The organism is Burkholderia sp. NRF60-BP8 (assembly GCF_001522585.2).
GTDB lineage: Bacteria > Pseudomonadota > Gammaproteobacteria > Burkholderiales > Burkholderiaceae > Burkholderia.
Genome location: NZ_CP013373.1, coordinates 2838773 through 2894595, shown reverse-complemented (window position 1 = coordinate 2894595; position 55823 = coordinate 2838773). Strand labels below are relative to the sequence as shown.

The 55823-nt window shown below is 67.8% G+C and carries 52 protein-coding genes, 1 tRNA gene and 1 pseudogene (1 of these 54 cut by a window edge); 26 read left to right on the top strand and 28 right to left on the bottom strand.

The features are described from left to right. Positions 1-2: 2 nt before the first annotated feature. Positions 3-311: a non-heme iron oxygenase ferredoxin subunit gene (locus tag WS54_RS27005; RefSeq protein ID WP_059780537.1), complete on the top strand. Its 309-nt coding sequence runs from the start codon at positions 3-5 to the stop codon at positions 309-311. 4 nt (positions 312-315) lie between these two features. After that, positions 316-1569 carry an NAD(P)/FAD-dependent oxidoreductase gene (locus tag WS54_RS27000; protein WP_059780538.1) on the top strand — a complete coding sequence of 418 codons (1254 nt, stop codon included), beginning with the start codon at positions 316-318 and terminating at the stop codon, positions 1567-1569. A 198-nt stretch (positions 1570-1767) separates the two neighbouring features. Here the strand turns inward: WS54_RS27000 and WS54_RS26995 are convergent, their stop codons facing one another. The 3 genes from WS54_RS26995 to glpD all read right to left on the bottom strand — a co-directional run bounded on the left by WS54_RS26995 (position 1768) and on the right by glpD (position 5695). Beyond that, complete coding sequence (locus tag WS54_RS26995) at positions 1768-2484, bottom strand: MIP/aquaporin family protein (RefSeq protein ID WP_027785355.1); 717 nt, start codon at positions 2482-2484, stop codon at positions 1768-1770. A gap of 80 nt (positions 2485-2564) precedes the next feature. Next, on the bottom strand, positions 2565-4067 hold the full coding sequence (gene glpK / locus WS54_RS26990; protein WP_059780539.1) for a glycerol kinase GlpK: 1503 nt from the start codon (positions 4065-4067) through the stop codon (positions 2565-2567). A gap of 104 nt (positions 4068-4171) precedes the next feature. After that, complete coding sequence (gene glpD, locus WS54_RS26985) at positions 4172-5695, bottom strand: glycerol-3-phosphate dehydrogenase (protein ID WP_059780540.1); 1524 nt, start codon at positions 5693-5695, stop codon at positions 4172-4174. A gap of 162 nt (positions 5696-5857) precedes the next feature. On the opposite strand from glpD, the gene WS54_RS26980 reads away from it, so the two are divergent. Then, positions 5858-6226, top strand: a complete 369-nt coding sequence (locus WS54_RS26980; RefSeq protein ID WP_034208320.1) for a hypothetical protein — start codon at positions 5858-5860, stop codon at positions 6224-6226. 90 nt (positions 6227-6316) lie between these two features. Here the strand turns inward: WS54_RS26980 and WS54_RS26975 are convergent, their stop codons facing one another. Beyond that, positions 6317-6514, bottom strand: a complete 198-nt coding sequence (locus WS54_RS26975) for a hypothetical protein (RefSeq protein ID WP_006477892.1) — start codon at positions 6512-6514, stop codon at positions 6317-6319. Between the two features lie 301 nt (positions 6515-6815). Next, a complete protein-coding gene (locus tag WS54_RS26965) occupies positions 6816-7595 on the bottom strand; it encodes a DeoR/GlpR family DNA-binding transcription regulator (RefSeq protein ID WP_034208319.1) in 780 nt (259 codons plus the stop codon). A gap of 211 nt (positions 7596-7806) precedes the next feature. On the opposite strand from WS54_RS26965, the gene WS54_RS26960 reads away from it, so the two are divergent. From WS54_RS26960 to WS54_RS26950, 3 genes are all read left to right on the top strand, one after another. Then, entirely contained in the window at positions 7807-9447 is a 1641-nt protein-coding gene (locus WS54_RS26960; RefSeq protein ID WP_034208318.1) for a gamma-glutamyltransferase family protein, read from the top strand. A 326-nt stretch (positions 9448-9773) separates the two neighbouring features. Next, positions 9774-10601, top strand: coding sequence for a ferritin-like domain-containing protein (locus WS54_RS26955; RefSeq protein WP_034208317.1), 828 nt, complete (start codon positions 9774-9776; stop codon positions 10599-10601). Positions 10602-10671: 70 nt separating this feature from the next. Further along, a complete protein-coding gene (locus WS54_RS26950) occupies positions 10672-11178 on the top strand; it encodes a hypothetical protein (RefSeq protein ID WP_034208316.1) in 507 nt (168 codons plus the stop codon). Here the strand turns inward: WS54_RS26950 and WS54_RS26945 are convergent. The 3 genes from WS54_RS26945 to WS54_RS26935 all read right to left on the bottom strand — a co-directional run bounded on the left by WS54_RS26945 (position 11172) and on the right by WS54_RS26935 (position 14828). After that, the gene (locus tag WS54_RS26945) at positions 11172-12608 is read right to left on the bottom strand and encodes a DEAD/DEAH box helicase (protein ID WP_034208315.1); all 1437 of its coding nucleotides are present in this window, start codon (positions 12606-12608) and stop codon (positions 11172-11174) included. The two genes, WS54_RS26950 and WS54_RS26945, sit on opposite strands and share 7 nt — an antisense overlap. A 137-nt stretch (positions 12609-12745) precedes the next feature. Beyond that, positions 12746-14044 carry a c-type cytochrome gene (locus tag WS54_RS26940; protein ID WP_034208314.1) on the bottom strand — a complete coding sequence of 433 codons (1299 nt, stop codon included), beginning with the start codon at positions 14042-14044 and terminating at the stop codon, positions 12746-12748. A 19-nt stretch (positions 14045-14063) separates the two neighbouring features. Beyond that, on the bottom strand, positions 14064-14828 hold the full coding sequence (locus WS54_RS26935; RefSeq protein WP_034208313.1) for a c-type cytochrome: 765 nt from the start codon (positions 14826-14828) through the stop codon (positions 14064-14066). Between the two features lie 378 nt (positions 14829-15206). Between WS54_RS26935 and WS54_RS26930 the strand changes: the two genes are divergently transcribed. Next, positions 15207-16139: a CopD family protein gene (locus WS54_RS26930; RefSeq protein ID WP_034208312.1), complete on the top strand. Its 933-nt coding sequence runs from the start codon at positions 15207-15209 to the stop codon at positions 16137-16139. A 175-nt stretch (positions 16140-16314) separates the two neighbouring features. On the opposite strand, the gene dgoD is transcribed toward WS54_RS26930, so the two are convergent. Then, positions 16315-17463 carry a galactonate dehydratase gene (gene dgoD, locus WS54_RS26925; RefSeq protein ID WP_059780571.1) on the bottom strand — a complete coding sequence of 383 codons (1149 nt, stop codon included), beginning with the start codon at positions 17461-17463 and terminating at the stop codon, positions 16315-16317. A gap of 146 nt (positions 17464-17609) precedes the next feature. On the opposite strand from dgoD, the gene WS54_RS26920 reads away from it, so the two are divergent. After that, positions 17610-18293: a FadR/GntR family transcriptional regulator gene (locus WS54_RS26920; RefSeq protein ID WP_034208310.1), complete on the top strand. Its 684-nt coding sequence runs from the start codon at positions 17610-17612 to the stop codon at positions 18291-18293. Between the two features lie 28 nt (positions 18294-18321). Here WS54_RS26920 and WS54_RS26915 read toward each other — a convergent pair whose 3' ends face one another. Next, complete coding sequence (locus tag WS54_RS26915) at positions 18322-18567, bottom strand: DUF1272 domain-containing protein (protein WP_059780572.1); 246 nt, start codon at positions 18565-18567, stop codon at positions 18322-18324. A gap of 148 nt (positions 18568-18715) precedes the next feature. On the opposite strand from WS54_RS26915, the gene WS54_RS26910 reads away from it, so the two are divergent. Beyond that, positions 18716-19063 carry a GFA family protein gene (locus WS54_RS26910; RefSeq protein ID WP_059780541.1) on the top strand — a complete coding sequence of 116 codons (348 nt, stop codon included), beginning with the start codon at positions 18716-18718 and terminating at the stop codon, positions 19061-19063. A 33-nt stretch (positions 19064-19096) separates the two neighbouring features. Here the strand turns inward: WS54_RS26910 and WS54_RS26905 are convergent, their stop codons facing one another. From WS54_RS26905 to WS54_RS26890, 4 genes and pseudogenes are all read right to left on the bottom strand, one after another. After that, on the bottom strand, positions 19097-22204 hold the full coding sequence (locus WS54_RS26905) for a transglycosylase domain-containing protein (RefSeq protein ID WP_059780542.1): 3108 nt from the start codon (positions 22202-22204) through the stop codon (positions 19097-19099). A gap of 244 nt (positions 22205-22448) precedes the next feature. After that, positions 22449-22586, bottom strand: a pseudogene (locus tag WS54_RS34300) (LysR family transcriptional regulator); the annotation flags it as partial. A 30-nt stretch (positions 22587-22616) separates the two neighbouring features. After that, a complete protein-coding gene (locus WS54_RS26895; RefSeq protein ID WP_034208306.1) occupies positions 22617-22928 on the bottom strand; it encodes a cupin in 312 nt (103 codons plus the stop codon). Between the two features lie 59 nt (positions 22929-22987). Continuing rightward, positions 22988-23671 carry a DJ-1/PfpI family protein gene (locus WS54_RS26890; RefSeq protein WP_059780543.1) on the bottom strand — a complete coding sequence of 228 codons (684 nt, stop codon included), beginning with the start codon at positions 23669-23671 and terminating at the stop codon, positions 22988-22990. Between the two features lie 118 nt (positions 23672-23789). Here WS54_RS26890 and WS54_RS26885 point away from each other — a divergent pair, with 118 nt between their 5' ends. Both WS54_RS26885 and WS54_RS26880 read left to right on the top strand, forming a co-directional pair. Continuing rightward, positions 23790-24764 (top strand): GlxA family transcriptional regulator, encoded by a 975-nt coding sequence (locus WS54_RS26885; protein WP_034208304.1) that lies wholly within the window; start codon positions 23790-23792, stop codon positions 24762-24764. Positions 24765-24939: 175 nt separating this feature from the next. After that, complete coding sequence (locus WS54_RS26880) at positions 24940-25911, top strand: LysR family transcriptional regulator (RefSeq protein WP_034208303.1); 972 nt, start codon at positions 24940-24942, stop codon at positions 25909-25911. 97 nt (positions 25912-26008) lie between these two features. Here WS54_RS26880 and WS54_RS26875 read toward each other — a convergent pair whose 3' ends face one another. The 6 genes from WS54_RS26875 to WS54_RS26845 all read right to left on the bottom strand — a co-directional run bounded on the left by WS54_RS26875 (position 26009) and on the right by WS54_RS26845 (position 34044). Next, a complete protein-coding gene (locus WS54_RS26875) occupies positions 26009-26782 on the bottom strand; it encodes a hypothetical protein (RefSeq protein ID WP_059780544.1) in 774 nt (257 codons plus the stop codon). A gap of 142 nt (positions 26783-26924) precedes the next feature. Continuing rightward, positions 26925-29252, bottom strand: coding sequence for a hypothetical protein (locus tag WS54_RS26870; protein WP_159086707.1), 2328 nt, complete (start codon positions 29250-29252; stop codon positions 26925-26927). Between the two features lie 377 nt (positions 29253-29629). Then, positions 29630-29706 (bottom strand) — tRNA-Met (locus WS54_RS26865). A 158-nt stretch (positions 29707-29864) separates the two neighbouring features. After that, entirely contained in the window at positions 29865-31523 is a 1659-nt protein-coding gene (locus WS54_RS26855) for an MFS transporter (RefSeq protein WP_059780546.1), read from the bottom strand. A gap of 227 nt (positions 31524-31750) precedes the next feature. After that, positions 31751-33298, bottom strand: coding sequence for a sensor histidine kinase (locus WS54_RS26850; RefSeq protein WP_059780547.1), 1548 nt, complete (start codon positions 33296-33298; stop codon positions 31751-31753). A 17-nt stretch (positions 33299-33315) separates the two neighbouring features. Continuing rightward, a complete protein-coding gene (locus tag WS54_RS26845; protein WP_006497347.1) occupies positions 33316-34044 on the bottom strand; it encodes a response regulator transcription factor in 729 nt (242 codons plus the stop codon). 188 nt (positions 34045-34232) lie between these two features. Between WS54_RS26845 and recA the strand changes: the two genes are divergently transcribed. The 9 genes from recA to WS54_RS26795 all read left to right on the top strand — a co-directional run bounded on the left by recA (position 34233) and on the right by WS54_RS26795 (position 43411). Next, positions 34233-35303: a recombinase RecA gene (gene recA, locus WS54_RS26840; protein WP_034208299.1), complete on the top strand. Its 1071-nt coding sequence runs from the start codon at positions 34233-34235 to the stop codon at positions 35301-35303. Beyond that, positions 35303-36166: a recombination regulator RecX gene (recX, locus tag WS54_RS26835; protein WP_059780548.1), complete on the top strand. Its 864-nt coding sequence runs from the start codon at positions 35303-35305 to the stop codon at positions 36164-36166. Before recA ends, recX begins: the two co-directional genes overlap by 1 nt. A 145-nt stretch (positions 36167-36311) precedes the next feature. Next, entirely contained in the window at positions 36312-36920 is a 609-nt protein-coding gene (locus WS54_RS26830; RefSeq protein ID WP_034208297.1) for a DUF2889 domain-containing protein, read from the top strand. A gap of 68 nt (positions 36921-36988) precedes the next feature. Continuing rightward, positions 36989-38155 (top strand): ADP-forming succinate--CoA ligase subunit beta, encoded by a 1167-nt coding sequence (gene sucC / locus WS54_RS26825; protein WP_006477915.1) that lies wholly within the window; start codon positions 36989-36991, stop codon positions 38153-38155. Between the two features lie 68 nt (positions 38156-38223). Further along, positions 38224-39105 carry a succinate--CoA ligase subunit alpha gene (gene sucD / locus WS54_RS26820; protein ID WP_006477916.1) on the top strand — a complete coding sequence of 294 codons (882 nt, stop codon included), beginning with the start codon at positions 38224-38226 and terminating at the stop codon, positions 39103-39105. Positions 39106-39262: 157 nt separating this feature from the next. Next, on the top strand, positions 39263-39967 hold the full coding sequence (locus tag WS54_RS26815; RefSeq protein ID WP_059780549.1) for a TerC family protein: 705 nt from the start codon (positions 39263-39265) through the stop codon (positions 39965-39967). A 102-nt stretch (positions 39968-40069) separates the two neighbouring features. After that, entirely contained in the window at positions 40070-40666 is a 597-nt protein-coding gene (locus WS54_RS26810) for a pilin (protein ID WP_059780550.1), read from the top strand. Between the two features lie 155 nt (positions 40667-40821). Further along, positions 40822-42600 (top strand): PglL family O-oligosaccharyltransferase, encoded by a 1779-nt coding sequence (locus WS54_RS26805; protein WP_059780551.1) that lies wholly within the window; start codon positions 40822-40824, stop codon positions 42598-42600. A 460-nt stretch (positions 42601-43060) separates the two neighbouring features. Further along, positions 43061-43411 carry a TonB family protein gene (locus WS54_RS26795; RefSeq protein WP_059780552.1) on the top strand — a complete coding sequence of 117 codons (351 nt, stop codon included), beginning with the start codon at positions 43061-43063 and terminating at the stop codon, positions 43409-43411. A 354-nt stretch (positions 43412-43765) separates the two neighbouring features. On the opposite strand, the gene moaC is transcribed toward WS54_RS26795, so the two are convergent. Further along, on the bottom strand, positions 43766-44254 hold the full coding sequence (gene moaC, locus WS54_RS26790; protein ID WP_027789220.1) for a cyclic pyranopterin monophosphate synthase MoaC: 489 nt from the start codon (positions 44252-44254) through the stop codon (positions 43766-43768). A 269-nt stretch (positions 44255-44523) separates the two neighbouring features. Here moaC and WS54_RS26785 point away from each other — a divergent pair, with 269 nt between their 5' ends. Continuing rightward, positions 44524-46218: a M48 family metalloprotease gene (locus WS54_RS26785; RefSeq protein WP_059780553.1), complete on the top strand. Its 1695-nt coding sequence runs from the start codon at positions 44524-44526 to the stop codon at positions 46216-46218. Between the two features lie 58 nt (positions 46219-46276). Here the strand turns inward: WS54_RS26785 and WS54_RS26780 are convergent, their stop codons facing one another. The 6 genes from WS54_RS26780 to WS54_RS26755 all read right to left on the bottom strand — a co-directional run bounded on the left by WS54_RS26780 (position 46277) and on the right by WS54_RS26755 (position 50835). Further along, positions 46277-46864, bottom strand: coding sequence for a DUF2946 family protein (locus WS54_RS26780; protein WP_059780554.1), 588 nt, complete (start codon positions 46862-46864; stop codon positions 46277-46279). Next, positions 46857-47894: a hydrolase gene (locus WS54_RS26775; protein ID WP_059780555.1), complete on the bottom strand. Its 1038-nt coding sequence runs from the start codon at positions 47892-47894 to the stop codon at positions 46857-46859. The genes WS54_RS26780 and WS54_RS26775 overlap by 8 nt, the downstream gene beginning before the upstream one ends. Positions 47895-47927: 33 nt before the next feature. Continuing rightward, positions 47928-48374, bottom strand: a complete 447-nt coding sequence (locus WS54_RS26770) for a nuclear transport factor 2 family protein (RefSeq protein ID WP_006477934.1) — start codon at positions 48372-48374, stop codon at positions 47928-47930. 115 nt (positions 48375-48489) lie between these two features. Next, positions 48490-49527 carry a lipopolysaccharide heptosyltransferase II gene (gene waaF, locus WS54_RS26765; RefSeq protein ID WP_059780556.1) on the bottom strand — a complete coding sequence of 346 codons (1038 nt, stop codon included), beginning with the start codon at positions 49525-49527 and terminating at the stop codon, positions 48490-48492. Between the two features lie 139 nt (positions 49528-49666). Next, on the bottom strand, positions 49667-49861 hold the full coding sequence (locus WS54_RS26760; protein WP_006482499.1) for a zinc-finger domain-containing protein: 195 nt from the start codon (positions 49859-49861) through the stop codon (positions 49667-49669). Positions 49862-49911: 50 nt separating this feature from the next. Next, the gene (locus tag WS54_RS26755; protein ID WP_059780557.1) at positions 49912-50835 is read right to left on the bottom strand and encodes a branched-chain amino acid transaminase; all 924 of its coding nucleotides are present in this window, start codon (positions 50833-50835) and stop codon (positions 49912-49914) included. 208 nt (positions 50836-51043) lie between these two features. On the opposite strand from WS54_RS26755, the gene WS54_RS26750 reads away from it, so the two are divergent. From WS54_RS26750 to WS54_RS26735, 3 genes are all read left to right on the top strand, one after another. Next, on the top strand, positions 51044-51799 hold the full coding sequence (locus WS54_RS26750) for an AzlC family ABC transporter permease (protein WP_059780558.1): 756 nt from the start codon (positions 51044-51046) through the stop codon (positions 51797-51799). After that, a complete protein-coding gene (locus WS54_RS26745; RefSeq protein ID WP_034208285.1) occupies positions 51796-52119 on the top strand; it encodes an AzlD domain-containing protein in 324 nt (107 codons plus the stop codon). The genes WS54_RS26750 and WS54_RS26745 overlap by 4 nt, the downstream gene beginning before the upstream one ends. Positions 52120-52399: 280 nt before the next feature. Next, a complete protein-coding gene (locus WS54_RS26735) occupies positions 52400-53596 on the top strand; it encodes a phosphoglycerate kinase (protein ID WP_034208284.1) in 1197 nt (398 codons plus the stop codon). Between the two features lie 157 nt (positions 53597-53753). Here the strand turns inward: WS54_RS26735 and WS54_RS34395 are convergent, their stop codons facing one another. Further along, positions 53754-53882 carry a hypothetical protein gene (locus WS54_RS34395; protein ID WP_023476234.1) on the bottom strand — a complete coding sequence of 43 codons (129 nt, stop codon included), beginning with the start codon at positions 53880-53882 and terminating at the stop codon, positions 53754-53756. Between WS54_RS34395 and pyk the strand changes: the two genes are divergently transcribed. Both pyk and fba read left to right on the top strand, forming a co-directional pair. Further along, positions 53881-55317 (top strand): pyruvate kinase, encoded by a 1437-nt coding sequence (pyk, locus tag WS54_RS26730; protein ID WP_034208283.1) that lies wholly within the window; start codon positions 53881-53883, stop codon positions 55315-55317. The genes WS54_RS34395 and pyk overlap by 2 nt on opposite strands. A 317-nt stretch (positions 55318-55634) precedes the next feature. Next, positions 55635-55823, top strand: the 5' portion of a protein-coding gene (gene fba, locus WS54_RS26725; protein ID WP_006481730.1) for a class II fructose-bisphosphate aldolase. The gene runs 876 nt beyond the window's last position; the window shows 189 of its 1065 coding nt (coding positions 1-189); its start codon is at positions 55635-55637; its stop codon lies beyond the right edge, outside the window.

Genomic DNA, 55823 nt, shown 5'->3' with positions numbered 1-55823 from the left:
CCATGACGCAATGGATCGACACCGGCGCGCTCGACGACATCGACGACGAAGACGTCGCGCGCTTCGATCATGCCGGCCGCACGTACGCGATCTACCGGATCGACGGCGAGGTTTATGCGAGCGACGGCCTGTGCACGCACGAGCACGTGCATCTCGCGGACGGGCTCGTGATCGATCACGTGATCGAATGCCCGAAGCACAACGGCCGCTTCGACGTGCGCGACGGCCGGCCGCTGTCGGCGCCTGCGTGCGAGAAGCTGCGCACCTACCGCGCGAAGATCGAAGACGGCCGCATCCTGATCGAGGTATGACGCGATGACGGGCGACCGGGTGATGGCGATCGTCGGCGCGGGCCATGCGGGCGGCCGCGCGGCGCAGGTGCTGCGCGCGTCCGGCTGGCGCGGGCGCATCGTGCTGATCGGCGCGGAGCCGCATTTGCCGTACGAGCGGCCGCCGTTGTCGAAGGGCGTGTTGACCGGCGAGCGCAGCGCGGTGCAATGTCGGTTGCGCGATGCCGACGCATGGGCGGCCGATCGTATCGAGCGGATCGTCGCGACCGTCGAGCGCATCGATCCGCGCGCACGCGAAGTGCGCTTGTCGGGCGGGCACGTGTTCGGCTACGACGCGCTGCTGCTCGCCACGGGCGGCCGCGCGCGCCGTCTGGGCGTGCCGGGCGCGGCGCTCGACGGCGTAGTCGCGTTGCGCACGCTCGACGATGCGGCCGCGCTCGGCGCGCGGCTCGTGCCCGACGCGCGGATCGTGCTGATCGGCGGCGGCTTCATCGGTCTCGAAGTCGCGGCGTCGGCGCGGCAGCGCGGCTGCCGCGTGACCGTGCTCGATGCGGCGCCGCGTCTGCTCGGCCGCGCGGTGCCCGAGCCGATCGCGGCACGCGTGCATGCGCTGCATGTGCAGCGGGGCGTCGCGATCGGCCTGAACCGCCGGCCCGTCGCGATTGCCCGCAGGCCGGACGGCGCACTGGCCGTCGTGCTCGACGACGGCGACACGCTGATCGCCGATACCGTGGTCGCCGGCATCGGGATCGAACCCGCGGACGAGCTGGCGCGTGCGGCGGGCCTCGCTGTCGATCGCGGGATCGTCGTGAATGCGCGGCTCGAGACGTCGGCGCCCGGCATCTATGCGGCCGGCGATGTCGCGGTGTTCCCGAGCGGGTCGTCCGGGCGGCTCGTGCGTCAGGAAACCTGGCACGGCGCCGAAACGCAGGCACGCGTCGCCGCACTCAACATGCTGGGTGCCGACGAACCGTATCGCGACACGCCGTGGTTCTGGTCCGATCAATACGACGCGCAGCTGCAGGTGGCCGGCGAACCGGCACTCGGCGAGCGCACGGTCGCGCGCATGCTCGGCGAGGACGTCGAGATTCATTTCCACTTCGACGCGAGCGAGCGGCTCGTCGCGGCGAGCGGCTTCGGCCGTGCAGCGGGATTCGCGAAGGAAATGCGCGTCGCGCGCATGCTGGTCGAGCGCGGGATCGACGTGACGCCGGGCGCGGTCGCGGATGCGACGGTGAAGCTGAAGTCGCTGGTATCGGCCGCGAGCGATCGGCGGTGACGCGCTGCGGTGCCGGCCCGAGCGCGGCCTCAGGCGGGTCGACAGCGACGAAGACGGCGATGGCCGTCGACAGGCATCCGACGACGACCGACGAGCGCCGACAGCCGACGACGACGTGAGAATGAAGCGGGGGAAGGAGCGGAGAGCGCGGCAGCGCGCGGCAACCGCTGCCGCGCGCCAGCTCGGGCGAAACCGCGATCAGATCGTCGCGTGCAGGTGCAGATACAGGCCGGCTGCCGCGGCGCCGCCGAGCAGCGGGCCGACGACCGGCACCCACGCATAGCGCCAGTCGCTGTCGCGCTTGCCGGGAATCGGGAGCAGCGCATGCATGATGCGCGGCGACAGGTCGCGCGCGGGGCTCATCGCATAGCCGGTCGGGCCGCCGAGCGAGATGCCGATGCCGAGCACCAGCAGGCCGACGGGCAGCGCGTCGAGTGCGCCGAGGCCGACCTGCGGCGACGCGAGGTACAGCACGCCGAGGATCAGCACGAACGTGCAGATCGCTTCGGTCAGCACGTTGTGCGTGACGCTGCGGATCGCCGGCGCCGTGCAGAACACCGCGAGCTTCAGGTCCGCATCCGCTTCCTTCGCGAAGTGCTGGCGATACGCGAGCCACACGAGCAACGCGCCTGCCATCCCGCCGAGCATCTGCGCGAGCACGTAGCCGCCGACTTTCGACCACGCGAACTTGCCCGCGAGCGCGAGGCTGATCGTGACGATCGGGTTCAGGTGCGCGCCGCTGAACGACGCGGTCACGTAGACGGCGACGAATACCGCCATCGCCCAGCCCATCACGATCACGATCAGGTCCGCGCCTTTGCCCTTGGTCTTCGCAAGCAGCACGTTCGCGACCGCGCCGTTGCCGAGCAGCACGAGGATCGCCGTGCCGATGAATTCCGCAATATAAGGTGACATGTTGTCTCTCGTAGAGTGCGGCGGACTCGCGCGCTGCGCGGTCCGCCGGTGTTGTTGTATTTCGTTCGACGGTGTTGCGGTTACTGCGTGTCGTCGGCCCATGCCTTCGCGGCGCGCACCGCACGCTGCCAGCCGGCCATGCGCTGCTCGACCTGCTCCTTCGGCATCGACGGCGCGAAGCGGCGATCGAGCTGCCACTGGTCGCGCACTTCGTCGAGGTTCTTCCAGTAGCCGATCGCGAGGCCCGCGAGGTAGGCCGCGCCGAGCGCGGTCGTCTCGGTGATCTGCGGACGCACCGCGTCGACGCCGAGCAGGTCGGCCTGGAACTGCATCAGCAGGTCGTTCGCGCTTGCGCCGCCGTCGACGCGCAACTCGCCGATGCTGATGCCCGAGTCGGCTTCCATCGCGGCCAGCACGTCGAGCGACTGGTACGCGATTGCATCGAGCGCCGCGCGGGCGAGATGCGCGGCGCTCGTGCCGCGCGTGACGCCGAACACCGAGCCGCGCGCCCGTGCGTTCCAGTGCGGCGCGCCGAGGCCGGCGAAGGCGGGCACGAGGTAGACGCCGTCGGTATGCGGCACGCTGGCTGCGAGCGCCTCGATTTCCGCGGCCGTCTTGATGAGGCCCACGCCGTCGCGCAGCCACTGCACGACCGCGCCCGCGATGAAGATGCTGCCTTCGAGCGCGTACTGCACGTCGTCGCCGATCTGCCACGCGATCGTCGTGACGAGGTTGTTCTTCGACTCGATCGGCTTGTCGCCGGTGTTCATCATCAGGAAGCAGCCGGTGCCGTAGGTGTTCTTCACCATGCCCGAGGTCGTGCACATCTGGCCGAACAGCGCGGCGTGCTGGTCGCCGGCGATCCCGGCGAGCGGGATCTTCGACGCGAACACGGTGGTCTTCGTGTGGCCGTAGATCTCCGACGACGCCTTCACTTCCGGCAGCATGCTGCGCGGGATGTCGAGCAGTTCGAGCAGCTCGCCGTCCCACTCGCGGGTGTGGATGTTGAACAGCATCGTGCGCGACGCGTTGGTCACGTCGGTCACGTGCAGCTCGTGCTTCGTGAAGTTCCACACGAGCCAGCTGTCGACGGTGCCGAACGCGAGCTTGCCCTGGCGCGCCTTGTCGCGCGCGCCCGGCACGTTGTCGAGAATCCAGCGGATCTTCGTCGCGGAGAAGTACGCGTCGATCGGCAGGCCGGTCTTCGCGCGCACCTTCGCTTCGAGGCCCTGCTGCTTCAGCGAATCGCAGAAGTCGGCCGTGCGGCGATCCTGCCAGACGATCGCGTTGTAGACGGGCTGGCCCGTCTCGCGATCCCAGACGATCGTCGTTTCGCGCTGGTTCGTGATGCCGATCGCGGCGATCGACGTGCCGTTCAGGCCCGTGCGCGTGACGGCTTCCGCGGCGACGCCGGCTTGCGTCGACCAGATTTCCTGCGGGTCGTGCTCGACCCAGCCGGGTTGCGGGTAGATCTGTTCGAATTCCTTCTGGGCGATCGATACGATATTGCCCTGGCGATCGAACAGCATCGCGCGGGAACTCGTGGTGCCCTGGTCAAGCGCGAGGATGTACTGGTCCTGCATGTCTCTCATCTCCATCCGTGGATTGGCTTAGTTGTGATGCGCGCCGCATGTGGGCGGCGCGTCGGTGAGTCAACGTCGGTCAGGCAACTGCAACAGCATTCGAATCAGGCGTGCGGCGCATGCGCGGCGGCGAACCATGCGTCGACCGCGGCGGTCACCGCATCGAGCGTGCCGGGCGCGACGTGCAGCCCGAGCTTCGAGCGTCGCCACAGCACGTCCTGCGCGCAGGTCGCCCATTCGGCGTCGCGCAGGTAGCGCAGTTCCGCGTCGTGGATGCCCGGCGCGATTTCGGCGCCCAGATCGGCCAGCGACTTCGCGCCGTCGATCACGCGCTCCGCGCGGGTGCCGTACGCACGCGCATAGCGGCGCGCGAGTGCGGCGGGCAGCCACGGATGGCGTTTCGCGAACGCGCCGGCGAACTCGTCGAACTTCGCGTTCGCGATGCCGCCGCCGGGCAGCGCGGCGCCGGCAGTCCAGGTCTTCGCGTCGCGGCCGAGCGCGCGGCACAGCATGTCGCCGGCTTCTTCCGCGAGCTTGCGGAACGTCGTGATCTTGCCGCCGAACACCGACAGCAGCGGGGCGCCCGCGCCGTCGTCGAGCTCGAGGCGATAGTCGCGCGTGACGGCCGATGCGTTCGCCGCGTTCTCGTCTTCCAGCAGCGGGCGCACGCCCGAATAGGTCCAGTGCACGTCGGCCGGCGAGATCTTGCGCTTGAAGTAGCGGTTGATCGAATCGCACAGGTACTGCGTTTCGTCGCGATCGATCGCGACCCTCGCGGGATCGTTCGTGTATTCGACGTCGGTCGTGCCGATCAGCGTGAAATCGTGCTCGTACGGAATCGCGAAGATGATCCGCTTGTCCGGGTTCTGGAAGATGTACGCGTGGTCGTGATCGAACAGGCGGCGCGTGATGATGTGGCTGCCCTTCACGAGCCGCACGCTGTGATGCGCGCCGCGGCCGAGCGCGCCGTGCAGCACTTCGCCGACCCACGGGCCGGCCGCGTTCGCGATCGCGCGGGCATGCACGACGCGGATCGAACCGTGGGCCTGCTGCAGCCGCGCTTCCCATGCGTCGCCGCGACGCTCGGCGGAAACGAGCTTCGTGCGCGTCAGGATCTCGGCGCCGCGCTCCTTCGCGTCCATCGCGTTCAGCACGACGAGGCGGGCGTCGTCGACCCAGCCGTCGGAATACACGAAGCCGCGCTTGATCGAGTCGATCAGCGGCGCGCCGGCCGCATGGCGGCGCATGTCGATGCCGCGCGAGCCGGGCAGCAGTTCGCGTTTCGCGAGGTGATCGTAGAGGAACAGGCCGATGCGGATCAGCCAGGCCGGGCGCAGGTTCGGCATGTGCGGCATCACGAAGCGCAGCGGCCACATGATGTGCGGCGCCGCGCGCAGCAGCGTTTCGCGTTCCTGCAGCGCCTTGCGCACCAGCCCGAACTCGTTGTACTCGAGGTAACGCAGGCCGCCGTGAATCAGCTTCGTGCTGGACGACGACGTGTGCGACGCGAGGTCGTCCTGCTCGCAGAGCATGACCGACAGGCCGCGGCCGGCCGCATCGCGCGCGATCCCCGCGCCGTTGATGCCGCCGCCGACGACGAGCAGATCGTAGCGATTCGGTTGGGTCACCTGCTGTCCTTATCGTCTGTTGAAATGGGGCGAACATGAAATGTTCGAATTCGAAATTTAACGAACGAAATCGAAAAAGTAAAGTTCGAAAAAGCGGGGCCAGTAGCGCACCGGCCGATCCCGGACGATACTGGCGGAATCGACCGTTTCGCGAGGTGAATCATGCGTATTGGGATGTGGGCCGGCGTGGGCGCCGTCCTTCTGGCGGGGTGCAGCGCGGGTATGCCGCCGCTCGCCGGCAACTGGCGGGCGCCGTCGTTCGTCGACCTGCAGACGTCGTGCGGCGGCGCGGCGCGCGACTGGGGTGCGGACGCGCAGCCGGTCTACTCGGCGCTGTACGACGCGTACGTCGCGAAACGGTATCGCGGGCTGACCGAGGCGAACTATTGTGCGTTCGTAAACGAACTTTCGACCCACTATGTGGCGCCCGACGCGGCGGCGCGCGCCGGCTGGATCGCCTATTTCAACGGGGCGCGCGCGCAGGCCATCAGCTGGCGGGCGGCGGTCGATCCGACGCTGCGCGGCGGCTGATGCCGGCGGCGGCGAACGGCGGGCAGGCGGGAGGCCGGAACGAACGCGCGGCCGGAGTCCGGCCGCGCGTTCGGGTCAAAGCGGCGGGGCTTACGAATAGCGGTATTTGATGGATCGCAGCGCGGCGTCGCCGGTCTCGGTCACGCAGTATTTGCGTCCCGAGCCGAGGCCTTCCAGGCGGACGAGCTGTTGTTCGAGCAGGATGTCCAGTTCATCCCGATCCATGTCGCGCTGATCAGGCGCGTCCTTCACAAGCAAGAGCGTGGCGAATTCATGCGGACTCAGCATCGTTCTCTCCATGGCAATCGGACTGCCCGCGCGGCCGGCGCACACGCCGCCGCGCGATACCCCGCGAGGGTATGGCTTGGGGGGAAAAGCTGCATTCGCCGGCCTGCGATTCGCACCGCCCTGGCACAGGCGGATCGGCGAACGGGCCGGGGAACTGGAGTCTAGTCGAGTGCGCAGGCAACGACAAATCGTGCCCCGTTAATTTTCCGTTTGACAGAAGGGCCCGCCGCGAGCGGTCCGCGCGCGGCGTCAACTTCTTGATTTCACTTGAAGTTTCAGGTGCGCTGCAGCATCGCGCGCGTCATTCCGCGACGTACACCTGGGTGCCGGCGGCGGCCACCGTGTCGGCCATGTCGGGCGGCAGCGGCTTGTCGGTGAAAAGCGCGTGCACCTGGCTCAGATGGCCCTGGCGCACGAGCGCCGGGCGGCCGACCTTCGAATGGTCGGTCACGAGGTAGACCGTGCGCGCATGCTGCATGATCGCCTCGGCGACGCGCACCTCGCGCGTGTCGAAATCGCGCAGCGTGCCGTCGGCCTCGATCGCCGACGTGCCGATGATCGCGTAGTCGACCTTGAACTGGCGGATGAAGTCGATCGCGAGCTCGCCGACGATGCCCTTGTCCCACGGCCGCACGATGCCGCCCGTGATCAGCACCTCGCAGTCGGGGTAGCCGCTCATCATCGACGCGACGTTCAGGTTGTTCGTGATCACGTGCAGCCCGTGATGGCGGTTCAGCGCGCGCGCGACTTCCTCGGTCGTCGTGCCGAGGTTGATGAACAGCGACGCCTGGTCGGGGATGTGCGACGCCGCGAGCGCCGCGATGCGCCGCTTCTCGTCGTGGAACATCCGCTGGCGCGCCGTATACGACACGTTCTCCGAGCTGGTCGGCAGGCTCGCGCCGCCGTGGTAGCGGCGCAGCAGGTTCAGGTCGGCGAGCCAGTTCACGTCGCGGCGGATCGTCTGCGGCGTCACCGCGAAGTGCGCGGCGAGATCGTCGACGGTCACGAAGCCGTCGCGCTGCACCCATTCGAGCAGTTCCTGCTGGCGCGCGTTGAGGGTGAGGCGGGGATCTCGGGTCATGGCTCGATGGTCGGGTCGTGAGACGGAGCGGGTATTGTAAGGGCGGCAACGGCGTTCGGCCGGCCAGCCGGCCCTCGGCGTACATGATTCATGTAGAAATTGCATGGATTCATGTGACAAATGAATTTGTGCGATTGCGCCGATCGCGCTGCAATGGCGGATTGCCCGCTCGTGCGGGCGCGTTCATTCGGCTTTCGACGAGGTGGTATCGATGACTGATTTCAACTGGCACAACCCGTATCCGTCGACCCGCATCCCGGTGTTCGCGCGCAACGTCGTGTCGACGTCGCACCCGCTTGCCGCGCAGGCCGGGCTGCGGATGCTGTGGAAGGGCGGTAACGCGGTGGATGCGGCGCTGGCCGCGGCCGCCGCGATCACGGTCGTCGAGCCCGTGTCGTGCGGGCTCGGCGGCGACGCATTCGCGCTCGTGTGGGACGGCGAGCGGCTGTCCGGGCTGAATGCATCGGGCGTCGCGCCGGCCGCGTGGAACGTCGACTACTTCCGCAAGCGCCACGGCGCCAACGCGCGCGGCATCGCGAACCAGCCGACGCGCGGCTGGGACACGGTCACCGTGCCGGGCGTGATCGCGGGCTGGGAAGCGCTGCACGCGAAGTTCGGTTCGCTGCCGTTCGCGGACCTGCTCGAGCCGGCGATCGAGATCGCGGAGCGCGGCTATTCGGTGTCGCCGATCGTCGCGCACAAGTGGGCGGCGGCCGTTCCGGAACTGCAGGGCCTGCCCGGCTTCGCGGACACCTTCATGCCGCGCGGCCGCGCGCCGCTCGTTGGCGAACGCATGTGCCTGCCCGGTCATGCGCAGACGCTGCGCACGCTCGCGAAGGACGGTGCGCGTGCGTTCTACGAAGGCGCGCTCGCCGAGCGTATCGCCGCGTTCGCGCGCGAAGGCGGCGGGGCGCTGACCGAAGCCGACTTGCGTGCGTACCGGCCGGAATGGGTCGAGCCGATCGGCAAGCGCTTCGGCCGCCACACGATTCACGAGATCCCGCCGAACGGGCAGGGCATCGCCGCGCTGATCGCGCTCGGCATCGCCGAGCACGCGGGCGCGACCGAATGGCCGGTCGACTCGGTCGATTCGCAGCATCTGCAGATCGAGGCGATGAAGCTCGCGTTCGCGGACGTCTATCGCTACGTCGCCGATCCGCGCGCGATGGACGTCACGCCCGAACAGATGCTCGACGACGCCTATCTCGCGGAACGCGCGAAGCTGATCGATCCTGCACGCGCGACGCACTTCGCCGCCGGCCGCCCGCATTCGGGCGGCACGATCTACCTGTCGGCGGCCGACGAACGCGGCATGATGGTGAGCTTCATCCAGTCGAACTACATGGGCTTCGGTTCGGGGCTCGTCGTGCCCGGCACGGGCATTGCGCTGCAGAACCGCGGGCACGGCTTCTCGATGGACCCGGCTTCGCCGAACGTCGTCGCGGGCGGCAAGCGGCCGTTCCACACGATCATCCCGGCGTTCGTCACCGAGGAAGCCAACGGCCGCACCGAGGCCGTGATGAGCTTCGGCGTGATGGGCGGCGACATGCAGCCGCAGGGCCACCTGCAGACCGTCGTGCGGATGCTCGGCTATGGCCAGCAGCCGCAGGCCGCATGTTGCGCGCCGCGCTGGAAGGTCAACCGCGACTTCACGCTCGACGTCGAGGCGACGATGAACCGCGCGACGGTCGACGCGCTGGCTGCCCGCGGCCACACGATCAAGTCGATCGACGATCCTTACATGGATTTCGGTTCGGGGCAGTTCGTCTGGCGCCTCGATCCCGACGATCCGGAGCGCGGCTACGTGGCCGCGAGCGACAGCCGGCGCGATGGGCTCGCGGCCGGTTTCTGACGGATCGCTTCCGACCTCCTTTGCAGTTGTCCAGCTTCACGGGCGGCCGAATGGCCGCCCGTGTCGTTTGAGGCGGCGCATGCCCTCGACGCTGCGCAAGCGGTTTGAAGGCCTCGTCTAACGAACGGCAACGGACGCCGTGGAACTGCGCCTGTCGGGTATGGTCAGTGCTTTGGAGCACGAACGTCAAAGTCCGGCTAAGATGCCAGGATGGTTCGGCCGGACCGACTCACTATAAACGCATGTAAAACGCCGCCTGCGGATCGGCTGGCGCCTGTGCCCCGGGCATGGGCCGGCCTCCGCGCGACGACTGGGAGCGCACCACCATGGACACCAAAACGACGCATGTGATGCCGTGGCGTATCGAGGACATCGACCTGAACCGGATCGATCGTCAGCGTGCCGCCGCGAACGAGGATCTGTTGTTGCTGCTGTGCGCATCGTCGTTCATCGAAAGCGGCTCGGATCTCTATACGAGCAATCTGAGCGAATTCTTCAATGACGATCCGGAAGTCTCCGCATGGCTCAACAATGCATGGGAGCACGAAGAATTGCAGCACGGCCGCGCGCTGAAAGCGTACATCGCGCACGTGTGGCCCGAGTTCGACTGGGATACCGCCTTCGCGAATTTCTTTGCCGAGTATTCGAAGACCTGCTCGGTCGAGGCGTTCGAAAAAACCCGCGCACTCGAAATGGTCGCACGCTGCGTCGTCGAGACGGGCACGGCGACGCTCTATCGCGCGATCAACGAATGCTCGGACGAGCCGGTGCTGAAGGAAATCACCGACAACATCCGCACGGACGAAGTGCGCCACTACAAGCACTTCTTCAAATTCTTCAAGAAGTACAACCAGGTCGAAGGCAACGGCCGGCTCGCGGTGCTCGGGGCCCTCGCGCGCCGCGTGATGGAAATCAAGAACGAGGATTCCGAGATCGCGCTGCGCCACGTCTTCGCGATTCGCTATCCGGACCGCGTCGGCGACAGCCAATACAACCGCGAGCGCGCCGCGCGCATCAGCAGGCTCGTGCGGCGCAACCTGTCGGCCGACATGTGCGTGAAGATGCTGCTCAAGCCGCTCGATCTGCCCGCGAAGATCCAGCCGGGCGTCCACTATCCGCTCACGAAGATCACGCGGCACGTTTTCCTGCGCTGATCGCCGCGGCGCGGCCCGTCGCGCGCAGGCTGGCGCATCCTCATCCGACCCGCACCGGGGCCACGCCATCATGACCGATACCCATCGCCACGCGCTCGAACAATGGACGTTCGACGCGTGGCCGTCCGCCGTCGTGTCGTTGTTCGACGGCACCGCACTCGAACGTCATGCCGATATCGCCGCGTCGCTGATCGTCGCGACCGACGACGGCCAGTTGCGCACGACGCTGCTCGGCGTCGGCGAGATCTATGCACGCGATGCGCGCACGCTGCTGATCGCGCTCTGGCCGCAGTCGCGAGCGGCGCGCGCGATCGCGCAACGGCGCACGGCCGCGTTGACGCTCGTCGCGGACGGTGCGTTCTTTCAGGCGCAACTGCAGATGGCGCCGCTCGACGGAGACTTCGGCGGACTGGCCGGATTCGCTGCGACGATCGCGCACGGCGATGCGCAGCGGGTCGGCTATGCGCGTCTCGCGACGGGTGTCACGTTCACGCTGGAAGGGGAGCGCGTCGCGGTGCTCGCACGCTGGCAGCGCCAGATCGAGCACCTGCGGCGCGCGGCCGCGCGGCTTCAGTGACCGCGCTGGCCGCTGCGCGACGAACGGTTGCGGTTCGCGTGCGCGGCGTTGCCGCTCGCCGGCCGGGCGCCGTTGCCGCCGGCCGCCGGACGTCCGCCGCCGTTACCACCGGCACCGCCTTGCGTGCGCGGCTTCGCGGCCTTCTGCGGTGCCGCCTTCGGTTGCGCGTTGCCGTCGCGTTTCGCGGCGGGCTGGCCTGAGCCGCCGCCACGCGGCGGGCGATTGCCGCCACCGCCGCGCGGTTGCTGTTGCCCGCGGCGCTGCTGGATCGGCTCCGGCTTCGCGTTCGGATCGGGTTCGAAGCCCGCGATCACTTCCTGCGGGATCTCGCGCTTGATCAGCCGCTCGATGTCGCGCAGCAGCAGCTTCTCGTCGACGCACACGAGCGACACGGCTTCGCCGGTCGCGCCCGCGCGGCCCGTGCGGCCGATCCGGTGCACGTAATCCTCGGGCACGTTCGGCAGGTCGAAGTTGACGACGTGCGGCAACTGGTCGATGTCGATCCCGCGCGCGGCGATATCGGTCGCGACGAGCACCTGCAGCGTGCTGTTCTTGAACTCGGCCAGCGCGCGCGTCCGGGCCGACTGGCTCTTGTTGCCGTGGATCGCCATCGCGCTGATGCCGTCCTTCGTCAGTTGCTCCGCCAGCCGGTTCGCACCGTGCTTGGTGCGCGTGAACACGAGCACCTGGAACCAGTTGTGTTCGCGGATCAGGTGCGTGAGCAGCTCGCGCTTGCGGTCGCGGTCGACCGGGTGAATCTTCTGCGCGACGCTCTCGGCGGTCGTGTTGCGGCGGGCGACCTCGATCAGCGCGGGCGAGTCGAGCAGGCTGTCGGCAAGCGCCTTGATCTCGTCGGAGAAGGTGGCCGAGAACAGCAGGTTCTGGCGCTGTGGCGGCAGCTTCGCGAGCACGCGCTTGATGTCGTGGATGAAGCCCATGTCGAGCATCCGGTCGGCTTCGTCGAGCACGAGGATGTCGAGATCCGACAGGTCGATGGTCTTCTGCTGCATGTGGTCGAGCAGGCGCCCCGGCGTCGCGACGACGATGTCGACACCGCGCTTGAGCGCATCGATCTGCGGATTGATGCTGACGCCGCCGAACATTACGGTCGAGCGCAGCTTCAGGTACTTGCTGTACGCGCGCACGCTTTCCTCGACCTGGGCGGCGAGTTCGCGCGTCGGCGTGAGGATCAGTGCGCGCACCGCGCGCTTCGCGCCGCGGTGCTCGGCATAGAACGTGTGCAGGCGTTGCAGGATCGGCAGCGTGAAGCCGGCGGTCTTGCCGGTGCCGGTCTGTGCGCCGGCGAGCAGGTCGCCGCCGCCGAGGACGGCCGGGATCGCCTGCTGCTGGATCGGGGTCGGCGACGTGTAGCCGAGCTCGTTGACCGCCTTGACCAGCGGTTCGGCCAAGCCGAGAGATTCGAAAGACATAGATACCACTCTTGAGTTTTATGATCGGCGATGCGTCGCGCGGCCCGCGCGGCAAACCTGCATCGCAAAACAGCCAAAAAGCAAAAGGGCGCGGCCGCGGTTTCCCGCAGCCGCGCCCCGTGTGTGTGAGCCGCTTCTTAGTCGAGCGGCGCGGAACGCAGATCGCTCACCTGTTGCGGCGAGATCGGCGTACCGTTGTTACCCCAAGACATCCGGATATACGTGACGACCGCCGCGACTTCCTGGTTCGACAGCGACTGTGCGAACGGCGGCATCCCGTACGGACGCGGATTCTTGAACGTGCTCGGCGGGTAGCCGCCATTCAGCACCATGCGGATCGGGTTGACGGCCGATTCCATCATGATCGAGTGGTTGCCCGCGAGCGGCGGATAGGCCGGCGGCTTGCCGGCGCCGTTTTCGGCGTGGCAGGTCGCGCAGTTGTCCGCGTAGATCTTCTTGCCCTGGTCGAACAGCGCGTTGCCGAACTGCTTCGACGGCTCGTACTGCATGTTCTTCGGGGCTTCGGCCTTCTGCGGGATCGACTTCAGGTACGTCGACATCGCGCGCGTATCTTCGTCGGTCATGTACTGCAGGCTGTTGTGGACCACGTCCGCCATCGGGCCGAACACCGCGCCCTTCTGCGACACGCCGGCTTGCAGCAGGTCGGACAGCTCCTGCACGTGCCAGTCGCCGAGGCCGAGTTCCTTGTCGTTCGTCAGCGACGGCGCATACCAGTTCTGCAGCGGGATCAGGCCGCCGGCGAATGCCGACGAGTTCACCGGGCCGCCCATCATGTTGATCGACGTGTGGCACATCGAGCAGTGGCCGAGGCCTTCGACGAGATACGCGCCGCGATTCCATTCGACCGACTTCGTCGGATCCGGCTTGTACTCGCCTTCCTTGAAGAACAGCGTGCGCCAGCCGATCAGCAGGTTGCGGTTGTTGAACGGGAACTTCAGTTCGTGCGGACGGCTCGGCACCGACACCGGCGCCACCGAGCGCAGGTACGCGTAGATCGCGTCCGAATCGGCGCGCGTGACCTTCGTGTAGCTCGCGAACGGGAAGCCCGGATAGAGCAGGCTGCCGTCCTTCGAACGGCCGGTGTGCATCGCGCGGTAGAAGTCGTCCGACGTCCACTTGCCGATGCCGTCCTTGTCGTCCGGCGTGATGTTCGGCGTGTACATCGTGCCGAACGGCGTCGCCATCGGCAGGCCGCCCGCGAACGGCTTGCCGCCGCGCACGGTGTGGCACGCGATACAGTCGCCGACGCGCGCGAGGTATTCGCCCTTCTTGATCAGCGCGGCCTGGTCGGCCGGCGTGGCCGCGACGGCGGCGGCGCCGTGCAGCGTGTCGTTGCCCGGCCACAGAACCGGCACGAGGGCGGCGGCCGCGATGATCGCGACGGCCGAGAGTGCAAACAGGGACTTGCGTTTCATTGTGTCTGTCTCCCTTGCCTTATTGCGGTTCGCTGCCGCAGGCGAGCGGAGTCTTCATCGAACGCGCCGGAGCCGGCACGGGGTTGGCGGGCGCCGGTTGCGCGGCGAGCCATGCGGTCACGGCCGTCACGTCTTCGTCGGAAAGCTTCGCGGCGATGTCGTGCATGCAATCGGGCGCCTTCGCGTGGCGGTTGCCCGAGCGCCATGCGCCGAGCTGCGCGCTCAGGTAATCGGCGTGCAGGCCGACGAGGCCCGGGATCGCCGGCTGCATGCCGGTCAGCCCTGCGCCGTGGCAGGCCACGCAGGCCGGCAGCTTGCGGGACGGGTCGCCCTGCGTGACGAGCTGCTTGCCGCGTGCGAGCGTCGCGGCCGGCAGCGTCGGCTTCGCCGGCGTCGGGTACGGCGGACGCTCGGCCGAGAAGTGCTCGGCGATTTCGCGTAGGTAGTCGTCGTTCAGGTACGTCAGCAGGTAATTCATCGGCGGGTACTTGCGCCGGCCGTCACGGAAGTTGACGAGCTGGTTGTACAGGTACTCAGCCGGCTTGCCGGCAAGCCGCGGGAAATAGTCGTTGTCCGTGCCCTGGCCGTGAACGCCGTGGCATGCGGTACAGCCGCGCACGCGCTCGGCCATGGTATCGGGTGCCTTGAGCGGCGCCTGCTGGGCGTGCGCTTGCTCCGTGGGCTTGGTCTGCGCTTGGGCAGCGCTCGTAAGGCCCGCGCCGCCGATCATCAGAACGGCGAGCAGCGGACGGAAGAGGCGTCTTGAAGACACACGAGACTCCATGATTATTCGTCGGGGACCTTGTCCGGGCTACGATCGGCTCGGCGCATGGACGGCAGGACAGCCGGGCTGCTGCGACGCGGCATTCTATCATCGATGGGTAATGACGGCTATTTGACGAAAGGACATCGGTTCCTGTCTGTTTGCGACTTGCGACAATTTGACGCGCATTGCGCCGCGCGCGAGTGAACCGGCGTGCGCTTTCACCCTCGAAGACCGTACACTCGCGGGTCGCGCGGCGCCGCCTCCGCCGCAGGTCCAGTCATTTCTCCCGTTTCCGGATTCATCGATGACGTTTCTTACCGTGCCGTTGCCTGCCTCACGCCGTCCGTCCCGTTGCCGCCGCACTGCCGGCCTGCCGCTTGCGGGAGGGCATGCGCGATGAAGTTCGACAGCTTGTGGATCGGTCAGGTCGCGCTCGCGGCGCTGATGGACGCGGCGTTCGCGATGGCGGTCGGCTCGGCGCTGCTCAAGGCGTGGCTCGGCAAGGACGGCGCGCGGCCGGTCGTCGCGCCGTCGCACCCCGCATGGCTGCGTGCGCAACATTCGCTGGTCGCGGCGGCGCTGGCGCTGGTGCTCGCCGATCTCGGCTGGCTCGTCTACGAGGCCGCGGCGATGAGCGGCGCGGGGCTCGGCGGCGCGTTCGCCGCGATACCCGTCATGCTGATGCAGACGCATACGGGCTTCGCGTGGAGCGTCGCGTTCGCCGGCGCGGTGGTGCTCGCGATCGTCGCGCTCGCGAAGCCGGACGGTCCGCTCGCGCATGCGGTGCTGTGGCTCGCGGTGATCGTGGTCGCGGCCGGCAAGGCGTCGCTCGGCCATGCGGCCGATAGCGGCGTGCTGTCCGCGGCGGTCGGCGTGCAGACGCTGCACCTGCTGGCCACCGCCGTATGGGGCGGCCTCGTGCTCGCGGGTGGGCTCGCGGTGCTGCCGGCGCTGGGCTCGTCGGTCGCGCGCGGCGCGCTGATCCGCATCGGCCAGCAGCTGTCGCGTACGTCGATCGTCGCGGTCGTCTTCGTGCTCGGCACCGGCGTGCTCAACGCGATCCGCGGGCTCGGCGGCTCGCTCGCGCCGCTCGACGGCAGCACGTGGGGGCGCGTGTTGCTGCTGAAGCTGCTGCTCGTCGCGCTCGCGCTCGTGCTCGGCGGGCTCAACCGCTTCTCGGCGCTGCCGCGCCTGCGCCGCACCGCATCGACCGAAGACGCGCACACGTTCCGCAACATCCTGCATCTCGAAGGGATGACGATGATCGGCGTATTCGTCGCGGCGGCCGTGCTGTCGTTCAGCGTGCCGGGGTTCGCGGCGCTCGGCTGACGGAAGCTTCTACGCGGCGCAATGCAAGAGCGCGATGCAGGGACGCGAAGGGCGTGCACCATGCATGGCATGCTCGCCGCGCATGTAAAAACGGCCGCCTGTCAGTTCATCGGGCGGCCGTACTCAAGTCGATGCGTACCGCGCCGGCCGCAGCCGCGCGCGATCCGCATCGCACTCACCACTCGGCGACGCTGCCGTCCGCGTGGCGCCACACCGGGTTGCGCCAGCGATGGCCGGTCTTCGCCATCTCGCGCACCTTTTCCTCGTTCACGTCGATGCCGAGCCCCGGGCCCTGCGGGATCGCGACGAAGCCGTCTTCGTAGCGGAACACTTCCGGGTTGCGCAGGTAGTCGAGCAGGTCGTTGCCCTGGTTGTAGTGGATGCCGAGGCTCTGCTCCTGGATGAACGCGTTGTAGCTGACCGCGTCGAGCTGCAGGCACGCGGCGAGCGCGATGGGCCCGAGCGGGCAGTGCAGCGCGAGCGCGACGTCGTAGCTTTCCGCGAGCGTCGCGATCTTGCGGCATTCGGTGATGCCGCCCGCGTGCGATGCGTCCGGCTGGATGATGTCGACGTAGCCGCCCGCGAGGATGTGCTTGAAGTCCCAGCGCGAGTACAGCCGTTCGCCGAGCGCGATCGGCGTGTCGGTCTGGTTGACGATGTCGCGCAGCGCCTCGGCGTTCTCCGACAGCACCGGCTCCTCGATGAACATCAGCTTGTACGGATCGAGTTCCTTCGCGAGCACCTTCGCCATCGGCTTGTGCACGCGGCCGTGGAAGTCGACGCCGATTCCCACGTGCGGGCCGACCGCGTCGCGCACCGCCGCGACGTTCGCGATCACCTGCTCGACCTTGTCGTAGGTGTCGACGATCTGCAGCTCTTCGGAACCGTTCATCTTCACGGCCTTGAAGCCGCGCTCGACGACCGCGCGCGCATTGTTCGCGACGTCGCTCGGCCGGTCGCCGCCGATCCACGAATACACCTTGATGCGGTCGCGCACCTGGCCGCCCAGCAGCGCGTGCACCGGCACGCCGTGATGCTTGCCCTTGATGTCCCACAGCGCCTGGTCGACGCCCGCGATCGCGCTCATCATGATCGGGCCGCCGCGGTAGAAGCCCGCGCGGTACATCACCTGCCAGTGATCTTCGATCAAGCGCGGGTCGCGGCCGACGAGGTAGTCGGCCAGTTCGTGCACGGCGGCCTCGACCGTGTGCGCGCGGCCTTCGACGACCGGCTCGCCCCAGCCGACGATGCCCTCGTCGGTTTCGATCTTGAGGAACAGCCAGCGGGGCGGGACGACGAAAGTTTCGAGGCGGGTGATTTTCATGACGCGGGTCTCCATGATTGACCGGTGCGGCCGTGCGAACGCGGCGCGCGATCCGTGCTTTCGCGGTTATCCTAGCGTAGTCGAATAAAAAATAGTATTAATAGCATTAATGTGCAGATAGTGGGCACCCCGCCCGACGGAGAACGATCATTCAACGCGACCTGCATGGACAGACGGCCTTCCGGCTCGCGACCGCGATCCTGCGCGGCGACTATCCGCCCGAATCGCTGCTGCCGAGGGAACCCGACCTGATGGAGATGTACGGCGTGAGCCGCACGGTGATGCGCGAGGCGTTGCGCACGCTGACGTCGAAGGGGTTGGTCGAATCGCGGCCGAAAGTCGGCACGCGCGTGCGGCCGCGCCGTGCGTGGAACCTGCTCGATGCCGATCTGCTCGACTGGTATGCGCGCGTCGCGCCGCCGCTCGCGTTCGCGCTGAAGCTGCAGGAGATGCGCGAGATGATCGAGCCGTACGCGGCTGCGCTGGCCGCGCGCACGCATACGCCCGACGCGTTCGACGCGATCGAGGGCGCGGCGCGCGCGATGGCCGCCGCGCGCAACGTCGACGAATGGGTACGCGCCGACCTGCGCTTTCACCTGAGCGTGCTGGAGGCCGGCGGCAACGAACTGCTGGTGCCGCTCGGTGCGCTGATCGATCGCACGCTCGAGGCACAACTGCAACTGAACGCGCGTCGGGCGGACGTGTACAACGCGTCGCTTGCCGAGCATACGGCCGTCAGCGACGCGATCCGCGTGCGCGACGAGGACGGCGCGCGCCGCGCGATGGCGACGCTGCTCGCGGTGACGCGCGCGCGCATCGAAGCGTCGTGACGGGAGCGGGGCGGCCGGTGTCGCGCCGTCAGGCGTTCGCGCAGCCGCCCGGCTTGTGGATGCGTTCCGTCGACGCCGGGTACTTCGCGAGCAGGCTCGCCGGTCGCCGCGGGCGCGCGACCAGGTCGCCGCCGCAGTTCGGGCAGCGGCCCTTCAGCACGTCGTCCGCGCAGGTCGCGCAAAACGTGCACTCGAATGTACAGATGCGCGCTTCCGCCGAATCGGGCGGCAAGTCCTTGTCGCAGCATTCGCAGCCGGGGCGCAGTTCGAGCATGACGGTCTCCTGGGTCGGTGACGGATGGGCGCCGCCCGGACATTGCGTGCGGCGCATGCGAGCGCTACTGTACGCGTTTGGATCGGCCCGGCCAACGGCGTCCCGCCCGGGCGCCGGCGACGCGCACGGGCCGCACCGGGAGACGACCATGCTTTATCGCGGAAGCTGTCACTGCGGAGACGTGACGTTCGACGCGCAAGGCGACCTGCAGGGCGTGATGGCGTGCAACTGCTCGATCTGCCGGCGCAAGGGTGCGCTGATGTGGTTCGTGCCGCGCGACCGCATGAAGCTGCTGACGCCGGACGAGAATCTGGCGACCTACATGTTCAACCAGCACGTGATCCGGCATCGCTTCTGCAAGCGCTGCGGGATTCATGCGTTCGGCGAAGGCGTCCACCCGGACGGCACCGCGATGGCCGCGATCAACGTGCGCTGCCTCGAGGGCGTCGACCTCGACGCGCTGCCCGTCACGCACTACGACGGCCGCTCGCGCTGAGCGGCGCGCCGGCGCGGGCGCGTCGCAATCGGTTCAGGACGGTTGCACGGCGGCCGCGTTCGGCGCGGATGTTTCCGCCTGCGGTGCGGGCCCGGCGGTGCGCGTGCCGGCGTCGGCCGGGCGTTCGATCAGCGGCGCGAGCGCGGGCGCCATCGACTTCAGCAACTGCACGGCCATCGCGCTCGTGAAGTCGTAGCGCGCCGCATACGGCTCGTGCGCGGTCGCCGTCAGCACGCCGAAGAACCGGTCGCCGATCGCGAACACGAAGGTGCCGCTGCGATTGACCTTGCGCGACTCGATCAGCCGCGCGCCGCGCGCATAGACGTTGAAACGCTGGTCGCCCGTCCCCGTCTTGCCGTACACGTCGAGCGTCTTGCCGTCCGGCAGCGTGAGCCCGCCCGCGAGGCGGCGCGCGGTGCCGTGGAGCACGACGTCGCGCAGCAGCGTGTGCGCGACGTTGACGATCTCCGGCGCCAGCATCGGCTGCGGCTGCGCGGCCGCGCGGACGAAGCGGGTTTCGTACGGCGTGCCTTTCGCGAAATCGAGCCGCGTGATCGTCTCGGTCGGCGCCTTCCGGCCGCCGTTCGCGATCAGGCCGATCAATTTCGCGAGCGCGTCGGGCTGGTCGCCCGATGCGCCGATCGCGGCCGCATAGGACGGCGTTACTTCCGCGAACGGGTAGCCGAGCGCGCGCCACGACTTCGTGATTTCCGCATACGCGCGCAGCTCGACCATGCGGCGGATACGCCGGTCCTGCGTCGCGTGGTAGCGGGTCTTGTACAGCCACGAATACGTGTAGAAACGCGCATCGCGGCTGTCGCGCTGAACGTCGGCGAGCGCTGCGCCCGGGTGCGCGCGCAGGTAGTTGAGCGTCCACAGCGCGAGCGGATGGACGCTCGCGATATAGCCGCGGTCGTTGAGGTTGAAGCGGTCGATCGCGTACTTCGCATAGAGCGCGGCGAGATCGTCGTCGGACAGCGTCGCGGCCGGCGTGCCTTTCAGTTGCGCGCGCATCTGCGCATCGAACCACGCGAGCGATTCGTTCGGCGCGACGCTGCGCAGCACCGTCGCGATCTTCGGCGGCGACTTGCGTACGTCGCGCAGCATCAGCGCGAGCGCGTCGTCGGGCGCCTTGCCCGCATAGCGCGTGTAGTAGCGCTTCACGTACACCTGGCTTTCGCCGTCGACGAATTGCTGGAGGTAATGCTGGCGCTGCGCGGGATCGCCGAGCCACGACGACGACGGGCCGGCCGCCTGCAGCGTCTCGTAGTGGACGATGTCGCGCATCAGCCGCACGAACACGAGGTTCACCGAGTGCTCGAACGCCGCGTGCAGCGTCATGATGCGGCCGTTGTCCGACTTCTCGAAGTTGGAGAACACCTGCGCGCCGCCGCCCGTGTAGAACACGTCCGGGCTCGCCGAATACTTGCGTTCGACGGCCGCATCGAGCATCGCCTGCAGCGAGCGGTCGTGCGTATGCGACAGGTAGTCGAGCGCCCAGCGCGACAGCCCGTCGATCGGATCGGGCTTCACGCGCGCCAGCTCCGCGTTCGACAGGTTCGCATAGCGCGCATGCAGGTCGGCCACGATCTGCAGGTACGTGATCAGCGTGCGCAGCTTCGCGGTCGAGCCGAGGTTGATGCGGCCGCCGCGATTCACGTCGAACGGCTGGTTCACGCTGTCGGTCTGCACGCGCAGCAGGTTCGCGCCGTTGCGGTGTTCGTACAGCGTGAAGCTGTACGTGAGATGCGACGGGTCGTCCTTCGGCGCGAGCATCTCGAAACCGTACAGGCCGGCGGCCTGCGCGCCTTCGCGCGTCGACGCCTGCGCAAGCCGCTGGGCGACCGCCTGCTGCACGCCGTTGTCGAGGGTGCTGGTGGCTTGCAGGTCGAGCTGGTCGAGCTGGTACAGGTCGCCGATGCCGAGTGCCGACAGCAACGACGCGCGCGCGGACGTCACGGCCTTGCGCGACACGAACGACTGCACGCGCGCGGCGGCCGGCGGCGCGCTGCGTTCGATCTGCGCGGCGAGCGCGGCGTCGCGCAGCGCGGGCGAGATCACACCGCCGTTCGACAGCAGCCGCAGGTAGCTGTCGGTCAGCTTCTGCAGCGCCGGATAGCCGCGGTTGAGGAAGTACGACGGCGCGCGCTGCGCGATCAGCAGCGACAACACCTCGCGGAACGTCTTGCCCTGCTGGTCGACGTTGTCGCCGGTCGTCGGCGCGGACAGCACGCGGTTCACGTCGTTGAAGTCGCGCCCGTACCACGCGGCCAGACCGTCGCCGATGCCGGTGATTTCGCCCACGTGCGGCCGCGCGGCGAGCGGCACCGAGTTCAGGTAGCGCACGACGATCGTGCGGCGCGCGAGCATCGTCTGCGGGCCGTTCAGGTAGGCGCGTACCGACGCGGAGGCGATCTGCCGCAGCTTCTCGGGCGGCGTCGCGGTGCGGCCCTCGGGCGAATGGCGGAACTTCTCGATCTGCGTCGCGAGCGTGCTGCCGCCCGGGCGCGCCTGGTGACGGTTGACGACGTGCAGCGCCTGGTCGGCGAGCGCGCGGCCGAAGCGCCCCCAGTCGATCGCCGGGTTGCGGTTCGGTTCGTTCGCATCGAGCAGGTAGCGATCCTCGATGAACAGCAGCGAATCGACGATCACGCGCGGCACCGTGTCGAAGTCGGCATAGACGCGCTGCGGAAACACGGTCGCGAACAGCGGCGAGCCGGTCGAATCGAACAGCATCAGGCCCGTCTGGTCTTTCTCTTCGTAAGGGAGAAACAGCCCGCGCTGGCCGAGCGACAGCATCCGCTGCGAATCGCGCGCCTGTTCGCTGACGACGAAGCCGCGTGCGAGCAGCCGCTGCTGGAATGCGGGAATCATCGCGTAGCCGAAGCGCCGGTCGTACGGGCCGTCGGCGGGGAAGCGGATGTGATCGCTCGGCCCCGCTTCGACCGTGTAGCCGACGTCGCGGGCGAGCTCGGACAGGTAGTGCGCCTGCAGCCGGGACGTTTCGATCTCGGTCTGCACGAGCCGCGCGACGATCGCCACCGCGATCAGCAATGCGGCGAGCAAAGACCACTTGACCCATGTCCAGACCGATGCCGGACCGGTCACGCGCGGCAGGATGCGATTCAGCGGCCGATTCATGGCGGCGTCTCCCTGAGGGCGCGGTTATCCGGCCGCACCCCATTAAGGATTAGTGTAGTCCTCCGCGGCGGGCTGCCAAGGGCGTCGACTACCGAGATGCGCCGGCGCAACAGGCGTGCCCATCCCGGGCGAGCGACGGGCCTGTGGCCGTCGAGTGCCTGTCGGCGGGCCGTCCCGGCGATGCGAGGGTCGGGCGGGCGACGGCGAGTCGGCGTGAAAAATGGTGCGCGATTTCGTCGTTCATTCAACTGACGAAATGGTCGATCAGGTGATCGACGAAAAGCCGGGCCTTGCGCGGAAAGTGCCGGCGGCTCGGGTACGCGACGTTCATCTCGAGGGACTCGAGCCGATAGCCGGGCAGCAGCGCGAGCAGCCGGCCGTCGTCGCGGCATCGATGCGCGCGCGCCTGCCGTCAGACGCTGCCTTCGGTCTCGATCACGAGGATGCGTGCGACGCCGAGCGGATGCGCGACGTGCTCGGTGCCGACCGTCGCGTGGAAGAGGTCGCCCGTTTCGAGCACCGTCGCGTGCTCGACGCCTGCGTCGCGATAGCGCATCTCGACGCGGCCATCGAGCACCGCGAACACCTCCTCGCCGTCGTTCACATGCCAGCGATAGGGCTGGTCGGTCCAGTGCAGCCGCACCGTGATGCCGTTCAGATTCGCGATGTCGAGGGCGCCCCACGCGCGGTCCGCCGTGAATGCGGTGCTCCGGATGATGTTCATCGATGTGTGCTCCAGCACGCGTGTGCGCCGTTTTTCCGTGATTTTTCCGCCATCCGCATTCAGCGCGACGTGGCGCGCAGCGCCTGCTCGACGATCTGCTTGCGCTTCGCGAAGCCGGCCGCCGAACGCTCGGTGACGCGCGCCACGACCGCGGCCGGCGCGGTGTCGGGCGAGCCGGCGTCGAACGGCGGCGCGGGCGCGTATTCGAGCTGCAGCTGGATCGCCTGCGCTTCTTCATCGCCGACCAGCTCGGCGGCGATCGTCAGCGCGAAATCGATGCCGGCCGTCACGCCGCCGCCCGTGACAAGGTTGCCGTCGCGCACGACGCGCTCGCGCACGGGGATCGCACCCAGCGGTTCGAGCAGCGCGTGGAACCGCCAGTGCGTCGTCGCGCGCCGCCCGCGCAGCAGGCCGGCCACGCCGAGCAGCAGCGAGCCCGTGCAGACCGACGTCACGTAGCGCGCGGTGGCCGCGCGCCGTTGCACGAACGCGATCGTTTCGGCATCGAGCAGCAGTTCGTTGATGCCGATCCCGCCCGGGATGCAGATCACGTCGAGCGGCGGGCAGTCGTCGAACGTGCAGGTCGGCGCGAGCGCGAGGCCGCTGCTCGACGCGACCGCGTCGCGCGACTTCCACACCAGATGGACGGCCGCGTCGGGCAGCGACGCGAGCACGTCGTGCGGGCCGGTGAGGTCGAGTTGCTGGACGCCGGGAAAGACGAGAAGGCCGATATGCAGGGTCATGCGAAGGCTCCGTGAGGGGAAGGGAACGTGCGCCGTTCGGCACGGGATGGACAGATCGATTCTAGGCGCGTAGTGTTTGGCGAAATTGCCATATCACCCACGTTTTCAGCCAATCGCCATGCCTGCCGCCGCCCCGCGTTCGATCCTGATCCTCGCGTTTGCCCGTGCGCAACTGCTCGACGTGACGGGGCCGCTGCAGGTGTTCGCGTCGGTCAACGAGCTCGCGCTGGAGCGCGGGCAGCCGGCGCCGTATGCGCCGCGCGTCGTGGCCGTCGAAGCGGGGCCCGTCGAGACCTCGTCGGGCCTCGTCGTGATGGCCGAGTCGCTGCGCGCGGCCGCGCGCCATCCGGATACGCTGATCGTCGCCGGCGGCAAGGGCGTGCATGCGGCGTCGAAGGATGCGCAGGTGGTGCGGTGGGTGCGGCAGCAGGCCGGACGCGCACGGCGCGTGGCGTCGGTCTGCACCGGCGCGTTCCTGCTCGCCGAGGCCGGCTTGCTCGACGGGCGGCGCGCGGTCACGCATTGGGCGCGCTGCGACGAATTCGCGGCGCGCTACCCGAACGTGCGCGTCGAGCCGGACCCGATCTTCATCCGCGAAGGCGCGCTGTGGACGTCGGCCGGCGTGACGGCCGGCATCGATCTCGCGCTCGCGCTGGTCGAGGAGGATCTCGGGCGGGCGACCGCGCTCGACGTCGCGCGCGAACTCGTCGTGTTCCTGAAGCGCCCGGGCGGGCAGGCGCAGTTCAGCACGATGCTGTCGATGCAGCGCACCGCCGACCGGTTCGGCGAACTGCACGCATGGATGGCCGAGCACCTGACGGCCGACCTGTCGGTGCCCGCGCTCGCCGAACGCGTGAGCATGAGCGAGCGCAGCTTCGTGCGCCACTATCGCGCGGAGACCGGCCGCACGCCCGCGCGCGCGGTCGAGCAGATCCGCGTCGAGGCGGCGCAACGCCTGCTCGGCGAAACGGCGTGGCCCGTCAAGCGGATTGCCGGGCGTTGCGGCTTCGGTTCCGAGGAGACGCTGCGGCGCAGTTTCGTGCGCGTGCTCGGCGTGTCGCCGCAGGCGTATCGCGAGCGGTTCGTGCGGTAACGTACGGCGGCTGAGCGGGGCCGGCGCGGCGGCGCCCGGAACTGAACGGAAATCGGTCGGTTTCCAGTCCGAAGCGTCGAAACTATTCAGGATCGGAGAACAATGGGCGGGGGCTTGTGCCGCGCCCGCCGCGCGCTCTATTCTGTTCCGTTGGCGATTCGAAGGGGGAAGCAGCATGGACCGCATCCAGGCAATGGAAGTTTTTACCCGCGTGGTCGACGCGAACAGCTTCACGCGGGCGGCTGACACGCTTGCGATGCCGCGTGCGTCGGTGACGACCATCATCCAGAATCTCGAGGCGCTGCTCGGCGTGCGCCTGATGCACCGGACGACGCGCCGGCTGTCGCTGACGCCGGAGGGCGCCGCGTACTACGAGCATTGCATGAAGATCATCGCGGAGATCGCCGAGGCCGACGCGAGCTTCCAGGCCGGCAACCGCAAGCCGAGCGGCGTGCTGCGCGTCCACATGCCCAGTTCGCTCGGGCGCCGCATCGTGCTGCCGTCGCTGTCGATCTTCCGGCAGCGCTATCCGGACATCACGCTCGAACTGGGGCTGTCCGACCGCTACGTCGATCCGGTCGAGGAAGGCATCGACTGCATGATCCGGGTCGGGCCGCTCGAGGATTCGTCAATGGTCGCGCGGCGCATCGGGATGCTGAAGCGCGTGACGTGCGCGTCGCCCGATTACCTCGCCCGTCACGGCGAGCCGAACGAGATTGCCGATCTCGTCGATCATCATGCGGTGAATTTCCGTTCGAGCCACGGTGCGCGGGCGATTCCGTGGGTGTTCATGATCGACGGCAAGCCGTTCGAGGTGCGGATGAACGGCAGCGTCACGGTCAACGATTCGGATGCCTACGTGACGTGCGGGCTCGAAGGCTTCGGGATGATCCAGCCGACGCTGTTCATGGTGCTGCCGAACCTGCTCGACGGCTCGCTGGTCGAGGTGCTGCCGGACTGCAATCCGAAGCCGAAGCCGATCTCGATCGTGTATCCGCACAACCGGCATCTGTCGCAGAAGGTGCGCGTGTTCGCCGACTGGATCGCGGAGGTGTTCGAGTCGACGCCGGCGCTGGAGGGTGGGGAGAATTGGCGGGGGAAGGTGGGGGTGCAAGCGAAGCCGCAGAAAAAGGTGGTGGCGGCGTAAGGTGGCGACCGGGTATGGACGAAAGCGATGAGGCATGCCGTGAATTGCCTCATCCCGTCGATCGTCGGGCGCCAAGCCGCCACGTCTTATGCCGCGCCTACCAGCGGATCGTGTATGGATTGTCGCCGAGCGCCCAATGTCCGTTGTCGTCCCGTTCGAGCAGAATTCCCCGGTTCGCCCAGCCGTCCTGCTCGGGATAGAACGACAGGGCGTCCAGGAGATCCGGATCGGTTAGCCACGGTGTCGCTTGCCGATCCGGTTTCCATCGGAAATTGACCCACGAGACCAGGTGCGGATTGTCGTCGAACGGGTTCTTGGAAGGCTCCATGAATTTCGCGACGCCACCGTAGGTCACGTGTGCACAGAACAAGTTCACCATGTGTAGCGCCCGCCCACCGGGAACCGATCCGTCGGTCGTTTCGAATTCCCGATACCGGTAGAACGTCTTTCCGAACGGGGTTAGAGCGATATGGCTCAACGGGACATGGGTGTCGCGCGACTCGTAGTCCGGGTTCCTCACGGTCGGCCGCCCTTTGCCTGCATTGAATTTCACGGTAATCAGGCCGCGGTCGATCAATGCCTGCACGTCTTTTCTCACCACGCCATCGACTCTCAGCAAATCCTTCGCGTTGACGTCAGCGGGAAGTTCGGCGCCGGCCAGGCTGACGCAGGCGTCGGTCGGAACGGTGTTCTTGTCCGCGAGCGCGACCTTCAGGATCGCGTCGATCTTGCTTTTGTCCAGGTCGTCTCGCGCAGGAATGACGCGCATGCCAATCAGCACGGCCGCCGCGCCTGCGACACCGGCCATCAGCCAGCGTCGTCTCGCGCGTCCACGGCGCTTGTCGCTTGTCGATTCGTTACGGTCCTTCATCTAGCCCTCGGTTATTGTCATTGTCGATTCGGCAACGGCGGATTTCGGCCATGGGAGTCAACGGCGGCCCGGGCGGTCGAACGCGATGCCGATTTTCGCAGATGGCGGAAGCCGGCGCCGCTCGCCGGGTGAGATCATCGCCTCAATTGCGGGATTGATCCGGCACAGCGCGTCGCGTCGCGCGATCGCGCAGCGCAGCGGGCAATTGCCACAGCAGCAGTTCGTGCGTGCCCAGCGCCCACAGTGCCGAACCGTCCCACGAAAAGGCCAGCGCGCGGATCTCGTTGTCCGTCGGTAACGACGACGCGTCGAGCTGCACGGGCGTCCGGCCCTGTGCGACCTCCCAGAGCGCGACACGGTGCGTCCTGCTGCCCGCGGTCGAGGTCGTGCCCATCGCAAGGAAGCGCCCGTTCGCCGAACGCGCGGCGGCCTTGAAGTCGTCGGCAGGGCCAAGCAGCGCCGACAGCACGTGACCGCTCTTGAGATCCACGACGTGCATGCCGACGAAGCGGGCGCGTTTCGGGCCGGGGTACTTGACCGGCGGCGGCATGCTGCCGTCGTCGTCGAGCAGCAGCACGAAGCCGGTCGCAATCCATTGACCCTGCGGCGAGCCGAGCGGCTCGGGTACCCATTGTGCGATGCCGGTGGCGTTGTCGGGATCCGGCGAGCCGAAGCGCTGGGGCAGCGCGATCGCACGCAGCGTGCGGCCGGTACGGGCATCCAGTTCGGCGAGCCCCTGCGGATCCTCCGTCCAGTAGCTCCCGGAAGGTCGCCAGCGTACCGGCCAGATCAGTGGATTGCCGCCGCCGTTGATGTCGTCCATCAGCGACTGGCGTACTGCCGACAGCGTGGTGACGAATGGCCATGGATCGTCGGTACCCGATGGCGCCGACGCCGGCCGCTGCACGGTCAGGTACTCGGAGCCGAGCGGGTTGGACGCCTGCTCGCCATGCCGGATGTCGTGCCGGAAATTGGCCGGCAGATCGTCTGCGAGGATCCAGTGCAGATCGCTCATCTGATAGTCACGCCAGCTGGTTTCGTTCGGCCAGACGATTTCATGACGATCGACCTTGCGGCTCGTGACGTCATAGCGGTACAGGCATGGCTTGCCGTCGGTGTCCGGCTGGCCGTCGAACCAGACGGCGCTGCCGTCGCCGTTGATCATCATGCGTCGCGGGCCGGATTTGCCTCGCCAGACCTCGTCCGCACGCAATGCACCATCGACTTCGTGCAGCCGCCATACGTACTCGTTCCAGCCGCGGTTGTCGCTCACCTGGGCGCTGAACAGCATGCTGCCGTCCGGCAGGCCGAGGATGTCATGCGGATACAGCAGCGTGCGTTGAGACGGATCGGTCACCAATGTGTCCCAGCGGATGAGCCGGGGCTTCAGCACCGGGGCACTTGGGTCCGGTACCGCCAGGTTGATCGCAGGGGCCGGTATCGACGGTGTCGAGGGCAACTGCCATGCGGCCGGCGACACGGCGATTTCCAGCTTGCCCGGCATCGCGGACAGCGCATCGGTCAATGCCGTGAACACGTCGGCCGGGACGACCGATATGCCCGTCCGGCTGGACTGGGTCCGGTTGCCGCTGAACACGTCCAGGTCCTGCAGCGTCAGTGCCTTCCACAGGCTGTAGTCGGGATTGGGCCGGGTATCGCTGCGACCGAACTGAACGATCGTCGCCGGATGCCCGAAGATGGCGCTTGCATCCTGCACCCTGACGAACAGCGTGCTCCGGTACTGACCGGTGATGCCGTCGCTGTGATCCTGGCGAGCATCCCAGTACGTATAGGTGGCCTGAAGCGCAGGCACGCGGGAGCCCTGGGACAGCCGGTCGACGCGCGCACGAGCATGATCCATGCGCCAGTCCAGTTCAGGACGGGTGATGGCACCTTGTTGCAGCGCCTGCTGCAGCTTCGGCATGACCGCCTGTTCGGCGATGGCCGTACGGAGGTCCGGCCGGCGCGACAACAGCACCTTGTCCCACGGGGGCGGCAAGTTCTGCAACTGCCAGTTGTCGACACGGCCCGTCACGGGGCTCGTCCGTTGCAGCACGCCCTGCACCCGCGGCTGCACCTGATCGAACGGGGCGGATACCAGCAGGTACACGGTTCCCGCATACGCTTGCCGGTTCTTGCCGTTGTCCCAGACCAGAACCTGTTCATCGCGACGGGCGGCGACCTCGTAGTCATCGTCGTGCCCGGTGTTATGCAACTGCACGAATCGCCACTGCATGCCGTCGACGGTGGTGGCCGGCATAGGGGCGGCCGAGCAGGCGAGCGGAATCGTTGCACCGATCAGGCCCAGTAGGAAGCATGCGAGGCGGTTTTTCACAGTTTTTGCCCGGATGCGGCGGATATTGGGAGGTTCCGATTCTAAGCGCGGCTTCGTGCTCGTGGCGTGGCATGCGGCCGCCATCACGCGCGCTATTAAAATTTCGGTCGCTTTGGTATCGCCGTATGCCGGCATCGACGATCTGGATTGCCCGTATCGGCGAGTACGAGTCGCACATCGGTCTCGAACGAATTTCATGGTGTCCGGTTCACGGGCTGTGCGGTTCGCGATCTCGCTCGTCGCCTGCAGACGCCGGTGGAGGGCCGCCTGGTCGACGATCGCGCCGCGGGAGCGACAAACTTGGGGAAGGAAACGGGTCGTGGATGGAGGTCACGGCACGCCAGAACGGTTCATGCCGGTCGATGCAGATATGCGCATCGCGATTCCGGAACCCGCTAGACCGGACGCGCGCGATCGTGCCTTTGGGCGTTCATCGACAGATGAGGGCGGCGTTGAAGCATGCGGCAATGAAAAAAGCCGCTGTTCCTTTCGAAACAGCGGCTTTTCGCATTTGGTGGCGAATCAGGGATTCGAACCCCGGACCTGCGGATTATGATTCCGTCGCTCTAACCGACTGAGCTAATTCGCCGAAGACTTGAATTATGTCGATCGGCCGGACGGCTGTCAATACCTTTTTCCGTCTTTCCCGAAAAAAGTTGCCGGCGACCCGTGCCGGCCTTCATCGCGCGCGGGAGGCGGCCACCGGAAGGAGCCCCTCCGCCGGCCGTCTCCGCTTCGCGCCCGACATCAATCCTGCGCGTAGATGTCCGAGTCCTTCGTCTCCTTGACGAACAGCAGGCCGATCACGAAGGTCGCCAGCGCGATCACGATCGGATACCAGAGTCCCGAATAGATGTTGCCCTTCGCCGCGACGATCGCGAACGCGGTCGCGGGCAGGAAGCCGCCGAACCAGCCGTTGCCGATGTGATAGGGCAGCGACATCGACGTGTAGCGGATCCGCGTCGGGAACATCTCGACCAGCATCGCGGCGATCGGGCCGTAGACCATCGTCACGTAGATCACGAGGATCGTCAGGATCACGATCGTCATCGGCCAGTTGAGTTGCGCCGGGTCGGCCTTCGCCGGGTAGCCGGCCCCCTTCAGCGTCGCCGCGAGCGTCTTGTCGAACGCCGCGCCCTGCGCCTTCGCGTCGGCCGCCTTGCCGTCGTAGGTCTGGATCACCGTGTCGCCGACCTTGATTTCGGCCGGCGTTCCGGCCGGCGCCGCGACGTTCTCGTAGTTCAGGCCGGCCTTCGCGAGCGCGCTCTTCGCGATGTCGCACGAGCTGGTGAACTTCGACGTGCCGACCGGGTTGAACTGGAACGAGCAGGTGGCCGGATCGGCGACGACCGTGATCGGCGCCTTCTGCGTCGCGAGTTCGAGCTGCGGATTCGCGTAGTGCGTGAGCGCCTTGAACAGCGGGAAGTAGGTCAGCGCCGCGATCAGGCAGCCCGCGAGGATGATCGGCTTGCGGCCGATCTTGTCCGACAGCGAACCGAAGAACAGGAAGAACGGCGTGCCGATCAGGAGCGCGATCGCGATCAGGATGTTCGCGCTGGCGCCGTCGACCTTCAGCGTCTGCGTGAGGAAGAACAGCGCGTAGAACTGACCCGTGTACCACACGACGGCCTGACCGGCCGTCAGGCCGACGAGCGCGAGGATCACGATCTTCAGGTTCTTCCACTGGCCGAACGCTTCGGTCAGCGGCGCCTTCGACGTCTTGCCTTCCGCCTTGATGCGCAGGAATACCGGCGATTCGTTCAGTTGCAGCCGAATCCACACCGACACCGCGAGCAGCAGGATCGACGCGACGAACGGCACGCGCCAGCCCCAGTTGCCGAACGCATCCTCGCCGACGAACGTGCGCACGCCGAGGATCACGAGCAGCGACAGGAACAGGCCGAGCGTGGCCGTCGTCTGGATCCATGCGGTGTAGAAGCCGCGCCGGTTGGCCGGCGCGTGCTCGGCGACGTAGGTCGCCGCGCCACCGTACTCGCCGCCGAGCGCGAGGCCCTGCAGCAGCCGCATCGCGATGAAGATCACGGGGGCGGCGATGCCGATCGACGCGTAGCCGGGCAGGAAGCCGACCACGAACGTCGAGACGCCCATGATCACGATCGTCACGAGGAACGTGTGCTTGCGGCCGACGAGGTCGCCGAGCCGGCCGAACACGATCGCGCCGAACGGCCGCACCGCGAAGCCGGCGGCGAAGCCGAGCAGCGTGAAGATGAACGCGGCGGTCGGATTGACGCCGGAGAAGAAGCTCTTGCTGATGTAGGCCGCGAGCGAGCCGGCCAGGTAAAAGTCGTACCACTCGAACACGGTGCCGAGCGACGACGCGAAGATCACCTTCTTCTCTTCGCCCGTCATCGGCGAGTGCGAAATTTGCCCGCCTAACGTTGCCATGAATCGTCTCCAAGTCCCTTGATATAGATGTGCGGCCGCCTTGGGAGGGGCGGGCCTGTCGACGATTATTGGCACGGAAACTTACGGCGCACTGACTCGCGCGTACAAACCGACTGCGCGTTAACCCGTGTCGAATCGGCCATTTCGCGGCCCGATCATGGTGCGAACGTCCGGTAAATCGCCGGTTTCGACGGATTTGCGCCGAGCCGCGGCGGTGCACATCAGGGTTAATCCGGGGCAGGGGCGGCGAGCGGCAGGCTGATGCGCACGAGCGTGCCGGCGAGGCGCGGCGCGTGCTGGTAGACGTGATCGTCGAGCGTCAGCGTGCCGCCGTGCTGCGTGGCGATCTCGCGCACGATCGCGAGCCCGAGGCCGCTGCCGTCGCCTTCGCGGCCGAGGATCCGGTAGAAGCGCTCGACGACGCGCTCGCGCTCGCCGGCCGGGATGCCGGGGCCGGTATCCTCGACTTCGAGATGCACGCGCCGCGCCGCGGGCTCGGCGCGCACGCGTACGGTGATGCGGCCGCCTTCCGGCGTATAGCGGATCGCGTTGTCGACCAGGTTGCCGAGCATCTCGCGCAGCATCACCGGGTTGCCGTCGACATCGAGCGGCGCGTCGTCGTCCGGGCCTTCGTACCCGAGGTCCATGCGTTTCGCGAGCGCGGCCTGTACCCAGTCGCGCACCGTGCGCCGCGCGAGCGCGGCGATCTCGACCGGCTCGAACGTGAGCCCGCTCGCGCGGTTCTCGGCGCGCGCGAGCGCCAGCAGTTGCGTGACGAGCCGCGCGGCCTGCTCGGAGCTCGTCGCGATCTGCTCGAGCGAGCGCTGCACGTCGGGCGGCACCGGGTGGCGCAGCGCGAACTCGGCCTGCGTGCGCAGGCCCGCGAGCGGCGTCTTCATCTGGTGCGCGGCGTCGGCGATGAAGCGTTTTTGCAGCGCCATGTTCTGCTCGAGGCGCGCGAGCAGGTCGTTGAACGACGTGACGAGCGGTTCGATCTCGGGCGGCGCGCGCTGCGCCTCGACGGGCGACAGGTCGTCGGGTCGCCGCGCGCGAATGTGCGCCTGCAGCGCGTTGAGCGGGGCGAGCCCGCGCGACAGCCCGAACCAGACGAGCAGGATCGCGAGCGGCAGGATCACGAATTGCGGCAGGATCACGCCCTTGATGATGTCGTTCGCGAGCGCGTTGCGCTTGTCGAGCGTCTCGCCGACCTGCACGAGCACGGGCTGCGCGCCGCTCGCCTGCGGCAGCGCGACGGTCGTATACGCGACGCGCACGTCGTTGCCGCGCAGCAGGTCGTCGCGGAACACGACGACGCCCGGCGGCGGGCGGTCCTCGTCGCGCGGCAGCGGCATGTCGGCCTCGCCCGCGACCAGCTCGCCGCGCGTGCCGAGCACCTGGAAGTAGACGCTGTCGATGTTGTCCGCGCGCAGGAAGTCGCGCGTTTGCTCCGGCAGCGTCAGCTCGGCGACGCCGTTGACCGGATGGATCTGCCGCGCAAGCACGTACGCGTTGGTCTCGAGCGCGCGGTCGAACGGGCCGTTCGCGATCGTCTTCGCGACGAGATAGGTGACGGCGATGCTCATCGGCCACAGCAGCAGCAGCGGCGCGAGCATCCAGTCGAGGATTTCGCCGAACAGCGAGCGCGGGCGCTGCGTTTCGGGCGATTCGGTTTCGTCGGGCGGCGCGAACGGGTTCTCGTAGCACGCGTCGCGCGCCTCGTCGGCAGCCGACGACGGCGCGCCGGTCGGGTGGCGGGAATGGGCCGACGTGGCCATCGCGGCGCCGCCCGGCGTCAGCGCAGCGGCGTGCCGGCCGCCGCGGGCTGGGGCGCCGCCGTGTCGGCCGGCGTCGCGGGCGCGACCTTCTCGAGGCAATAGCCGAGGCCGCGCACGGTCGAGATCCGCACGCCGCTCGGTTCGATCTTCTTGCGCAGCCGGTGCACGTAGACTTCGATCGCGTTGTTGCTGACTTCCTCGCCCCATTCGCACAGGTGATCGACGAGCTGTTCCTTCGACACGAGGCGGCCGATCCGCTGCAGCAGCACCTCGAGCAGGCCGAGTTCGCGCGCGGAGAGATCGAGCACGTGATCGTTCGCGTACGCGATGCGCCCGACCTGGTCGAACGCGAGCGAGCCATGGCGCACGACGGTCGGGCCGCCGCCGGCGCCGCGCCGGGTCAGCGCGCGCACGCGCGCCTCGAGCTCGTTGAGCGCGAACGGCTTGGCCATGTAGTCGTCGGCGCCGAGATCGAGCCCCTTCACGCGTTCGTCGACGCTGTCGGCGGCGGTCAGGATCAGCACGGGCAGATTGGAATTGCGCGCGCGCAGGCGCTTGAGCACGTCGAGGCCGGACATTTTCGGCAGCCCGAGATCGAGGATCAGCAGGTCGAAAGTCTGCATCGACAGCGCGGTGTCGGCGTCGACGCCGCTCTTCACGTGATCGACGGCATAGCCCGATTGGCGGAGTGACCGGGTGAGGCCGTCCGCGAGTATGCTGTCGTCTTCGGCGATGAGGATTCGCATGTTGCTGACCGATGGCCGGCGGGCGTGCATGCCGGCGCGGCTGTCTCCGAAATTATCCGTGTACGACGCAGCCTGCATTGCGGGCTTGCATAAAACACTGTTTTTTTATACAGTGTCTGCATTCGTGGGCAGCGCTTGAAGCGGGCGCGCCTCTGACAGACGCTGCTCATCATAGCAAAGGACGATTCATGGAAGATAGCAAGAAGGGCTCCGGGATGACCGCCGAGAAGAGCAAGGCGCTGGCGGCCGCACTCGCACAGATCGAGAAGCAGTTCGGCAAAGGGTCGATCATGCGGATGGGCGACGGCGAAGCGAAGGAAGACATCCAGGTCGTCTCCACGGGCTCGCTGGGTCTCGATATCGCGCTCGGCGTCGGCGGCCTGCCGCGCGGCCGGGTGGTCGAGATTTACGGTCCGGAATCGTCCGGTAAAACCACGCTCACGCTGCAGGTCATCGCCGAACTGCAGAAGCTGGGCGGCACGGCTGCCTTCATCGACGCCGAGCACGCGCTCGACGTCCAGTACGCGTCCAAGCTCGGCGTCAATGTGCCGGAACTGCTGATCTCGCAGCCGGATACCGGCGAGCAGGCGCTGGAAATTACCGACGCGCTGGTGCGCTCGGGTTCGATCGACATGATCGTCATCGACTCGGTCGCGGCGCTCGTGCCGAAGGCCGAAATCGAAGGCGAAATGGGCGATTCGCTGCCGGGTCTGCAGGCGCGCCTGATGTCGCAGGCGCTGCGCAAGCTCACCGGCACGATCAAGCGCACGAACTGCCTCGTGATCTTCATCAACCAGATCCGGATGAAGATCGGCGTGATGTTCGGCAACCCCGAAACCACGACGGGCGGCAACGCGCTCAAGTTTTATGCGTCGGTGCGCCTCGACATCCGCCGGATCGGCTCGATCAAGAAGAACGACGAGGTGATCGGCAACGAAACCCGCGTGAAGGTCGTCAAGAACAAGGTGTCGCCGCCGTTCCGCGAGGCGATCTTCGACATCCTGTATGGCGAGGGCATTTCGCGTCAGGGCGAGATCATCGATCTCGGCGTGCAGGCGAAGATCGTCGACAAGGCCGGCGCCTGGTACAGCTACAACGGCGAGAAGATCGGCCAGGGCAAGGACAACGCGCGTGAATTCCTGCGCGAAAATCCGGAAATCGCGCGCGAGATCGAGAACCGCATCCGCGAATCGCTCGGTGTCGTCAGCATGCCCGATGGCGTAGGCAACGAAGCCGAGGCGTTGGACGAAGAAGAGTAATGGTTGTGCGCCGAGGTCAGACTGGCGAGCCGGCGGAGCGCGACATGCCCGAAAGGGCGGGGCGCTCCGGCCGGCGAGCCGGATCCTCGGGCGCCGATCGGCGTGACGCAGGCGGCAACGCCGCGAACCGCACCGCGACGAGGGCATCCGACGATGCCCTCGTTTCGTTTGAGATTGCCGCACCGGACGATCCGTTCGACGACGACGAGTCGTTCGACGCACACGATCGCTCGCGCCGTCGCGTGTCCGGTGTCCGCTTTCCGGGCGATCGCCCAGCCGATTCGCCCGCGGCAGAAGATGTCTATACGCGCAGCAGCCAGCATCCGCGCCGTACACGCCGTGCAGCCGGTGTGCCGTCGGGCGCTGCTTCGAGCGACGCGCCGGGCGCAGGCGAGCGCAAGTCGTCGAAGCCGCCGCGCTCATTGAAGGGGCGCGCGCTCGGCTATCTGTCGAGGCGCGAATACAGCCGTGCGGAGCTGGCGCGCAAGCTCGCCCCCTACGTCGGCGAGGACGAAGCCGTCGAGCCGGTGCTCGATGCGCTGGAAAAGGAAGGCTGGCTGTCCGACGCGCGCTTCGCCGAGAGCCTCGTGCATCGTCGCGCGTCGCGCGTCGGCGTCGCGCGCATCGTCAGCGAGCTGAAGCGCCATGCGGTCGGCGACGGTCTCGTCGAAGAGGTGCATGCCCAATTGCGCGAGACCGAATTGACGCGCGCGCAGGCCGTCTGGCGCAAGAAATTCGGTGCACTGCCGCAAACGCCCGCGGAGCGCGCGAAGCAGACGCGTTTCCTTGCCGCGCGCGGCTTCTCGAGTGCGACCATCGTGAAGTTGCTGAAAATCGGCGACGATTTCCCGATCGACGACTGACGCGCCCGGTCGCGCGCGTGACGCGCGATTTTGCTGCATTGCAACCGCTTCCGGCAGGCGGGAATACCCGCCGTCGCGGCAAACTGTCTCAAATACCCAATATGCTAAAATCCACGGGTTTTCCTCTTCGGCCTCAACCTCCAGCATGCCGCTATCCGAGCCCGTGCCCCGTCAGTTGCGACATCGACGCGCAATCCGAGCGGAAGCCTACGAGCGCGGCGACGGCTTGTGGGACATCGAAGCCTGCCTGACCGACCACAAGCCGCGCGATGTCGCGCTTGCGTCGGGCATCCGGCCCCAGGGCCTGCCGATCCACGAACTCTGGCTGCGCGTGACCATCGATCGTGACCTCAATGTCGTCGACGCCGAAGCGTCTTCGGAATGGGTGCCCTATCCCGGTCACTGTCAATCCGCCACTCCCGCCTATCGGGCCCTCGTCGGGCTCAATCTCTTCCGCAATTTCCGCCGCAACGCGAACCGGCTGCTCGCCGGCGTCGCAGGCTGTTCCCATCTCACCGAACTGTGCGCCGTGCTGCCGACGGCCGCGATCCAGGCGTTCGCCGGTGACGTGTGGAACGTGCGCGAGGAGGGCGGCGAAGGGCCGGCCCATGACGGCGTGCACGCCGAACCGCCGTTCCAGCTCGGCCGCTGCCGCGCGCTGCGATTCGACGGCGAGGTCGTGCGGCAGTACTACCCGCGCTGGTATGGCCCGATTCGGCCGGATCTGCCCGGTGAAGGCAGCACGAAGGAATGAACGGAAATCATTCGAAGAAGCGTCTCAAGCGACATTTCATCCAACTCTCAGACTGAAGGGAATCACGCATGAAGATTCACGAGTACCAGGGTAAGGAAATCCTGCGGAAATTCGGCGTCGCGGTACCGCGCGGCAAGCCGGCGTTCTCGGTGGACGAGGCCGTCAAGGTGGCGGAAGAGCTCGGCGGCCCGGTTTGGGTCGTGAAGGCTCAGATTCACGCGGGTGGCCGTGGCAAGGGCGGCGGCGTGAAGGTGGCGAAGTCGATCGAACAGGTGCGCGAATACGCGAACCAGATCCTCGGCATGCAGCTCGTCACGCACCAGACGGGCCCGGAAGGCCAGAAGGTCAACCGCCTGATGATCGAGGAAGGCGCCGACATCAAGCAGGAACTGTATGTCAGCCTCGTCGTCGACCGCATCTCGCAGAAGATCGTGCTGATGGGTTCGAGCGAAGGCGGCATGGACATCGAAGAAGTCGCCGAAAAGCACCCGGAACTGATCCACAAGGTCATCGTCGAGCCGTCGACGGGCCTGCTGGACGCCCAGGCCGACGACCTCGCCGCGAAGATCGGCGTGCCGGCCGCTTCGATTCCGCAAGCACGCGCGATCCTGCAAGGCCTGTACAAGGCATTCTGGGAAACCGACGCATCGCTGGCTGAAATCAACCCGCTGAACGTCTCCGGCGACGGCAAGGTCACCGCACTCGACGCGAAGTTCAACTTCGACTCGAACGCGCTGTTCCGCCACCCGGAAATCGTCGCGTACCGCGATCTGGACGAAGAAGATCCGGCTGAAATCGAGGCGTCGAAGTTCGACCTCGCGTACATCTCGCTCGACGGCAACATCGGCTGCCTCGTGAACGGCGCAGGCCTCGCGATGGCGACGATGGACACCATCAAGCTGTTCGGCGGCGAGCCGGCGAACTTCCTGGACGTCGGCGGTGGCGCGACGACCGAGAAGGTCACCGAAGCGTTCAAGCTGATGCTGAAGAACCCGGACCTGAAGGCGATCCTCGTGAACATCTTCGGCGGCATCATGCGCTGCGACGTGATCGCGGAAGGCGTGATCGCCGGTTCGAAGGCCGTGAACCTGAACGTGCCGCTCGTCGTGCGCATGAAGGGCACGAACGAAGACCTCGGCAAGAAGATGCTGGCCGATTCGGGCCTGCCGATCATCTCGGCCGACAGCATGGAAGAGGCTGCGCAGAAGGTCGTCGCGGCTGCCGCAGGCAAGTAAGCGCGCTCAATGAACACGCATGGCGGCGCGGTTAGCTCGCGACGCCAATCGAACAGAGGTCAAAATACATGTCGATTCTGATCAACAAGGACACGAAGGTCATCACGCAGGGCATTACCGGCAAAACCGGTCAGTTCCATACGCGCGCCTGCCGTGAATACGCAAACGGCCGCGAAGCATTCGTCGCGGGCGTGAACCCGAAGAAGGCCGGCGAAGATTTCGAAGGCATTCCGATCTACGCGAGCGTCAAGGAAGCGAAGGCGGAAACCGGCGCGACCGTGTCGGTCATCTACGTTCCGCCGGCAGGCGCAGCGGCTGCGATCTGGGAAGCGGTCGAAGCCGACCTCGATCTCGCGATCTGCATCACGGAAGGCATCCCCGTCCGTGACATGATCGAAGTGAAGGACCGCATGCGTCGCGAAGGCCGCAAGACGCTGCTGCTCGGGCCGAACTGCCCGGGCACGATCACGCCGGACGAACTGAAGATCGGCATCATGCCGGGCCACATCCACCGCAAGGGCCGCATCGGCGTCGTGTCGCGTTCGGGCACGCTGACGTATGAAGCCGTTGCGCAACTGACGGCACTGGGCCTCGGCCAATCGTCGGCAGTCGGTATCGGCGGCGACCCGATCAACGGTCTGAAGCACATCGACGTGATGAAGATGTTCAACGACGATCCGGATACGGATGCGGTCGTGATGATCGGCGAAATCGGCGGTCCGGACGAAGCCAATGCCGCCGAGTGGATCAAGGACAACATGAAGAAGCCGGTCGTCGGCTTCATCGCCGGCGTCACGGCGCCTCCGGGCAAGCGCATGGGCCACGCCGGCGCGCTGATCTCGGGCGGTGCGGATACGGCCGAAGCGAAGCTGGAAATCATGGAAGCGTGCGGCATCACCGTCACGCGCAACCCGTCGGAAATGGGCCGTCTGCTGAAGAAGGCGCTGTAATAATTTCCGTCGGGCTCGTCCTGCAGAAAACGCCGGCTTTGCCGGCGTTTTTTGTTATGCTCGCGCAATGAATTCGTAAGCACCGGGCATGCGTCGTGCATGTGCCGGCGATGAACCGGGTCGCCCGCGAGGCGGCCGCCGTCCTGTCCTCACCGCCATGCTCGAATTCCTGACCTCGCTGCACTGGGGCGCCATTCTCCAGATCGTCATCATCGATATCCTGCTCGGCGGCGACAACGCGGTCGTGATTGCGCTTGCATGCCGCAACCTGCCGGCGAACCAGCGGCTGCGCGGGGTCGTCTGGGGCACCGCGGGGGCGATCCTGCTGCGTGTCGCGCTGATCACGTTCGCGGTCGCGCTGCTCGACGTGCCGTTCCTGAAGCTCGGCGGCGGGTTGCTGCTGCTGTGGATCGGCATCAAGCTGATGGCGCCGGCCGCCGACGCGCACGACGACATCAAGCCGGCCGACCGGCTGTGGGACGCCGTCAAGACGATCGTGATCGCCGATGCGGTCATGAGCCTCGACAACGTGATCGCGATCGCCGGCGCCGCCGAGCAGGCCGATCCGTCGCACCGGATCGCGCTCGTGATCTTCGGGCTCGTCGTCAGCGTGCCGATCATCGTATGGGGCAGCACGCTGGTGATGAAGCTGCTCGATCGTTTCCCGGTCGTCGTGGCGTTCGGCGCCGGGCTGCTCGGTTGGATCGCGGGCGGGCTGATCGTGAACGACCCGGTCGGCGATCGCTGGCCGGTGCTCGATACGCCGTCGGTGGTATACGGCGCGAGCATCGCCGGCGCGCTATTCGTCGTCGCGATCGGTTACGCGCTCAGGAAACGCCGCAGCGTGCCCCACGCGCACTGACGGCTGACCGGCCATCCGGCCGACTGTCGGCCTCGCGGCCCGCTGGCTACGATCGAGACGCCTGCCTGTATCGGCAGGCGTTTTTCGTTTCCGGAGCCTGTCATGTTCGAAGCCTTTTCCGTTTCCCTGTTCCGTCGCGTTGCCGCCGATCTCCGGCGCGCGAGTCGGCCGTCGCCGCGCTGGCGGCCGGCCGGCTTCACGCTGATCGAACTGATGATCGTGCTCGCGATCGTCGGCGTCGTCGCAGCCTATGCGATTCCCGCGTACCAGGATTACCTCGCGCGGTCGCGCGTCGGCGAGGGGCTTGCGCTCGCGTCGTCCGCGCGGCTCGCGGTCGCCGACAATGCCGCGAGCGGTGCGAGCCTCGACGGCGGCTATAGCCCGCCTGCCGCGACCCGCAACGTCGAATCCGTCGCGATCGACGGCGCGACCGGCCAGATCACGGTCGCGTTCACCACCCGCGTCGCCGCGGCCGGCGCAAATACGCTGGTGCTCGTGCCGTCTGCGCCGGACAAGGCCGATGCGCCCACCGCGCGCGTGCCGCTCAAAAAGGGGGCGATACAGGCGGGCGCGATTGCATGGGAGTGCTTCGCCGCCGGCAAGGACGCGTCGTCGCTGCCGGCGCCGGGCGCGGGGCCGTTGCCGGCCGCCGCCGCGACGCTGCCCGCGAAATATGCACCGGCGGAGTGCCGCGCATAAGGCTGGGCAGAGGGAGGGCGGCCGCGCATGCGGCCTGCCGCCCGCCGATTCGGCCGGCGGGGGCTGCGGCCCCGCGTCGGCTCGCGGAGCGACAGCCCCGCACAGAGCAGGGAAAGTTTTGTATAGTGCGCCGGTTGCTGACATCCGGTTCGCTCATGCCTTCTACTTTTTCCCGTTCGTTGTCGCTCGTTGCGCTGGCTGTCGCCCTGATCGTGCCGTACGCGATCACGAATCACACGTATCCGATCCCGACCTTCTATTCCGAGTTTTCCGCACTGGTGCTGTATCTGCTGGTGGGCGTATCCGTCGTGCTGCTTGCGCGCACCGGCCGCCCGCCCCAGCCGTTTGCCGCGCCGGCTGCGTTCGTCGCGCCGCTCGGCTTCGCGGCGGTGTTGATCGCGCAGGTCGCGCTGATCCCGCTCAAGGTGCCGTCGATGAACTGGCTGGCGGTCGGTTATCTCGCGGCCGCGCTGGTTGCCATGCAGGCCGGCTACGCGCTGGCGCGCGACGGCATGGCGGAAACCGTGTCGCGGATGATGGCCGGTGCGCTGCTCGTCGGCGGCGTGTTCGCCGTCGGTACCCAGATCGTGCAGTTGTTCCACCTCGAGTCGGCCGTGTCGCCGTTCGTCGTGGTGTACAACATCGCGGTCGACCGCCGTCCATACGGCAACATGGCGCAGGCGAATCACCTGGCCAGCTACATCGCCTTTGCGCTCGCGGGCGCGCTGTATCTGGTGCAGACTCGCCGGCTCGCGGTGTGGGCGTGGCTCGCGCTGTCGCTCGTGCTGTCGGTCGGTCTCGCGCTGACGGTGTCGCGCGGGCCGTGGCTGCAGGTCGCGGTGATGGTCGTCGCGGGCTTCTGGATGGCGTGGGTCGAATCGCGCCGCACGCCGGGCAATGCGCGTGCGTGGCTGATACCTGTCGTGCTCGCCGTCGCGTTCGTCGCGGTGAACGTCGCGGTGCGCTGGGCCAACGTGCACTACCACCTGAATCTCGCGGAGTCGGCCGCCGACCGGATGCGCGATGCCGGGCAGATCGCGCCGCGCCTCGCGTTGTGGAAGTACGGGCTCGCGATGTTCCGCGAGCATCCGCTGCTCGGCGTCGGTTGGGGCGAATTCCCGTCGCACCAGTTTGCGCTCGTGCGCACGCTCGGCGGCGTCGAGATCGCGAACAATTCGCACGACATCTTCATCGACCTGCTCGCGAAGTCCGGTCTCGTCGGGCTCGGCGTGCTCGCCGTCGCGCTCGTCACGTGGTTCGTGCGCGCGGTGCGGGGGCCGCAGTCGAGCATGCGCGTGTTCGGCTTCGCGCTGATCGGCATCCTGCTGATGCATGCGCTCGTCGAATATCCGCAGCAATACATGTTCTTCCTGCTGCCGGCGATGTTCGTGATCGGGCTGCTCGAGGTGAAGCCGCTGCGCATCCTGCCGGGGCGTGCGGCATTCGGGCTGTTCGCGGTGCTGTCGTTCGGCGGCGTGCTGGCGGCGGTGCCGGTGCTGCGCGACTACCAGCGCGCGGAAGTGCTCTATTACGGCAGCAGCCCGGCCGCGCAGTACCGCGATGCGCCGTCGCTGCTGTTCGGCGCGTGGGGCGATTACGGTGCGGCGACGCTGCTCCCGATTTCGCCGGACGATTTGCCGGCCAAGCTCGCCGCGCACGAGCGCGCGATCGCGCTGCTGCCGGGCGAGACGGTGCTGCGCCGCTACGCGGTACTGCAGGCGCTGGCCGGCCGCGAAGCCGACGCCCTCGATACCGTCGCGCGCCTGCATGTGTTTGCGAAGGAATTGAAGGACTGGCCGCAGCAACTGGCCTCGTTGTACAAGCTGTGCGACCAGGAGCCGGCGCTGAAGGCGTTCAGGGCGGCCGTCGTCGCGAAGTACGGGGAAGCGCCGGCCGACGAGGGCGACGATTCGGACGACGACGATTCGGATTGACGCACGTCGTGCACGTCGCACACGCCGGAACGGGGAATGCCGGCGTCTGTTGCGTCGCGCCGAAGGCGGCTGACGTCGGCGCAACACGACGCGGCGCGTAGCGTGTCGCTCCGGTCGGCCATCGATTACGTCGCGGATCGCGCGGATTCCGGTCGAATGGGCGGCGATTCGCGTCAACCATTGTCAAATCGCCGCCGCTGGCCGGGCGGCGCGTGCACAATGCGCGAAAGCGCTGGCGTGCGCGCCGGCGCGGGGCGTAGCCGGTGCGAACACGGAAAACTTCCCGGCTATCCGGGCATTTCGCCGGGCAGGATCGCGGTCGAGCGTCGCTCGGCCGTGCGGCCGTAACGGGGCGCCGGTCCGATGGCCGCGGCGCAGCGAGACATACGCGATGCGGGCGGGGAAGGCTTCCGTCGCGCGGCGCGTGTGCCCAGACAGTGCTGAAGAACGATATTCGACCATGGCCATTCGCTCGACCTACCTGATCCTGCCCGCCGTCGCGATGCTGTTTTCCGGCTGCGCGATGCTGTCGTCGTCGCAGGAAAGCAAGCTGACCTGCCACATTCCGCGTGCCGTCTATCCGGATACCGCGAAGCCGCTCACGCGTCCGGCGACCGTGCTGGTGCGTGCGTTGATGACGACGACCGGCGAAGCGCAGAACGTCACCGTGACGACGAGCAGCCGCAATGCGGCGGCCGATCGCGCGGCCGTCGAAGCGATGACGCACGCCACGTGCGTGCAGACTGGCGCGACCGCGAACCCTTTCTTGCTGACCCAGCCGTTCGTGTTCGAACCGCAGCGCGGGCAGTGACGCCGGGAGCGGGCGCCGCGCCGTGGCGCGCGGTCCAGATTCAGTTCCGGGGTATCGGGTTCGTGCCGCGACAGTCCGGCGTGGCGCCGAATGACGCGAAGCCGTCGCGCGTCCGTCGATCAACGCATCGTGACGGTGTTTTCCCGCGCTTGCCCGTCAGGGCCGGTTCACATGGGAACGGATAGCTGCCGGCACGGTGGCGCACCGGGGCACGCATACGGCAGCGGCGCAACGCATTTCACCGAATCGCTCCCCATCGGCGACGTGGTTTCCTGATGGTCTGTCGTTCGACCGGGAAATCACGACAACCATCGATTCCCCACGAGCTGCGCGCGAGTGCGTCGCGGCGTGCGCTCAGCCGGCGACGTCTTCCGCCTTCCAGTCCCCCGACTTCCCGCCGCGCTTTTCCCGCACGCTCACGTCCGTGATCACCATCCCGCGATCGACCGCCTTGCACATGTCGTAGACGGTCAGCAGTCCGACCTGGACGGCCGTCAGCGCTTCCATCTCGACGCCGGTCCGGCCGAACGTCTCCACCTGCGCGACGCAATGCACGCCCGGCAGCGCGTCGTCGAGTTCGAAGTCGACGGCCACGCGCGTCAGCGCGAGCGGGTGGCACAGCGGAATGAGATCGGCCGTGCGCTTCGCGCCCTGGATCGCCGCGATGCGCGCGACGCCGAGCACGTCGCCTTTCTTGGCCTTGCCGTCGCGAATCAGCGCGAACGTGGCCGGCAGCATCCGGATCGTGCCGCGCGCGATCGCGATGCGTTGCGTTTCCTGCTTGCCGCCGACGTCGACCATGTGGGCGTGGCCGGCGGCATCGAAATGGGTGAGTCCTGACATGGCTTCCTCTAGTGGAACGGCGTGCGCGCGCACGTGCCTCGATCCTGCTTCGCGATCGGCTGGCCACCGGGTTCCACACCGGCGCGACGAACCGATCCAATCTCTCAACGGGCGCCTATCATAGCAGCGGCGTTCGCGTTGCCGCAGGCGCAGATGCCGCACGCGCGGCACGGGACAGTCGTCGCGGCGCCGGTACAATGACCCGAATATTCAGACCAAACGCCGCGCTGCGCGCCGGGTGCGCGGGACGGCGTCGTTTTCATCCTGCCATGCGTGTCAAACAGTTGCTTGCCGTGTCGCTGTCGGCGGCGCTCGCGCTGCCGCCGGGCGGCCATGCACAGAGCGCATCCGCGCCGCCGCTCGAGCCGGCGGGCGGCGGCGCGGCGTCGATTTCCACCGTGCCGTCCGGCATCGCGACCGGCGTGTTCGGCACGTACGGCGGCGCGGAGAGCCGGTTTGCGGACGCGGGCGGTGCGTCGGCGCCGGTCGCGAGCCTGCGCGCGCCGCTGCGTGCGCTCGAGCTGCCCGATCTCGGCGACGGCTCCGGCGGTTCGCTGACGCCGCGAGCCGAGCGCCGGCTCGGCGAGCGCGTGATGCGCGAAGTGCGGCGCGATCCAGACTATCTCGACGACTGGCTCGTGCGCGACTACCTGAATGCGATGGCGGCGCGGCTCGCGGCCGCGGCGACGGCGCGCTACATCGGCGGCTACACGCCGGACTTCGACCTGTTCCCGGTGCGCGATCCGCAGATCAATGCGTTCTCGATGCCGGGCGGCTTCATCGGGATCAACAGCGGGCTGGTGGTGACGACGCAGACGGAGTCGGAGCTCGCATCGGTGGTCGGCCACGAGATGGGCCACGTGCTGCAGCGGCACATCGCACGGATGATCGGCGCGAGCGAGAAGACCGGCTATACGGCGCTCGCGACGATGCTGCTCGGCGTGCTGGCCGGCGTACTCGCGCGCAGCGGCGATCTCGGCAGCGCGATCGCGATGGGCGGGCAGGCGTATGCGGTCGACAACCAGTTGCGCTTCTCGCGGTCGGCCGAGCGCGAGGCCGACCGCGTCGGCTTCCAGTTGCTCGCGGGGGCCGGCTACGACCCGTACGGGATGCCGGGCTTCTTCGAGCGGCTCGATCGTGCGTCGATGGGCGATGCGGGCGTGCCGGCCTATGCGCGCACGCACCCGCTGACCGGCGAGCGGATTGCCGACATGGAGGACCGTGCGCGGCGCGCGCCGTACCGGCAGCCGCGCCAGTCGGCCGAATACGGGTTCGTGCGCGCGCGGCTGCGCGTCCTGCAGAACCGGGCGCCGACCGACATCTCGGCCGAGGCGCGCCGGATGCAGCTCGAGATCGACGATCGCACGGCGCCGAACGTCGCGGCGAACTGGTACGGCATCGCGCTCGCGAACACGCTGCTCGGCCAGTACGACGCGGCGGACAAGGCGCTCGCGTCGGCGCGCAGCGCGTTCGATGCGCGCGAGCGGCGCGACGACGATCCGGCGAGCAGTTCGCCGAGCCTCGACGTGCTGGCCGCCGACATCGCCCGCCGCGCGGGCCGAACCGACGACGCGGTACGGCTCTCGGCGCTCGCGCAGCGGCGCTGGCCGGCGTCGCACGCGGCGATCGTCGCGCACCTGCAGGCGCTGATCGCCGCCCGCCGCTTCGCCGAAGCGCAGACGCTCGCACGGGCGCAGGCCAAGGCCGACCCCGAACAGCCGGACTGGTGGGATTACCTCGCGAAGGCGAGCGACGGCAAGGGCGACGTGCTCGCGCGGCGCCGGGCGCTGGCGGAGAAACTGGCGCTCGACGGCGCGTGGCCGTCGGCGATCCGGCAACTGAAGGAAGCGCGCGACGCGAAGGACGTATCGTTCTACGAGCAGTCGATCATCGGCGCGCGGCTGCTGGAATTCGAGGCGCGCTACAAGGAAGAGCGCGACGACGAGAAGAACGGGCGCGGATAGCGGCCCGTCGGGCGGGCAGGCGTGACACGAGTGACACGCGGGCTACGGCGATCGCACGTCAGCGGCCGTCGTTCGACGCATCGCGCGCCCGCTGCGCAGGACTCGCGACGAATCCGAACGTCGCCGGCACGTCGGCGCGAGCGAGCTGGCCGAGCGTCAGCGTGCGCCCGTCGCGCCAGCGCAGCACGGGCGGTGTCGCGTCGAAGTCCGCATGATCGGCAAACAAGCCGAGGTCGTGATCGTGCAGCGCCGCGATGCGTGCGGGAGGGCCGGCATCGCGAAACAGCACGCCGCCGCCGTCGTCGAGCCAGACCGCGTCCGGTTCGAACGGGGCGCCCGTCTGGTCGGTGAGCGCAAGCTGCCCGTCGCGTTCGGCGAGCCGCACGACCCACGGCGTATACGCGAGCTCGACGTACACGCGCTGCGGCCCGTTCTGGAAGAACCACTGGCCGTGCTCGTCGCACGCGTAGTTGCGGCCGATGAACGCGTTCAGTGCCGCATGCCGGATCGGCGAGCCGAGCTCGCCGGCCGCCTGCGCCGCGTCGTCGCGCAGCCGCCAGGCGCCGCGCCGGTCGAGCAGCAGCCAGCCGGTGCAATCCGGCACGTTCGGCCATTTGGCGAGCGCCTGCCTGACGATGTCATCCATGGTCGACGAATTTCGAGCAATAGCCGAACACCCGCGCCGACAGCCAGTCGAGGCGGCCGGGGAACGGCCCGGTCATGAAGCCCGCGTGACCGCCGTGCGCGGGCTGGTCGAGCTCGACGGCCGGCGACACGTCGGCGGGGCCCGGCAGCGCCGATTCGGGCAGGAACGGATCGTTGCGGGCGTTGAGGATCAGCGTCGGCACGTCGATCGCGGGCAGCAGCGGCCGGGTGGTCGCCTTCGTCCAGTAGTCGTCCGCGTTCGCGAAACCGTGCAGCGGCGCGGTCACGACCTCGTCGAAGTCGCGCATCGTCACGGCCTGCAGCATCGCTTCGCGGTCGAACAGCCCCGGATACTGGTCGAGCTTGGCGAGCGCCTTGCGCTTGAGCGTCTTCAGGAAGCTGCGCGTATAGACCATCGCGAACCCCTGCGACAGCGCGCGACCACCGGCGTGCACGTCGATCGGCGTGGAGATCGCGGCGGCGGCATGCACGATCGACGTGTCGCTGCGGTGCTCGCCGAGCCAGCGCAGCAGCACGTTGCCGCCGAGCGACACGCCGGCCGCGACCAGCGGCCCGCGATGCTGCGCGGCGAGCCGGCGCAGGATCCAGTCGACCTCGGCGCTGTCGGCGAGATGGTAGAAGCGCGGCTGGCGGTTGATCTCGCCGCTGCAACTGCGGAAGTGCGGGACGACCGCGTGCCACCCCTTCGCGCGCGCGGCCGCCATCATCGCGAGCGCGTAGTGCGAGCCGGAGCTGCCTTCGAGGCCGTGGAACAGCACGAACAGCGGCGCGTCGGGCGCCGGCGCCGCGCTGTCGAGATGCGCGACCCAGTCGAGATCGATGAAGTCGTGGTCGGGGGTTTCCCATCGCTCTCGCCGGTAAGCGACAACCGGACGCCGCGCGAACAGCGCGGGCACGATGGTTTGCACATGGCTGTTGGGCAGCCAGCGCGGCGCGCGATAGCGCAATGAATCGTCGTCGGGGGCCGGGGCCCCGGTCAGCGGCGAGGTGGGCGGAGAAGCCGTACTCATGATCGCCCCGCTAATGCGTTGCTTCGTTCTTCGTCAGTGCAGCGGACCCTGCCCGTGACGGATCTTCGCGGCGAATTGTCCGGCCGCTTGTTCAGGAATCGGGCTCGCGTGGATGTGCGCGATACGCCACTCGCCGCGTTCGTGAATCATCACGTACGTCGCGAAAACCATGTCGGGTTCGGCCGTCAGGTCGGCCTGCTGATGCGCTTCGGCGATCGTGTAGACGACCGTGCCGAGGCTGTCGTACACGCGGATGTCGAGCGGCTCGATCGTGACCGGGCGCGTCGCGAGCCGGTTGGCGAGCCCGCCGCGGATCTGGTCGAGGCCGTGCAGATGCTCGCCGTCCGCCCATACGCAGCTGGCGAAATCCTCGTCGATCCACAACGCCAGCAGCGCGTCGAGATTGGCATCCGCGACGGCCTGGTAGTAGGCGTTCAGCGTATCGGCAGCGGCTTCGAAAAGGCGGGCAAAACGTGGCATCGGGGTTGTCTCTCGCGCGCATCGCGCGCCGTATTCAGCATGGCGGCCCGGATCGAGCCGCCGCGCACCGGTGAATCGGATTGCCCGGCGCGCCGTGCGACGCCGCCGGTCAGGGTCAGCGCTGCCCGACGAGCATGCCGCGCAAATCGCCGAATACCTGCTCGGGACCGAGTTCGCGCAGGCACTGGAGGTGGCCGAGCGGGCACTCGCGTTCGAAGCAGGGACTGCATTCGAGATGCAGCCATTGTACCTTCGCCAGGTCCGACAGCGGAGGGGTGTGGCGCGGATCGGTCGATCCGTACAACGCGACGAGCGGCCGGCGCAGCGCGGCGGCGACGTGCATCAGCCCCGAATCGTTGGTGACGACGGCGTTCGCGCGCGCGATCAGCGCGCACGCCTCGGACAGCGACGTCTGCCCGCACAGGTTGCGCACGTTCGGCGCGTGGTCGGCGATCGCCTGCGCGGCCGCGGCATCCTTCTGCGAGCCGAGCGCGACGATCTGCGTATACGGGAACGACTGGTGGACGATGGTCGCGAGCGACGCGAAATGCTCGGGCGGCCAGCGCTTGGCCGGACCGTACTCGGCGCCGGGGCAGAACACGACGAGCGGCTTGCGCGTATCGAGATTGAAGCGTGCGGACACGCGCGCCGTCTCGTTCAGGTCGGCGTCCAGGCGCGGCGCGGGCAGCGTCTTCATCGACTCGGGCAGCTTCGCCCCCGGTGCGTAGGCGAGCGCCGCGTAGTGGGTCGTCATCGGCGGCCGCTCGCCCGACTTGGCTGGATTCGCGTGCCGCACGTTCAGCAGCCCGTAGCGATGCTCGCCCGTATAGCCGATCCGCAGCGGGATGTTCGCGAGCCACGGGATCACCGCGGACTTCAGCGAATTCGGCAGCACGTACGCCGCGTCGTAGCCGACGTCGCGCAGGTCGCTCGCGAGCTGCCAGCGGCGCAGCAGCTGCAGCTTGCCGTGCGCGAGATCGGTCGCGTAGACATCGTGGATCTCGGGCATCCGCTCGAGCACGGGCGCGACCCACGAGGGTGCGACGGCATCGATCGCGATGCGGGGATGGAGCTTTCTCAGCAGCGCAAAAAGCGGCTGCGCCATCAATGCGTCACCGATCCAGTTCGGTGCGATAACCAGCGCTCGACGCATCAGGTCGACTTCCGATGTCGTAATGAAGCACGGCGCACGGGCGCCGCGTTCGGGTTGCCAGAATGGGGAAGGGCGGCGCGCCGGACCTCCGGCTGCGCCGCCTTGCGGATCGAAGGCCCTCGGGCCCGGCCGGCGGGGCTCAGTGGCCCTTGACGACCTCGCCGTCGCGCAGCTTGTAGCGCGTGCCGCAGTACGGGCAGCGCGCCTCGCCGTGCGACACGTCGATGAACACGCGCGGGTGCGCATTCCAGCGCGTCATGGCCGGGTTCGGGCAGTAGGCGGGAAGATCCTTGGCCGTCAGCTCGACCAGCGGCATTTCCTTGATTTCACTCATGAGACTTTCTCTTATCACTCTTGTGTGGGGCGGTCGGTCGCGCAGCGCGCTCAGACCTTCGTCAGCCAGTGCGCGTACTTCGCGTTCTTGCCCGACACGATATCGAAAAACGCCGACTGGAGCTTTTCCGTGACGGGGCCGCGCGCGCCGCTGCCGATCGTGCGGTTGTCGAGCTCGCGGATCGGCGTGACTTCGGCGGCCGTGCCGGTGAAGAACGCTTCGTCGGCCGTGTAGACCTCGTCGCGCGTGATGCGCTTCTCGATCACGTCGATGCCGGCGTCCTTCGCGAGCGTGATGACCGTGTCGCGCGTGATGCCGTCGAGGCACGACGACAGGTCGGGCGTGTACAGCTTGCCGTTGTTCACGAGGAAGAAGTTCTCGCCCGAGCCTTCGGACACGTAGCCGTCGACGTCGAGCAGCAGCGCTTCGTCGTAGCCGTCGGCCGTCGCTTCCTGGTTCGCGAGAATCGAGTTCACGTACCAGCCCGACGCCTTCGCGCGCACCATCGACACGTTCACGTGGTGGCGCGTGAACGACGACGTCTTCACGCGGATGCCCTTCGCGAGGCCTTCTTCGCCGAGGTACGCGCCCCACGGCCACGCGGCGATCGCGACGTGGATCGTGTTGCCCTTCGCGGCCACGCCGAGCTTTTCCGAGCCGACCCAGATGATCGGGCGCAGGTAGCACGACTCGAGCTTGTTCTCGCGCACGACCGCGAGTTGCGCGGCTTCGAGCGTTTCGCGGTCGAACGGCACGTCCATCTGGAAGATCTTCGCCGAATTCAGCAGACGCTTGGTGTGCTCGCGCAGGCGGAAGATCGCGGTGCTGCCGTCGGCCGCCTTGTACGCGCGTACGCCCTCGAAGACGCCCATGCCGTAGTGCAGCGTGTGGGTCAGGACGTGGATCTTGGCGTCGCGCCAGTCGATCAGCTTGCCGTCCATCCAGATCTTGCCGTCGCGGTCGGCCATTGACATAGGATTCTCCTGGAAGCGGTGGGGTGCTGCGGGTTGTATGCAGCGTTGAGCCGGAAAGACGCTTATTTTAGCGTCATTTGGCGGCGATCCGGTCGGTCGGCACAGGGTCGGGGCTATAATCGGCCGGTACCGATTCCAATAACGACGGGCCTTGCCGGCGGGAGACGCCGGCGCCCGGACGAACCGCCCGCTGCGGCCCGCCTTTCCCATGCTCGCTCGATTGTCCGCCACCGACCGCTTCGCGCTGATCCAGGGCGCGCGCGACTATTCCCCGACACTGATGGCGATCCTGTCCTGGGGGCTCGTCACCGGCATCGCGATGAGCAAGTCCGTGATGACGCTCGGGCAGGCGAGCGCGATGTCGCTGTTCGTCTACGCGGGCTCGTCGCAGCTCGCAGTGCTGCCGCTCCTCGCGGCGAAGCTGCCGATCTGGACCGTGCTGCTTACGGCCGCGATGGTCAACCTGCGCTTCGTGATCTTCAGCGCCGGGCTGGCGCCCCATTTTTCCTACCTGCCGCTGTGGCGGCGCGTCGCGATCGGCTATTTCAACGGCGACGTGATCTACCTGCTGTTCCAGAAACAGGGCTTCGCGTACGGCCGCGTGCCGGGCAAGGAGGCGTATTTCTGGGGGATGGCGCTCGCGAGCTGGGCGTCGTGGCAGGTGTCGTCGCTCGCCGGCATCCTGCTCGCGAGCATCTTTCCCGCGAGCTGGGGGCTGGAGCTGGCCGGCACGCTCGCGCTGATCCCGATCATGGTGTCGGCGGTCGCGAACCGTTCGACGCTCGCGGCCGTCGCGGTCGCCGGGATCGTGTCGCTGATCGCGTTCGACCTGCCGTACCGGCTCGCGCTGCCGCTGGCGGTGTTCGCCGCGCTCGCGGCCGGCTGCGCGGCCGATTTCTTCGTCGAGCGCGCCGACTGGCGGCGCATCCGTACCGAAACCGTGCACGAAAAGGACATTGAATGAGCGCGACCGAGATCTGGATCGTCATCGTCGGAATGACGATCGTCACGGCCGTCACGCGCGCGCTGTTCCTGATCGGCGGCGAGCGCACCGTGCTGCCCGAACGCGCGCAGCGCGCGCTGCGCTACGCGCCGGCCGCCGCGCTGGTCGCCGTCGTGCTGCCCGACGTGCTCGAAACGCCGGCGGGGCTGTCGTTCGGGCTGTCCAATCATCCGCTCTACGCGGCGCTCGCCGGCCTCGGCTGGTTTTTGTGGCGGCGCAGCATGCTCGGCACGATCGTCGTCGGCATGCTCGTGTTCACCGCGCTGCGCCTGATCTTCTGACGATGCGCCGCGCGGGCCGGCCGCGTGCCGGCTGGGCGGGGTCGTGCGTTGCTGCGATGCAGCATCGTGTCGACGGCCGCACGCGATCCCAAATAGGCGGAATTCGCCGCCGCACGGGTCAGTCTGCCGGATGGATCGGCTAGAATGCCCGTTCGAGATTTTTTACCCGTGCGCGTCATGCGAACCGCCAGCCACGGCCGCATCCGGCGCCCTTTCGCGGCAGCCCGCGCACGTCCAGCGTGAACCCCCTTTCCCCATCCACTACTTCAATCTGTTCAACATGAGCCAAGTCAAGCGTCTCACCGACCTGATCGCCGCCGGCCAGCTCGCCGGCAAGCGGGTGTTCATCCGTGCCGACCTGAACGTCCCGCAGGACGATCACGGCAACATCACCGAGGACACGCGCGTGCGCGCGTCCGTGCCGGCCATCCGGGCCGCGCTCGACGCCGGCGCGGCCGTGATGGTCACGTCGCACCTCGGCCGTCCGACCGAAGGCGAATTCAAGCCGGAAGACTCGCTCGCGCCGGTCGCGAAGCGTCTGGGCGAACTGCTCGGCCGCGACGTGCCGCTCGTGTCGAACTGGGTCGAGAACGGCGTGAACGTCGCGCCGGGCCAGGTCGTGCTGCTCGAGAACTGCCGCGTGAACAAGGGCGAGAAGAAGAATTCGGACGAGCTCGCGCAGAAGATGGCGAAGCTCTGCGACGTGTACGTGAACGACGCGTTCGGCACCGCGCACCGCGCGGAAGCGACCACGCACGGGATCGCGAAGTACGCGCCCGTCGCGTGCGCGGGCCCGCTGCTGGCGGCCGAACTCGACGCGCTCGGCAAGGCGCTCGGCAACCCGGCGCGCCCGCTGGTCGCGATCGTCGCCGGTTCCAAGGTGTCGACCAAGCTGACCATCCTGAAGTCGCTGGCCGGCAAGGTCGACCAGTTGATCGTCGGCGGCGGCATCGCGAACACGTTCATGCTCGCGGCCGGCCTGTCGATCGGCAAGTCGCTCGCGGAAGCCGATCTCGTCGCCGAGGCGAAGGCGATCATCGACGAAGCGCGCGAGCGCGGCGCGTCGGTGCCGATCCCCACCGACGTCGTCACCGCGAAGGAATTCTCGCCGACGGCCGCGGCCACGGTGAAGCAGGTCGCCGACATCGAAGCGGACGACATGATCCTCGACATCGGCCCCGATACGGCCAAGGCGCTCGCCAGCCAGCTCGAGAAGGCCGGCACGATCGTCTGGAACGGCCCGGTCGGCGTGTTCGAGTTCGATCAGTTCGGCAACGGCACGAAGACGCTCGCCGAAGCGATCGCCAAATCGTCCGCGTTCTCGATCGCGGGCGGCGGCGACACGCTCGCGGCCATCGCGAAGTACGGCATCCACGACCAGGTCAGCTACATCTCGACGGGCGGCGGCGCCTTCCTCGAGTTCCTCGAGGGGAAGAAGCTGCCGGCAGTGGAAGTGCTCGAAACGCGGGCGGCCTGAGCGTGGCGACGCGCGCAGGGGCGACGAAGGCCGCGCGCTCCGCGAAAGCGGAGCAGCCGGCCGGCGCGGGCAAGCGCAAACGCGCGCCCGCGCGGGCGAACACCGCCCCGCGCGCACCGGCGGCCGCCGGCGACGCGGCCGTGCAGCACCACGAGATTCAGAACAAAGCGATGCCGGGCGCAAGCACCGGCACGCTCCCCGGAGCGGCCGCCGCTGGGCCTGCCGCTTCCGGCTCTCGCAGCGTTTCACCCAGCGCATCCACCTTGATCCAGATGAGGAGTTTCATGCAGCGCGCCACCAAGATAGTCGCCACGATCGGCCCGGCCTCCAGTTCGCCGGAGACTCTGCTGCAGATGATGCAGGCGGGCCTCGACGTCGTGCGGCTCAATTTTTCGCACGGCACGGCCGACGATCACCGCCAGCGCGCCGAAATGGTGCGCGAGGCCGCCCGCAAGGTCGGCCGCGAGATCGCGATCATGGCCGACCTCCAGGGCCCGAAGATCCGCGTCGGCAAGTTCGAGAACGGCAAGACCACGCTCGTGCCGGGGCAGCCGTTCATCCTCGATGCGGGCTGCGAACTCGGCAACGACGAGCGCGTCGGCCTCGACTACAAGGAACTGCCGCGCGATCTGAAGCCGGGCGACCTGCTGCTGCTGAACGACGGGCTGATCGTGCTGACCGTCGAGCGCGTGCTCGGCGACGAGATTCACACGACCGTCAAGGTGGGCGGCGAGCTGTCGAACAACAAGGGGATCAACCGCCAGGGCGGCGGCCTGTCGGCTCCGGCGCTGACCGCGAAGGACATGGAGGACATCCGCACCGCGATGTCGCTCGGCGCGGACCTGGTGGCCGTGTCGTTCCCGAAGAACGCCACCGACATGGAAATGGCGCGCCAGCTCGCGAACATCGCGGGTGCGCCGTACGGCATCAAGCCGAAGATGATCGCGAAGATCGAGCGCGCGGAAGCGATTCCGGCGCTGCAGAGCATCCTCGACGCATCCGACGGCATCATGGTCGCGCGCGGCGACCTCGCGGTGGAAGTGGGCAACGCGGCCGTGCCGGCGTTGCAGAAGCGGATGATCCGGATGGCGCGCGAGTCGAACAAGCTCGTGATCACCGCGACGCAGATGATGGAATCGATGATCTACGCACCGGTGCCGACCCGCGCGGAAGTGTCGGACGTCGCGAACGCGGTGCTCGACGGCACCGACGCGGTGATGCTGTCGGCCGAGACGGCCGCCGGCAAGTACCCGGTCGTCACGATCGAGACGATGGCGGCCGTATGCGTCGAGGCGGAAAAGTCGGAGCACGTCGAGCTGGACAAGGATTTCCTCGACCGCACGTTCACGCGGATCGACCAGTCGATCGCGATGGGCGCGCTGTTCACCGCGTATCACCTCGGCGCGAAGGCGATCGTCGCGCTGACCGAATCGGGCGCGACCGCGCTGTGGATGTCGCGCCACTACACGCACGTGCCGATCTTCGCGCTGACGCCGCGCGTCGGCAGCGAGCGCACGATGGCGCTGTACCGCAACGTGACGCCGCTGCACGTCGACTTCAACAGCGACCGCGATTCGGCGCTGCAGGCGGCGCTCGAGATCGTCGTCAAGCAGGGTTACGTGCAGCACGGCGACATGGTCGTGCTGACCGTCGGCGAGCCGATGGGGCAGGCGGGCGGCACCAACACGCTGAAGATCGTGCGGGTCGGCGAGCATTATTGAGCGTCGGCCGAGCCGCATCGAGCCGGCTCGCGGCCTGCGGCCCGGATCGGTCGGAATCGATCCGGCACCGTTTTTTGCGCGAAAGCCGCGCGGGGTCCGAAGCCCCGCGCGGCTTTTTTTCTCCTTTTTGGCCGGATTGTGCCGTGCGAACGTAACAAATTGCGAGCGGGCGCTACCGGGCGGTCGGAATCGGAGGCGCTTCGCGATAAAATGCGGCTATTCGACGCTCAGCCGCGCCGTGCCGCCCCGGTCTGGACCGGGAGCGAGCGCCGCGCCGGCGTCAGGGCGCACCGGTTTTCATTCCAAGGAGTTCCACAATGCCTCTCGTATCAATGCGTCAATTGCTGGACCACGCGGCAGAGCACGGTTACGGCCTGCCGGCCTTCAACGTGAACAACCTGGAGCAGGTCCAGGCGATCATGGCGGCGGCGGATCAGGTCGGCGCGCCCGTGATCATGCAGGCATCGGCCGGCGCGCGTAAGTATGCGGGCGAGCCGTTCCTGCGC

Bases quoted from the DNA above. Each gene is read 5' to 3' on its own strand.
- WS54_RS27005 (WP_059780537.1), top strand. From the start codon at position 3: ATGACGCAATGGATCGACACCGGCGCGCTCGACGACATCGACGACGAA.
- WS54_RS27000 (WP_059780538.1), top strand. From the start codon at position 316: ATGACGGGCGACCGGGTGATGGCGATCGTCGGCGCGGGCCATGCGGGC.
- WS54_RS26995 (WP_027785355.1), bottom strand. From the start codon at position 2,484: ATGTCACCTTATATTGCGGAATTCATCGGCACGGCGATCCTCGTGCTG.
- glpK (WP_059780539.1), bottom strand. From the start codon at position 4,067: ATGCAGGACCAGTACATCCTCGCGCTTGACCAGGGCACCACGAGTTCC.
- WS54_RS26980 (WP_034208320.1), top strand. From the start codon at position 5,858: ATGCGTATTGGGATGTGGGCCGGCGTGGGCGCCGTCCTTCTGGCGGGG.
- WS54_RS26975 (WP_006477892.1), bottom strand. From the start codon at position 6,514: ATGCTGAGTCCGCATGAATTCGCCACGCTCTTGCTTGTGAAGGACGCG.
- WS54_RS26965 (WP_034208319.1), bottom strand. From the start codon at position 7,595: ATGACCCGAGATCCCCGCCTCACCCTCAACGCGCGCCAGCAGGAACTG.
- WS54_RS26960 (WP_034208318.1), top strand. From the start codon at position 7,807: ATGACTGATTTCAACTGGCACAACCCGTATCCGTCGACCCGCATCCCG.
- WS54_RS26955 (WP_034208317.1), top strand. From the start codon at position 9,774: ATGGACACCAAAACGACGCATGTGATGCCGTGGCGTATCGAGGACATC.
- WS54_RS26950 (WP_034208316.1), top strand. From the start codon at position 10,672: ATGACCGATACCCATCGCCACGCGCTCGAACAATGGACGTTCGACGCG.
- WS54_RS26945 (WP_034208315.1), bottom strand. From the start codon at position 12,608: ATGTCTTTCGAATCTCTCGGCTTGGCCGAACCGCTGGTCAAGGCGGTC.
- WS54_RS26940 (WP_034208314.1), bottom strand. From the start codon at position 14,044: ATGAAACGCAAGTCCCTGTTTGCACTCTCGGCCGTCGCGATCATCGCG.
- WS54_RS26935 (WP_034208313.1), bottom strand. From the start codon at position 14,828: ATGGAGTCTCGTGTGTCTTCAAGACGCCTCTTCCGTCCGCTGCTCGCC.
- WS54_RS26930 (WP_034208312.1), top strand. From the start codon at position 15,207: ATGAAGTTCGACAGCTTGTGGATCGGTCAGGTCGCGCTCGCGGCGCTG.
- dgoD (WP_059780571.1), bottom strand. From the start codon at position 17,463: ATGAAAATCACCCGCCTCGAAACTTTCGTCGTCCCGCCCCGCTGGCTG.
- WS54_RS26915 (WP_059780572.1), bottom strand. From the start codon at position 18,567: ATGCTCGAACTGCGCCCCGGCTGCGAATGCTGCGACAAGGACTTGCCG.
- WS54_RS26910 (WP_059780541.1), top strand. From the start codon at position 18,716: ATGCTTTATCGCGGAAGCTGTCACTGCGGAGACGTGACGTTCGACGCG.
- WS54_RS26905 (WP_059780542.1), bottom strand. From the start codon at position 22,204: ATGAATCGGCCGCTGAATCGCATCCTGCCGCGCGTGACCGGTCCGGCA.
- WS54_RS26895 (WP_034208306.1), bottom strand. From the start codon at position 22,928: ATGAACATCATCCGGAGCACCGCATTCACGGCGGACCGCGCGTGGGGC.
- WS54_RS26890 (WP_059780543.1), bottom strand. From the start codon at position 23,671: ATGACCCTGCATATCGGCCTTCTCGTCTTTCCCGGCGTCCAGCAACTC.
- WS54_RS26885 (WP_034208304.1), top strand. From the start codon at position 23,790: ATGCCTGCCGCCGCCCCGCGTTCGATCCTGATCCTCGCGTTTGCCCGT.
- WS54_RS26880 (WP_034208303.1), top strand. From the start codon at position 24,940: ATGGACCGCATCCAGGCAATGGAAGTTTTTACCCGCGTGGTCGACGCG.
- WS54_RS26875 (WP_059780544.1), bottom strand. From the start codon at position 26,782: ATGAAGGACCGTAACGAATCGACAAGCGACAAGCGCCGTGGACGCGCG.
- WS54_RS26870 (WP_159086707.1), bottom strand. From the start codon at position 29,252: ATGCCGGCATACGGCGATACCAAAGCGACCGAAATTTTAATAGCGCGC.
- WS54_RS26855 (WP_059780546.1), bottom strand. From the start codon at position 31,523: ATGGCAACGTTAGGCGGGCAAATTTCGCACTCGCCGATGACGGGCGAA.
- WS54_RS26850 (WP_059780547.1), bottom strand. From the start codon at position 33,298: ATGGCCACGTCGGCCCATTCCCGCCACCCGACCGGCGCGCCGTCGTCG.
- WS54_RS26845 (WP_006497347.1), bottom strand. From the start codon at position 34,044: ATGCGAATCCTCATCGCCGAAGACGACAGCATACTCGCGGACGGCCTC.
- recA (WP_034208299.1), top strand. From the start codon at position 34,233: ATGGAAGATAGCAAGAAGGGCTCCGGGATGACCGCCGAGAAGAGCAAG.
- recX (WP_059780548.1), top strand. From the start codon at position 35,303: ATGGTTGTGCGCCGAGGTCAGACTGGCGAGCCGGCGGAGCGCGACATG.
- WS54_RS26830 (WP_034208297.1), top strand. From the start codon at position 36,312: ATGCCGCTATCCGAGCCCGTGCCCCGTCAGTTGCGACATCGACGCGCA.
- sucC (WP_006477915.1), top strand. From the start codon at position 36,989: ATGAAGATTCACGAGTACCAGGGTAAGGAAATCCTGCGGAAATTCGGC.
- sucD (WP_006477916.1), top strand. From the start codon at position 38,224: ATGTCGATTCTGATCAACAAGGACACGAAGGTCATCACGCAGGGCATT.
- WS54_RS26815 (WP_059780549.1), top strand. From the start codon at position 39,263: ATGCTCGAATTCCTGACCTCGCTGCACTGGGGCGCCATTCTCCAGATC.
- WS54_RS26810 (WP_059780550.1), top strand. From the start codon at position 40,070: ATGTTCGAAGCCTTTTCCGTTTCCCTGTTCCGTCGCGTTGCCGCCGAT.
- WS54_RS26805 (WP_059780551.1), top strand. From the start codon at position 40,822: ATGCCTTCTACTTTTTCCCGTTCGTTGTCGCTCGTTGCGCTGGCTGTC.
- WS54_RS26795 (WP_059780552.1), top strand. From the start codon at position 43,061: ATGGCCATTCGCTCGACCTACCTGATCCTGCCCGCCGTCGCGATGCTG.
- moaC (WP_027789220.1), bottom strand. From the start codon at position 44,254: ATGTCAGGACTCACCCATTTCGATGCCGCCGGCCACGCCCACATGGTC.
- WS54_RS26785 (WP_059780553.1), top strand. From the start codon at position 44,524: ATGCGTGTCAAACAGTTGCTTGCCGTGTCGCTGTCGGCGGCGCTCGCG.
- WS54_RS26780 (WP_059780554.1), bottom strand. From the start codon at position 46,864: ATGGATGACATCGTCAGGCAGGCGCTCGCCAAATGGCCGAACGTGCCG.
- WS54_RS26775 (WP_059780555.1), bottom strand. From the start codon at position 47,894: ATGAGTACGGCTTCTCCGCCCACCTCGCCGCTGACCGGGGCCCCGGCC.
- WS54_RS26770 (WP_006477934.1), bottom strand. From the start codon at position 48,374: ATGCCACGTTTTGCCCGCCTTTTCGAAGCCGCTGCCGATACGCTGAAC.
- waaF (WP_059780556.1), bottom strand. From the start codon at position 49,527: ATGCGTCGAGCGCTGGTTATCGCACCGAACTGGATCGGTGACGCATTG.
- WS54_RS26760 (WP_006482499.1), bottom strand. From the start codon at position 49,861: ATGAGTGAAATCAAGGAAATGCCGCTGGTCGAGCTGACGGCCAAGGAT.
- WS54_RS26755 (WP_059780557.1), bottom strand. From the start codon at position 50,835: ATGTCAATGGCCGACCGCGACGGCAAGATCTGGATGGACGGCAAGCTG.
- WS54_RS26750 (WP_059780558.1), top strand. From the start codon at position 51,044: ATGCTCGCTCGATTGTCCGCCACCGACCGCTTCGCGCTGATCCAGGGC.
- WS54_RS26745 (WP_034208285.1), top strand. From the start codon at position 51,796: ATGAGCGCGACCGAGATCTGGATCGTCATCGTCGGAATGACGATCGTC.
- WS54_RS26735 (WP_034208284.1), top strand. From the start codon at position 52,400: ATGAGCCAAGTCAAGCGTCTCACCGACCTGATCGCCGCCGGCCAGCTC.
- pyk (WP_034208283.1), top strand. From the start codon at position 53,881: ATGCAGCGCGCCACCAAGATAGTCGCCACGATCGGCCCGGCCTCCAGT.
- WS54_RS34395 (WP_023476234.1), bottom strand. From the start codon at position 53,882: ATGAAACTCCTCATCTGGATCAAGGTGGATGCGCTGGGTGAAACGCTG.